Here is a 40,706-nt window from a genome sequence, read left to right on the forward strand (position 1 = left end):
GTGGTGATGTGATGGGGGGTCATGGTGCTGCCCGTTCGCAGCAAGCCCGCGATTTCGGTGGCATAGGGTAGCGCAGCTTTGAGCGAGCCGCTGGCGCCGCTCAGGTTTTCAAGTGGGGTGGGTGGGCTCATGTTGCGGTGACTTCGCCTGGCCAATCAGCCATATTTTTGGCTGTTGTATCACACAGGACAAGAGCGCCGTGCACTGCACATGGGCCAGCTTCGGGCTCGTGGACCAGCCGCCTCAGACATCGGCTGTCATCAGCACGGCGCTTTGCATCAACCACCCCTGTGCCAAGGCTTCCTGAAACCAGCTGCCCAGAACGTCGACCGACAGCAAGGTTGACTCAGACATGGCGTTGCTGGCGCTGAGCAAGCTCTGACCGGCAGCCAAGTGGTTCATGAAGGTCCATTGCGCCATGGAAACGGTTTGAAAGTGCGGCTGCTGGTCGCGCCGCCACACCAATATGCCTAAAGGTTCATCCAGCGCTTGGGCCGGCGGCACATCGGTATCGGCGTCCAGTGCTTGCCACAGCGCCACCACATTGGTTTGGATGGTGCGCAAAAGCACGGTCGGGTGCAGCGTGTCTTCGGTTTGCAGCCAGGTCTCAGGTGGCAGTTCGGCCGCCAGTGCGCTGTCCAGCGCGGGAGTGTCGGCCATGTCGAAGCGGCTGCGCAAATCCCAGTCCAGCCGGGCCAGTTCAAACAGCTCGGGGTTGTGTGGAAAACGTTGCTGCAAAAACGCAGGGAAAGTTTCGCCATAGCGGCTCAATGAGCGGCTCTGCGGCGGGCTTTGTTCGGCATACTGCGTGGCCCACACGGTAAAGCTGTCGCTGCCCGCAAAGCGCTCGGTGCGGGCAAATGTATCTGCCAAGGTTTCGACCATGCGCGCACGGTAGGCGTGGTGGTAAATGCCCAGTCGTTGTGCGGCACTGACCTGGGGTGCTTGGGCCACCAAGGCCAAGCTGGCGGGGTCTGCCGTGTCCGATCCCAGAATGTATTGGGTCAACTGTTGTTGGGTGTGGTGCAACGATGCAGGCTGACCCACATCGGGCACCGCCACCAACGGCGCATGCGCCACTGGGGGCTGGCTGGCTGGGATGGCGTGGGTGCGCGTTTGCCGAGCCAAGTTCAACTCAGCCAACAAGTCCGGCAAGGGGGGAATGTGGTCATCGCGTTCGATCATGGTGGCCACCGGGCCATACAAAGCACTCGCTTGGGCATACAACTGCCACACCGCATCACAAACGGGGTGGTCGTGGGTATCCACCAAATGATCGCCGTTGTGGGTGTGGCCCGCCAAATGGATTTGTTGCACCCGCTGTGCGGGCAACCCTTGCAGGTAAGTCCACGCATCAAAGCCTTGGTTCACACTGCTCACATAGATGTTGTTCACATCCACCAGCAACAGACAATCCGCTTCGTCAGCCACGTGTGTCAAGAATTCCCATTCGGTCTGAGCTGAGGCCGCAAAGTCGATGTAACTGGAGACGTTTTCAATCACGAGCCGACGCCCCAGGACCTCTTGTGCTTGGAGAATCCGTTCGATGACATGTCGCGCCGCTTCGTCGGTGTAGGGCAATGGGTAGAGATCGTGCAAGCGGTGGTGGTAGTGCCCCGTCCAGCACAAGTGATCGGAAACCCACAAGGGCTCAATTCGCTGAGCCAGTGTTTTGACTTGTTTTAAATAGTCCAAATCCAGCGGGTCGGTGCCACCAATCGACATGGCCACACCGTGCATGGCCAAGGGATAGTCCTGCCGGATGCGATCCAACATGGCCAAGGGTTTGCCACCATCGCCCAAAAAGTTGTCGGTGATGATTTCAAGCCAATCGAGCGGCTGTTTTTCCCGCAAATAGTCGTGGTAGTGCGTGGTGCGCAGGCCCAGCCCAAAGCCGGTCTGGTCGTCGCGCCGAGGCGCGTTGGTGTTGCGGTGGTTGGGCATGGGCGCTGCGCGGGGGTGAATTACAGGTCGCCGATGACGCCGCCAGCTTTCAAGCACGACTCAGCGCTTTGGGCCTTGAAGCCATGGCCCTTGCAGGCGTTTTGGCCTTTGCAGGCGTGCTCGGCTGTCTTGCAGTCGCTGTTGCCTTTACACGCATGCACGTTGTAGCAATGCACGGTGTCTTTGGCACCAATCGCTTTGCCGCTGGAGCCGGCGGGCTTGTCAGCAGCAAACGCGGTGGAAGACAAGGCCAACAAGGCGGCGGTCAATGCCAAGCTGGAAGCGGTTTTCATGTTGAGAGCGTTCATATGGAGTCCTATTGAAGAAAAAATGAAGTGAGACACATGACCAGTGTTTGAACAAACAAAACCCAGTCAATGGTCAATTCGTCATGAATCAGAAAAGGTTACAAGCCAGGGTAAAAAAACACGAACGCCGTTCATCGCAGCCGGTCAACTGGGGCTTCTCACGCAGGGGTTATCGCGGGGCACTCAAGGCGCGGCAGAGCATTGGTGATCTCTATAAGCCATGGGGTATGGCCACCCATGGGCTTTGAAAAAGGCTCAAAACCCCGACCCAGGCTCATTCAAAAACGCCAGCTCCTCGGGCGTGGACTCGCTGTGCATGTAGGGCATGTAGGCAAAGCTGCGCTGCGCCGAAGCGGGCGCGGATGGCTTCGTCCAAGGCCGCGTCTTTGGCGAAGTGGTGCATGGAGGAGTAAGGGCAGAGCACACCGCCAGATTCGGTGCGCTCCACCAGCCTGGCCAACTCTCGCACCAGCTTGCCCGTCCAAGTGGCGGTGGTCGCCTTTGCCCCGCTCGTTGTCAAAGCCAACGATGCGAACGCCATCCTTGGCATAGACCGCACGGTATTTGAAGCCGTGCTCGGTGGGATACCCCGTGATTTAGCAAAATACGTAAAGTTAGTTATCTTGCTGAGACCGTTTCTGATCAAGCAGCGGCTTTGACGGCATGAGACAGCTCATGCAGACGAGAGGCTGAAAGTTCCAGCCCGTTGGGCCAGCAGAGTGCACCGGCATCTACAAAGCATTTCGAAAAATAAGCCGGGTCACGCAACGCCTCCAACAATGGGCCTTGGCGGTCGGCCAAGTACCGGGCGCCATCAAAAACGCCCTGAGTATGGTCGCTGAAGGTCAGTTCCAATTGATGGGCTGCAATGGTCTTTACATCGAGCAACTTAATCACGGTCGGCTCCTTGTATGCGGTCTAGAGGTTCGAAGTGTTGGGCTTTTTCCCAATTATTCAACAGTTCCGTTTGGTGAAGCAGGCACCAGTCTTTCACAATGCTGGCGACTTTTCGTGGAAGCTCGCCTTGAGAGACCAAACCGGTTTCAATCGCGACCAAAGCTTCAAACCCTTGGTATTCCACATGAATATGCGGTGGAGGGTGATCGTCGTGCCACATGCGCACGATGATTCCGAAGAAGATTGCAATCGTTGGCATGTTTCACACTCCTAAGCGCAAGGGTCACGCCGCATCAATCGACTCGGGGTGTTGGGCAATGGCGGGTTGCATGGGACAAGTTTAGCGAGGTTCTGTGGCAATAGGCGATCAATGCCCCTCTGCCGTGGCCAGATCGATCACGCGCTGGGCGGGTGTGCCTTGCTCCAGCGCGGTGCGGGGTGATTGGCCATCGAGTGCCGGGTGCGGGCTTTCCAGGAAAGCCAGCAATTGCCAGCCGTCGGTCGAGGCCAAGGCAGCAGCCATGGGCGCGAGGACCGGAAAGATGAACGGCTCGAATTGCCAGCGGGGCAGCTTGTAGCCCCGGCGCAGGTGCGACACGCCAATGCAGCGGCCGCTTTTGATCCAGGCGTTCATTGTCACGCGGGTGGTGCCCGACAGGGTGGCCGCTTCGTCGGTGGTGATCATGTCAGCCGCCTGAATGCGTTGCAGCCGGTACTGCGCGCCAAAGCGAAGCAGCGCATTGGTTTGCGCTTCTGATGCGTAAGGGTCTTGGCCGCTGGCTTTGTCACGGGGCAAATCTGGGATGGCAGAGAGAGGGAAGGTGAGGGTGTTCATGGTGTTTTTCCTGGTGCACCCGCTTGACCAACGAAACGGGGCCAGCACCCAAGATGCTGGCCCCGTGATTTTAAGTTGCTTTGTTAATCTCGTAAAGTTCGTTATTTACGTAAGCCATGGGGTATGGTCACCCATGGGCTTTCAATATTGCTCAAAACCCCGACCCCGGCTCACTCAAAAACGCCAGCTCCTCGGGCGTGGACGGGCGGCCGAGGATGGCGTTGCGGTGGGGGTAGCGGCCAAAGCGCTCGATGATGGCTTGGTGGCGCTGCTCGAAGCGCAGGGTGTCTTCTAGTCCCGGCTGCGCAAACAGGAGGGCGGCTTGGGTGTGCACAAAGGCGGACTCGCTGTGCATGTAGGGCATGTAGGCAAAGCTGCGCTGCGCCAAGGGCAGGCGGCGGTCTTGCCCACTGGTCACCAGCTTTTGCGCCAGCGCCAAGGCCAGCGCGTCTTGCGCAAAGGCTTGGGGGGGTGTTGCGGTAAACGTTGCGCGAGAACTGGTCGAGCACCAAGACCTCGGCCAAGCGCCCCTCGGGCGTGGTGCGCCATGCAAACAACTCACACCGCGCGGCCGACGCCAGCGTGGCCCCGAAGCGGGTGCGGATGGCTTCGTCCAAGGCAGCGTCTTTGGCGAAGTGCTGCTTGGGGGTGAGTTCGGTGAACCAGAAGTGGAGGATGGAGTGGGGTTGCATGACCGCTGGGTTCATGCTGCTTTGAGAACCATGTCGATGTGCATGGACGAGTAAGGACAGACCACCCCGCCAGACTCGGTGCGCTCCAGCAGCCCCAGGTCGGCCAGCACCACCACGTCTTCGTGCACGCGCTTGACGTCGCGGTCCACCAAGCGGGCCAATTCGCGCACCGACAGCTCGCCCTTGCCTTGCGCGGTGCGCACCAGTGCCCAGCGCTTTTCGGTCAGCTGTCCAAAGAAATGACCTGGGCTTTCAAAATTGAGCACCTCGCCTTGGTAAGTGCTTTTCTGTGCCGCTTGGGCAGCTGCACGCAAACCGGCTTGCCAGTCGGGTTGCAAAGTGATGGTCAAAAAACGTTCGGTCATGTTGTTCTCCTGGCCGCTACAGCGGCAATGAAGTCTTCCACCAGTTGATCCACGCCTGCGAATCTGTAAGGCATCTCTTGCCCGTCCAAATGGCAGTGGTCGCCTTTGCCCCGCTCGTTGTCAAAGCCAACGATGCGAGCGCCATCCTTGGCATAGACCGCACGGTATTTAAAACCGTGCTCGGTGGGGGGAACTGGCGTGGGCACCCGCCAGACCACCAGCTCAATCACGCCACCATCGGGCGTGATGTTCTTGAATCGGGTGATCAGCGTGGCAGGCATGTTGGCTATTTTGCCAACACAGCTAGCGTGTTGTCAAGAATGACAACACTTGCCGGTCGGGCTCAAAATCCCGACCCCGGCTCCCTCAAAAACACCAGCTCCTCGGTCTTGGACTCGCGGCCGAGGATGGCGTTGCGGTGGGGGTAACGGCCAAAGCGCTCGATGATGGCTTGGTGGCGCTGCTCAAAACGCAGGGTGTCTTCCATGCCCGGCTGCGCAAACAGGGCAACGGCTTGCGCGTGCACCAGGGCGGACTCGCTGTGCATGTAGGGCATGTAGGCAAAGCTGCGCTGCGCCAAGGGCAGGCAGCGGTCTTGCCCACTGGCCACCAGCTCTTGCGCCAGCGCCAAGGCCAGCGCGTCTTGCGCAAAGGCTTGGGGGGTGTCGCGGTACACATTGCGCGAGAACTGGTCGAGCACCAAGACCTCGGCCAAACGCCCCTCGGGGGTGTCGCGCCAGGCAAACAACTCTCACCGCGCTGCTGCCGCCAGTGTGGATCCAAAGCGGGTGCGGATGGTTTCGTCCAAGGCCGCGTCTTTGGCGAAGTGGTGCTTGGGGGTGAGTTCGGTGAACCAGAAGTGGAGGATGGAGTCGGGTTTCATGGAATTAGGAAATTGAAAAAAATGACGTCGCTTCAATCTGCGTCTGGGAAATCCAACATCGCAATGCACGCAAGCTGCGGGAGTTGAAGGCAATAGGCGGTCAATGCCTCTGCGCCATTGCCAGATTGATCACGCGCTGGGCGGGTGTGCCTTGCTCCAGCGCGGTGCGGGGTGACTGGCCGTCGAGTGCCGGGTGCGGGCTTTCCAGGAAAGCCAGCAGTTGCCAGCCGTCGGTCGAGGCCAAGGCAGCAGCCATGGGTGCGATGACCGAAAAGATGAACGGCTCGAACTGCCAGCGGGGCAGCTTGTAGCCCCGGCGCAGGTGCGACACACCAATGCAGCGGCCGCTTTTGATCCATGCGTTCATGGTCACGCGGGTGGTGCCCGACAGGGCAGCGGCTTCGTCGGTGGTGATCATGTCAGCGGCTTGAATGCGTTGCAGCCGGTATTGCGCGCCAAAGCGCAGCAGCGCATTGGTTTGCGCTTCTGAGGCATAAGGGTCTAGGCCGCTGGCTTTGTCGCGGGGCATTTCCGGGGCAGCAGGAGGGGGGAAGGCAAGCGTGTTCATGGTGTTCTTCCTTGTGCACCCGCTTGATCAACGAAACGGGGCCAGCACCCAAGATGCTGGCCCCGTCACTTTAGCTTGATTTGTTAATTTCGTAAGGTTCGTTATGCGCGTAAGCCATGGGGTATGGCCACCCATGGGCTTTGAAAATGGCTTTAAACCCCGAGCCCTGCTCACTCAGGAACGATGGAATCGAGCTGAACTTTGAGTGTGGGCAGATCGTTTTGCAAAGTTTGCCAAACAATGGTCAAGTCCACAGTGAAATAACCATGTGCCAAGGCGTTGCGCATTTCATAGGCAAAACCCCAAGGTATTTCGGTGTGTTGTGTCGCAAATGCTGGGTGATGTTTGGTCACGTTGTTGCACGCTTCACCAATGATTTCCAGGTTGCGAATGACCGCATCACATGTCTTTTGATCGGCCATGAAGCTGTCGATCGTCATGTTGGCCGTGTAGTCCTGAATGCGAGAAATGGCTTGGGAAATATGACCCAAATAATCGGTCACCCGCTGTGGGTGCGTGCGGCTCATACCGCCTTGGCCTCGCGCAGCACAAGCTCGCGGAAACTGGCGGGCAGGCTGTTGGGGGTGAGCACATCAACTTCCATGTGTAACAGTTGCTTGAGCTCAAAACGAATGGCACCAATGTCCAGCAGTGTGGTTTGGGCCGTGGGCTCGACCAGCAAATCCAGATCGCTGTCGGCGGTATCGTCGCCATGCAAGGCAGAGCCGAACACGCGCACATCACTCATGTGGTGACGCAGCACAATCTCTCGGATCTGAGCGCGGTGGAGTGAAAGTGCTTCGGAAGGTCGCATGGGGTGTAGTTTAAAGCGATTGATCCGCGCTGCCCACCCAAAGGCGGATGACTTAAAACCCCGACCCCGGCTCACTCAAAAACGCCAGCTCCTCGGGCGTGGACTCGCGGCCCAAGATGGCGTTGCGGTGGGGGTAGCGGCCGAAGCGCTCGATGATGGCTTGGTGGCGCTGCTCGAAGCGCAGGGTGTCTTCTAGTCCCGGCTGCGCAAACAGGCGGGCGGCTTGGGTGTGCACCAGGGCGGACTCGCTGTGCATGTAGGGCATGTAGGCAAAGCTGCGCTGCGCCAAGGGCAGGCTGCGGTCTTGCCCACTGGCCACCAGCTCTTGCGCCAGCGCCAAGGCGAGCGCGTCTTGCGCAAAGGCTTGGGGCGTGTCGCGGTAGACGTTGCGCGAGAACTGGTCGAGCACCAAGACCTCGGCCAAGCGCCCCTCGGGTGTGGCGCGCCAGGCAAACAACTCACACCGCGCCGCCGCCACCAGCGTGGCCCCGAAGCGGGTGCGGATGGCTTCGTCCAAGGCGGCGTCTTTGGCGAAGTGGTGCTTTGGGGTGAGTTCGGTGAACCAGAAGTGGAGGATGGAGTGGGGTTGCATGTGAAAAATGTCTCCAGCTGCATGCGGCGCTGTCGAGAACGCCAGCGCTGTCGAGGGCATGGCTGTTCAGTCAGGGGATTGAAGGGCGATCAAAACGCGTTGGGCGGCGGCGATCAGATCGGTGACCAAGCGTGCATCGACATCCATCATGCCTTCGTACTCGCCCAGGTTGCGCTTGTTGTGACACAAGTCCAGCACGCGCCAAACCTCAGGCCCCAGCCCCAGTGTGTGTGGCAATGCCTGAAAGACTATGTAGCGGTTGCTCGGGCGAAAGCCTTTCTTTCGCATTGCAGCCAAACACAAGGCGTGTGCAGCGTTGTAGGCCAGATCAAAGCGGCTTTCCAACGCCAGTGTGGCGCTGGCTGCATCGTTCAAGCGGGTGCTGCCCGTTCGCAGCAAACCCGCGATTTCGGCGGCGTCGGGTGGCTCAGCTTTGAGCGAGCCGCTGGGGCCGCTCAGATTTTCAAGTGGGGTGGGTGGGCTCATGTTGCGGTGACTCCTCCTGGCCGATCAGCCATATCTTTGGCTGTTGCATCACACGGTTGATGAAGGCATTGTCACCCAGTTGGCGGGCTTTGAAGTCGGTTGCTGAGTAAATGGCAGGGTTGATGGGGCGCCCCAGCGTTTGGCTGGCGGGCTCCAGCGCCGCGAACACATCGCCATAGCCCAGCGTGTCGCTGACCAGCAGCACGTCGATATCGCTGGCGCTGGTGTCTTGCTGCTTGGCCATGGAGCCAAACACAAACGCCAACGAAATTTGCGGCGCAATCGGCAAGAGCGCCGTGCGCAGCACATCGGCCAGCCCCATGGTTTTGAGCACCAGAGCGCGCAGCTCGGTAAACACGGGCGAAGCCGCGTTGGCCTGAAAGTGTTTTTGGTTGCCCTGTTTGCGTACCGTGAGCAAACCCGCTGCAGCCAGATCGGCCAACTCGCGCTGCACAGCCCCTGCGCCCGACTGAGCCAAGCCAATAACTTCGTTGGTGTAGAAGCTGCGGTCCGGCGCAACAAACAGCACGGCCAGCACGCGCTGACGCACCTTTGAAAACAGCGCGTCGGCGATGGAAGAGGTGATTGAAGCGCTATTCATACCCATAATGGGTTTGATCATACCTTATTTGGGTATTTTTTGGGGCGTCAGAGCACTTGAGTTGGTAGGAGCTAAAACCCCGACCGTCTGCGTATAGCTTGTGGGTTTATTGTTTCAAGCCACCCGCTTTACAGACAGCTTGACGGTGTAACCCAACTTCGCCGCCACATTGACGAGTGCGTCGAGCGTGAATTTGTGGGTGCGGCCCTTCACCAGATCGTTCATGCGCGGCTGGCTGATGCCAGCGCGTTGTGCGGCCTCGGCTTGGGTGATGTCGAGTTTAAGGATGACCTTGCGGATGTGCGAGACCAAGTCGGCGCGCAGCAACAGGTTTTGCGCTTCGGGTTCGGCAAAGCCGAGGTCGTGGAAGACGTTGTCGCTGCCAACGACCATGTTCAGTTTGTTGCTCATGACTGATTGCCTGCCTTTCTTGTGTTCAGCAATGCGTTGTAACGGGTGTGCGCCAACTCCAAATCGGGTGCGGCGGTCTTCTGTGTCTTCTTGACGAAAGCATGCAGCACATACACCGCCTCTGAAAATTTGGCCACGTAAATCACCCTGTACTGGTTGCCTGCTCGCACCCGGATCTCGAAAACGCCAGCGCCCACGGTCGTCATGGGTTTGAAGTCGCTGGGCATCAAACCGTTTTGAATCTGCCGCAACTCCGTACCCACCATGGCCCGAGCTTCATCGGGAAATTCTCTGACCGCATTGAGACTGGTGCCTAGCCAATGGATGCGTTTCATTTTATATCTTTTTTGATAATTTATGGTGATGTATGTATCTCAACGGTAGACGATTGACCAAGTGCCAGCAAGGCTTAAAACCCCGACCCCGGCTCACTAAAAAAAGCCAGCTCCTCGGCCGTGGACTGTCGGCCCAAGATGGCGTTGCGGTGGGGGTAGCGGCCAAAGGGTTTGATGATGGTTTGGTGGCGCTGCTCAAAGCGCAGGGTGTCTTCCATGCCCGGCTGCGCAAACAGGAGGGCGGCTTGGGTGTGCACCAGGGCGGATTCGCTGTGCATGTAGGGCATGTAAGCAAAGCTTCGCTGCGCCAAGGGTAGGCTGCGGTCCTGGCCACCAGCTCTTGCGCCAGCGCCAAGGCCAGCGCGTCTTGCGCAAAGGCTTGCGGGGTGTGTCCGTGCAGACGTTGCGTGAGAACTGGTTGCGCACCCGATGTCGGTGTTCAAAAACCGGACAGCGCTTTGAATAGAAATTGGAAACTGGTAGAGCGGTTGCGTTCGGGCACCATGGCGCGTGATATACGCCTTGCACCATCGCGCTTGCCGTAAAAAGGAAGTACACGTTTCAGCTCTTCATAAGGGCTGCCCAAATGATCCGGTGCTCTGAACTTGGCAGAACGCGCGTGTGCTGCCAATGCGGGTTTTTCAAAGGCTATAGCGATCGCCTCCCAATCTCCCACAAAAAATGTTTCCAACTCACGGCAAGCAATTCGGATGACGGCTTCTGGTCGGCCAGCTTCATCACACAAGGCACGGAGCCGCTGCTTGATTTGGACGCAGTCGCCACTGTCTTGGTCTCGCATGACTAAAAACTGAGAGTTGGGTAGACGCCAATAACGAATACGTCGGGCGAGTTGCTTTTCCAGATCCTGCTTGCCTTCAAAAACCTGAAAATGCAGCGTGACATCTGCAGGCGTGTGCCTTGCAAGAAACCCACGCAAGAAATCTTCTGCGGATGGTTCTTCCAGAAAAAACACCCAATTTCGGCTCAAGGGTTGGCTCCCGGGAAAAGGCCCTGTTTCCACAAATAACCCATTTGGTCACCAGCCTCCATATAGGCTTTGATCTGCTCATCGTCAGCAGCGCGATGAACTTGGGTGTAGCCGTTTTCTTTGACCAGCCAGAACACTTCACCGAGTTCCGCTGCGTTAAGGAAGTCGGGCGAGTGGGTTGTCACAAAGACTTGACCGCCACGCATGGCGTAAGTCCTGAACTCTTCGGCCAAATCCCATTGCAAGGACGGGTAAAGCTGATTTTCTGGTTCTTCAACACACAGCAAGGGGTGGGGTGCTGGGTCGTACAACAAGACCAAATACGCCAGCATTTTGATGGTGCCGTCCGAGACAAATTTCGCCAGAAACGGGTCTTCAAAACTGCCATCTGAAAACTTGAGCAGGACGCGACCCTCTTCGGTAGTTTTGGCCTCCACCTTGGTCACGCCAGGCACCGTCTGTTTCAGGCGCTCCAGAATCCTGTCAAACACAGGGCGGTGGTTTTTGTAGAGAAACTCCACAACCAAAGACAAGTTTTCACCTTCACGCGACAGATGTTCGGCGTAGCCCGATTCAGCTTCAGGTCTGGCACGGTTAATGTGGAAGTCAGACAGGTGCCAGTTTTCGATCAGGTTTCCCAAAGCAACAACAGCCGGAAAACGCTCAAACTGGGCCAACCCCTTGATGGCCAGAATGTCAGGACTTTTGAGTGTTTGACTCTCACGCTGTAATTGCCGCTCATCTTCTACGGTATCCAGTTCGTTTGTGACTGCTTCACCCCGACCCATTGAAAAATCCAGAAACTTCCAAGGTTGCCCCCGGCTGCCACGACGGTATTGAAGAACCTCCCGCGTTACGGCGGGACGGCCGTCAAGTTCGTCCACATGCAGCTCGTAAGTGATGAGACGTGAGCGTCCATCGGCCAGCGTGGCGCGCAGTTTGATTTCGATTTCTATGGGGCCGCTGCTGCCCCGGCTGCGCACTTCTGCCAGACCACGGCTGCCGCCCAAGCGCCCCAGCGCTGCCGTGACGTTGGTGGTCATGGCATCACGCAAAAAAGCGAACACCGAAAACAAGGTGCTTTTGCCAGTGCCATTGGCACCCACCAGCACGCAAAAGCGCGGAATATTCTTCAGGTGCACATTTTGAAAAGCGCGGAAGTTTTTCAGGCGCAAGGATTCGATTTGTTGCATGGCATTTTGGTGTTTGGCGCTACCCTGGTATTTTTCTGCTCTTAACTAAGAGGCGTGGCCGTTACTTTGCCCAGCCATCTTTCAACCCCGTCACCCGATTAAACACCGGCTTGATCCCAGGAACGTGATCCAGGCGGTCGTACAGGCGCACTTCGGCCTGCACGCCGTCGGCCCCGCTTACCCTGGTGATGGCGGCTTTGGCTTTGACGCTGTCGCTGCCGGGGGGGGCGCTCTTGATGCTCAGAGTCATAAGGGCTTGTATTTAAGTCATTGGGCTGGCCGTGCTGTGCGGTCAGGTGTGTTCAGGCCGTGCGCTCCTTTTTTGTTCTTTTCAGCGGGTACAACTTTGCCAAAGGCTTGCGCCAGTCGTTGTGCCCGGTCTGCCGATTGCAGCAATGCCTTTTGCAGTGCGCGTGGGCTGGGGGTCAGCTGCGGGCCAACGCGAGGGTTTGCGAGTGGGGTTGTCATTCACTTGCCCCAGCTGTCCTTCAACCCCGTCACCCGGTTAAATACCGGTTTGGCTCCCGCCACATGGTCCAGGCGGTCCGCCACAAAGTAGCCAAAGCGCTCAAACTGAAACTTCTGGTCCGGCTGCGCCCCGGCCAATGATGGCTCCACATACGCCGTCACCACTTTCAAGCTGTCCGGGTTGAGCGATAGCAAGAAGTCTTTGCCGCCCGCGTCGGGGTGCGCTTCGGCAAACAGGCGGTCGTACAGGCGCACTTCGGCTTGCACGCCATCGGCCACGCTCACCCAGGTGATGGCGGCTTTGGCTTTGACGCTGTCGGCGCCGGCGGTGCCGCTCTTGGTGCCGGGGATCACTTTGGCGTGCACCTCTGTTACGCGTCCCGCCGCGTCGCGTGCGCATCCTGTGCATTCGATCACGTAGCCGCCCTTCAGGCGCACCACGTTGCCAGGGAACAGGCGCTTGTAGCCTTTGGGCGGCACTTCTTCAAAGTCTTCGCGCTCGATCCACACCTCTTTGCCGATCAGGAAAGTGCGGTCAGCTGGCGGGGTTTGGCCCTCGGCCACGGCGCTGTGGGGTAGGGCGGGTTGGGTGCAGGCTTCGGTGTGGCCGTCGCTGCCAAAGGCTTCGGCCCAGTTGCTCAGCACCAGCTTGACGGGGTCGAGCACGGCCATGCCGCGGTGGGCTTTGTTTTCCAGGTCTTCGCGCAGGCACCCTTCGAGCGTGCTGTAGTCGATCCAGCTGTCGCTCTTGGTCACGCCAATGCGGTCGGCAAACAAGCGCAGGCTCTCGGGCGTGTAGCCACGGCGGCGCAGGCCCGCGATGGTTGGCATGCGTGGGTCGTCCCAGCCGCTGACTTTGCCTTCATTGACCAGTTGCGCCAGCTTGCGTTTGCTGGTGATCACATAGGTCAGGTTCAGGCGGGCAAATTCGTATTGTTTGGGGCTGGGCGCGGCCAGCAGCTTGCATTCGCACAGGCGCTCCATCAGCCAGTCGTAAAACGGGCGCTGGTCTTCAAACTCCAGCGTGCAGATGCTGTGGGTGATTTGCTCCAGCGCGTCTTCGATGGGGTGGGCGAAGGTGTACATCGGGTAGATGCACCAGGTGTCACCCGTGTGGTGGTGGGTGGCGCGGCGGATGCGGTAGATGGCCGGGTCGCGCAGGTTGATGTTGGGCGAGGCCATGTCGATCTTGGCGCGCAGCACGGCGGCGCCATCGGCCAGCTTGCCGTCACGCATTTCGCGGAATCGCGCCAGGTTTTCTGCGACGGTGCGGGTGCGGAAGGGGCTGTCCACGCCGGGTTTGCCAAAGTCGCCCCGGTTGGCGCGCATGTCTTCGGCGCTTTGTTCGTCCACATAGGCGTAGCCGGCTTCGATCAGCGCTTCGGCTGCGCGGTACATGAAATCGAAGTAGTCGCTGGCCTGGTAGGGCGCAGCACTTCCGGCGGCTTGGCCGAGTTGGGCCCAGTCAAAACCGAGCCATTTCACGGCGTCGATGATGCTGTTGACGTATTCGGTGTCTTCTTTTTCGGGGTTGGTGTCGTCAAAGCGCAGGTGGCACACGCCGCCGTATTCCTTGGCCAGCCCAAAGTTGATGCAGATGCTTTTGGCGTGGCCCACATGCAGGTAGCCGTTGGGCTCGGGCGGAAAGCGGGTGCGGATCTTGGCCGGATCGGGTTGACCTGCGGCGTGGTGCGCGGCGTCTCCCGGGCTGCCTGCCCAGCGGCGGCTGGCGTAGGTGCCGTGTTCCAGGTCTTTTTCGATGATTTGGCGCAGGAAGTTGCTGACTTTGTGGTCGGCGTTGTTGTCTGGGGCGGTGGGGGTGGTCATAGCCATTGATTTTAGGGGCTGGCGCGTGCCCCGGCGGGTGGCGCACGTTACGAATCGACACGACTGTAAAGCCCTGACGGTGCACCAAAGCCCGGGCTGTCGCGCTAAAGGGGCAGGGAGCCTGCTTTCAAGAAAAGCCAACGTCACCAGAGGAACTTTGTCATGCTTTTTCCGTTCAAGTCGTCGTTTTCAAGGCCATTGGCCTGGCTCGGGCTGTTGGGGCTGGCTTTGATGCAGGGGGGCTGCGCGCACCCGGTGTTTGTGGAGCCGTCGGTGTCGGTGCATTCGCGCATCGGCCATGCCCCGGTTTATGGTCATGTGGGCGTGCCTGGTCCGGTCTATTACGCACCGCCCCGTGTGATTTATGCCCCGCCGCCGCGTGTGGTGGTTGTGCCTCAGGTTCATGTCCCCCGGGTTCATGTGCCTCGTGTTCATGAGCCTCGGGATCATGTGCCCCGGGCGCGTCCTCCTGCGCAAATTTGGAGCCACGAGCACGACCGTGGGCAGCGTGGCCAAGAGCGCAGGCAGTTGCGCGAGGAGGAGCGGGAGCGCGGTGGTTGGCGTGGGAAGCGTGATCAGCGCGATCAGTGGCAGCGGCACTGAGCTGCTGCGTTCAGCGGGGTTTGGCCGCGTCTTCTTGTTTGTAGAGCGGTGAGCGTGGGCCGTACAACAGGCCATGGGGCCGCCCGGCGCGCAGCAGGCGCTGGCTGGTCACGCCGGCCATGGGGTGGCTGTGGTCGGTGACGGTGCCCACGATTTGCCTGACAAGGGCGCTGACCAGCAGCACGGCCAGGCCGCCTTGGCTTTGGTTTTGTTGCTCGGCGCTGCTGGCCGATGCGTTGCCGGTCCAGAGCACGGCGTTGGTTTTGAGGTCCACCAGGCGGGCTTCGGCCGAGACGGTGGTTTGGCTGTCGACCACTTTGTACACGGTGCCGTAGCGTGTCATGGTGATGTAGAGCGCGGCGTCGGCCCCAAAAATCTCGTGCAGTTTGGCCGTGGGCAGGGCGTGGGCGTCGTTGGCTTGTGTGATGCCGTTTTCTTTCAGGGTCTCGTCCACCAGTGAGACGGGCAAGACGTAGTAGCCCGATTCGGCCAGCGGTAAGGTGACCTGCGACAGCATGCTGTAGGGCGCGCGAATTTCCGGCGTTTTGTTCACCGGGGGCAGCACCAGGATGGATTTGGGGTCGCTGGCTTTGAACTGGGTGTAATCAAACGGAACCGGGGGCTTGGTGGCGCAGCCGCTCAAGATGAGCACGGCCATGGCCGGGGCCAGGAATGGGAGGAAAGGCTTCATGGACGGGGGCGAGCTCACTTGGATTTGAATTTGCGCAGCAAGAAATCCACGAAGGTCTGGGATTCAGGGAATTGCTGTTTTTCGGCTTCGAGGTTTTGCTGAAAGCGCGCCAGGTCGCCCTGTTTGCCATAAAGCAAGCCCAGGTGGGCCATGAAGCCGGGGGGCGTGGCCTGGCCTGCAGCGCGGATTTTCTGCAGGTCGTCTTCCATGCGTTTGGCCTGGGTGTCCGGGCTTTCGCGGTCTTGGCGGAAGAAAGTGTCCAGGTTTTGCTCAAAACCGTGCCAGCCGTAGAGCGGGGGCGTGGCTTTGTTGGCGCAGCCGCCCAAACTCAAGGCCAAGGCCAGCAGCGCCACTTTGGCGGCGGTGCGGCTGGGCTGACGGCTTGGGGTGTGGCTGTTGGCGCGGGCGGCCGGGCTCATGGCGTAGGACGCCATGCGCCGCTGTCGATGCCGCTGACCAGGTTGTTCACCGCGTCGCGGATGGCCAGGTCGAGCACTTTGCCGTTGAGCGTGGCGTCGTAACCGGCGGTGCTGCCAAAGCCAATGACTTCGCGCTCGGACAGGCTGTATTCGCCCGCGCCTTGCGAGGAGTACACCACCTCAGAGGTGAGGGTGTTGACGATGTTGAGGTTGACTTTGGCGTAGGCCACTTGGGTTTTGCCACGGCCCAGGATGCCAAACAGCTGGCGGTCACCGACGTCTTTGCGGCCAAATTCGGTCACGTCACCCGTGACCACATAGTCAGCGCCTTGGATGTTTTGGTTTTGTTTTTTGAGTGCGGCTTCTTGCTTGATCTCGGACATGACGCTGCGGTCGAGGACGCTGAAGCGCTGCGATTGCTGCAGGTGGGTGACCAAGATCGTTTGTGCCTGGCTGCCCATGCGGTCTTCGTTGTTGGAGAAGACGCCGCGCATGAACGAGGAGCGGTTGTCAAACTTGCCCACCGAAACAGGCACGCGGGGGCCGACTTGGGGCCGTGCGGCCGATTCGACTTTTTGGACGGGCAGGGTGCGCGAGCCTTCTTGCACGCAGGCGCTCAAGGTCACGGTGGCCAAAGAGATGAGAAGCAGCTTTTTCATGGGAACTGAGGGCTTGAAAAAGTGGCCATTTTAGGTTTTAAAGTCCATGAATTGCGGCTTCTTGTATTCAAATGTTACCCAGCTGAAGGCTGTACGACGACAGGAAATTGGACGTATTGAAGCCCGTGTTTCAAGGCGTGTTTCAGGGCCTGTGTTGTTTCAGGGCCGCTGGCGCAGCACCATCTCGTCGCGCCGGATTTCCACGTCAAAGTGTTTCAAAAACGCCTGGCCCAGCAGCGCTTGTTCGGGTGGCATGCCGCTCAGGCCCACGGTGATGCTGGTGTCGTTGAGCACCAGGTGCCCCGCCCGCACGGGCACGCTGCGCACCAGTTGGCCCGGGCGCTGGCCGTTGGCGGTGCTCAAGGTAATGCTCTGGCCCGCAGGCAGCCCGGCCTGGGTGGCCAGCGCTTGGCTCACGCTGACATGGCTGGCCCCGGTGTCCACCAAAAAGCGCACGGGCTGTCGGTTGACTTCGCCCTCGACATGAAAATGCCCGTCGCGCTGGCGCGGAATGACCAAATCGCCCGAGCTGAGTGCATAGGGCTTGAGGCTGGCCTGGCGGTTTTGCTCCATGCGATCAAATACCAGATACAACACCCCGGCCACAGCCAGCCACACGGCGGCGATGGCGAACGCGCCGAGGCGGGCGGTTTTGTGAAGATTGGGCTGTGACACGTCAAGCAATGTACCTGCCCCAACGATTGGGTTCGAGATACCGTTTAGGCGAAAGGGGGAATTCGTTGGGTTGAGGCCGATGGGCGGTGTTGACTGAGCTTGCTTTTTGCGCACTCATGCGGTGTGTGAGAGCGCCAGTTCGCGAAATTCAGGGCTGATGCGCTCGTCAGCGGCGGCGCGCAGCCAAAAGCGGCGTGCCAAGGCTTGGGCGGTGGGCCACACGCCCAACGTGTGCTCGTTCGGGCGCGGTGTTTGGATGTGCCATTCGCGTGGCACCACTTCGCCTGCCACGGGCGCGTAGAGCATGGGGAGCATGTCGTACGCGGGCGCGAGTTGCCAGCGGTTGTCATGCAGCAGCAGCGAGACGTTGCCGTGGTGGCGGTCGTTGTTGGCGATGAGCGCGCCATACGCATCGAGCAGGCAAAGCGTTTGCACGTCTGATGGGTTCAAGCGTTCGGAGCCGGCACGGTGCGTTAGCGCCGCCAGAGCAGACCATTGGTTGCCCAAGCCCACATAACGTGCGTCATAGGCTTCCAATGACACCATGCCCACGCGGCCGCCCTGGGCTGTACGGTCAAAGCGTTGACTTTGCAAGAACACCCGCCCGCCTGCCAAAACGATCTCAGTGTGCGCTGCGGCCACGCCTGCCTCGCTCAGGGTTTGCAAGGCCAGCGCTTCGCACACCAGCAAATCTCGCCAACGTTGGGCTGCTGGGTTGTCGCCCGTGGGCGAAAACTTCACGATCACCGGGTGCCCGCCCACCACCGCAGTGAACTTGGGTTGTTCGCCGCCTGCGCTGGAGCCGTTCAGGGCTTGCCCCAAGGCTTGCTCGGCCAGCGCTGGGTATTGGCGCTGGGGCTCCGTCACCACTGTTGCAGTGCTGCGCAGCGGCGAAGCCAAGCCCCAAAAACGCTGCAACGAGGCGCTGCCAAGGAGCAGGTTACCGGGCAGGTCTTCGCCCGCTTGACAAAGGGCGCGCAAGATGTGTTCGTCGTTCCAGTGGCCGATCTGTGGCGGCAATTGCAAAGCAGCGTGGATCTGCACAAAGGCGCGGCCCAAAAAGCCTTGTGGTCGGGCGTCGTACACGAACCAGGGCAGGTTGATGTGGTGTTCGCTGTGACCGTGGTTTTTGTCGTTTTCTTCCATCCAAAAAGTACCGCCGCTCAAGGGGTACAAGGTGCCAAAGGCGCGCACGGTGCCATCGCCCTGCACCTCATGCACCACGACTTGCGTGCCCACGCCCGACACCTCTCGCGGCAGGAGGTAGCGCTGTGAACGCGCTGCCCCCACCTTGACCACCCGCCCATCGGCCACCAGTGGTGCAAGCCAACGCGATACCGTGGCTTGGCTGGCGTTCAAGGCTTGTTGCAGTTGGACGCTGCTGGCGTGCCCGCCCAAGCGGCGCAGCGTTTGTGGCAATTGCGCTTCCGTCATGAATAGATACTTGAATGGATAAAATTCATATTATTCAACGGTTTTAATGGGATAAGCGATTTTTTCGTGAATAAATAAAAGGTTCCTGAGAACCGGCGTCAGTTCACATGGCCTTGAACAAATGCGCGTAAAGGCGGCTCACGGCCAGCCGATCGGGCAAGCCTTTCAGGCGCAAACTCAAACGCCCTGATTCGTCGCGGGTGACCGATTCGATGGCCGTGGCGCGCACCACAGAGCCTCGGTGGATTTGCCAGAACACTTGTGCATCGAGCCGCTGCATGAGTTCTTTGAGCGGGGTGCGCAGCAGCACTTCTGTGCCGTCGGTGGTGAACACGCGAACGTATTTGTCGGCTGCTTCCAGGTGCAGGACATCGGTCACCGGCACCATGCGCAGCTGGTTGCCCACGCTGGCTTGCAGCAGTTGCAAGGGAGCGTCGGGTTTGGCGGCTTCGGTGGACGCGCTCAGCAAGGCGCGCAGTTGTTGGAGCACCGGGTCCAGTTGTTCGCTGGTTTGGGGGCCGGGCTGGCGCTGGCGCAGGCCGTTTTGCAGCCGCGCCACGGTTTGGGCCAGCCGGTCGGCGCGCACGGGCTTGAGCACGTAGTCCACCGCTTGCGCGTCAAACGCGGCAATGGCGTATTGGTCATAGGCGGTCACAAACACCAGCAGCGGAAAAGTGTGAGTTTCGGGCCATTCTTCGGCCAGTTCGGCGGCGGCCTCCAGCCCGGTTTGGCCGGGCATGCGGATGTCAAAAAACAGCACATCGGGGCGGTGTTGCAGCGCCAGTTGCACGGCGCTCAGCCCGTCGCCCGCAATGGCCAGCACACGCAGCGCGGGCCACAGGGCGCGCAATTCGTTCGCCAGGGTTTGCGCCAGCAGGGGCTCGTCTTCGGCGATCAGGGCGGTGGGAGTGTTCATGCGGTGGGAGTTGTGAAACGCAATGTCAGCACCACGCAAGTGCCGCCCGTGGGCAAGGGGCTGATGTGCATGCCCGCGCGTGGGCCATACAGGGTGTGCAGGCGCTGGCGCACATGGCTCAGGCCCCAAGAGGGTCCGGTTTGTGCGCCGTCTGCCTGCAGCGGGCGTGCTGCATCGGTCAGCGCCAGTTCGCTGATGCCGCTGCCGTTGTCGCGCACCGTCAGCAGCAGCTGCGCACCTTCGGCGCGGGCCTGCACCTCGATGCGGCCGCCGCTGACCTGGGGCTCCAGGCCGTGGCGAATGGCGTTTTCCACCAGCGGCTGCAGGATGAAGCGCGGCACGGACGCTGTGGCCAATGCGGGTGGTAAGTCCAGCTCAAACGCCATGCGTGGCCCCATGCGGATCGCCATCAGGCTCAGGTAATCGCCCAGACGAGAGAACTCGTCGCCCAGCGGGTGCAGCGCTTGGTACATCGGCAGTCGCGTGGCTTGCAGCGTGGTGCGCAGGTAGTCGTTCAGGTGGTCGAGCATGGCGTGGGCGCGTGCCGTGTCTTGGCCGATCAAGGCCCGCAAATGCGCCAGCGTGTTGAACAGCATGTGCGGCTCCAGCTGCGACTGCAGCAGCATGAGCTGGGCCTGTGTCACCTCGTTGGCCAGCGATTCGGCTTTGCCGCGTTGGCTGAAATACGCGACGAAGGCGACGCTGATGGCGAGGGCGCTGACCATCAGGCCCAAAAAGCGGTTGCGATTGAGGTACCACAACTCCCAAGTGGACTTGCCTGAATAAGAGTCGCCCACCAGCGTGCCCAGCACATAGCCCAGCGGAATGCCCACCAACAGCATGAGCATGGCGGGCAGCGCAGGCGGCCAGTAGTAGGGCGCGGGTGAGTGCAGCAGGCGCTTGAAGGCAAAGCGCGGCACATCGGTCAGCAGCCAAATGAAGGTGGAGATGGCGTAGGCGTAGACCATCGAGACATCGATGGCGCTGGGATGTCCTTTGGCCACGTTGCCGTTCCAGGTGGCCAAGCCGATCAGCAAAGCCACGCCCCACACGATCAGTAAGCGCTGGAGCATGGGGCGACGGTGCTGGGGCGGGAGCCAGGCAAGAAGGGCGTTGGTGTTCATGGCTGATTCAGATCTTTTGTTTGAAGAATACCGCGATCTGGTCGAAGGCTTTTTGGCGGTCTGCGTCGGTGAATTCGGGCTTGGGCAGGCCGCCGCGCATTTGGGTGGCAGCCACGGTTTGGGCCACGCTGGTAGGCCAGGGCGAGAGCCAGTCAAAGTGGCCCGCTTGCGGGTGGTCCGACAAGGTGGTGCAGCGGGTGCAATGTTTCAGCACATGCTGGCTGTGAAAGCGGGTCAGCAGCACACCGTCATCGCCCGATGTGCTCAGGCCCACGGGGATGCGGATGCGCGCCAGGCTTTCGGGGGTGAAGATGACCCCGACGGGCACGGCCAGGCTGACGGCTGCCACACGGGGGTCGGGGCGCGGGTCATGGCCTTGGCCTTTTGTCTTGACATTGCCGCTGTGCACCACTTTCAAGTTGTCGGGGGCGTTGCTTTCGGTCAAAACTTTCGCCAATAAAAACTGGGTTTTGCGCTGCAGTTGGGGCCAGGTCTTTCCTCCCAAGCCGTTCAGACAAAAGCCGATGTCCGCGTCCAGGTTCTGCGCACAGTGCTGGATCAAATTCAACATGCGCCACTGCGCCCCGGCCAGCACCAGGCCAGTCACACCGCCTGCCGACATGCCGTGCACGCCCACGCGGCGGGTGTCCACCAATGGGGCCAGCTCGGGGTCACGCGCCACGGCGTCGATGGTCTCGCTCACGTCTTGCGGGCGGGTTTTCCAGCTCTCGGGGCCTGCTTTGCTGAAGTCTTGCCAGTTGTCGCCCCGGTGCTCGGGCTGGGCCACCACAAAACCGGCGCGGGCCAGTGTGGCGGCCAGCGTGTGCTCGGGCAAGGCGCTGCCAGCGGTGCCGTGCGACAAGACAATCAACGCCCGTTTGCCCGATGCCGCTGTTGAATCAGCTGGCAAAGGCGCTGCGTTGCTGGCGACCTGAACGGTGAATGCCCCTTGGGTCACGGGCTGGGCCGCTGCCGCAGTGGGGTAGACCAAGGTGATGGGCATGCCGTTCGTCTGAATCTGGCGCATGCCCACAGAGGTGACTTGGGCCTGGCTGGCGCTGGCGGCCAGCAAGCTGAAGGCGCACGCCAGGCGGGTGAATGTTTGGAGAGGGGTGGTCATGATGCAGTTGCTTTCATGGGTTTTGTTGTGGTTGAGTTGGTCTCTTGGTAGGAGCCCACCCCTGTGGGCGATTGCAGGCTCGCCATCGCCCACAGGGGTGGGCTCCTACAAAAACATCCAACTTCGTGCTTGGTGAGCGTTGGCTATGCTTGTGGTGCACGACTCAAAGTCCCTGGCTCAATCAACCCAGCCATTGGCCCCAAACCAGTTGGCCCAAATAACGCCCGGGCAGCAGGGTGAACATGCCTGTGACGATGCAGGCCCAGAAATACAGCCATTGCATGGTTTTGCGGTGGCCGGTGATGTTGCCCGCCGCCAAATACCGGAAGGCCCGGAACAGGCTGAACAGGGTCAGCGGAATGAGCAAATGGATGGGCGTGTAGCCCCAAAGGTTGGGCAGCCGGAAGTCGCGGATGAACATGCCCGTGAGCGCCGCCCCCAGCATGCAGGTGACCCAGGCGTAGCCCAAGGCGCGGTGCAGTTGGGGGCGAAGGGTTGCGCCCATGCGGGCCCAGAGGACCCAAGGGCCGATGGCGACGGCGCTGAGCGCCAGGCTCAGGTGCACGGCGATGATGGGCGTCAGGGATGAGGGTGGTGGCACGTTTTTTCTCTTGAATGGCTTGTGGTGCTTGCACTGTGGCGTGCCATGAGCCCGCTATCAATGCGTATGCGACGGCTGACCGTTCAGGCGGCGCGAGATGCTATGGGCGGGTGTGAATGGCGCACGCCAATGGACGTGTGCGCCGAATTTGTGGAGGCAGCCATGCCCGAGCAACGATAATCCCCCCAGATTTTTCGAGGAGCGTTTGTGGACCTGATGTTGTTGCTGAAAGCCGCCGTGATGGGCGTGGTCGAGGGTTTGACCGAGTTCTTGCCGATTTCGTCCACCGGGCATTTGATTTTGGCGGGGGCTTTGCTGGGCTTTGACGATGACAAAGCCAAGGTGTTCGACATCGCCATTCAGACGGGCGCGATTTTGGCGGTGATCATTGTGTATTGGCAAAAGATCAGCAGCACGGTGCGCGCTTTGCCGCACAGTGCCGATGCCCAGCGTTTTGCGCTCAATGTGTTCATCGCGTTTGTGCCGGCCGTGATCCTGGGCTTGATGTTTGGCAAGGCCATCAAGGCGAACCTGTTCACGCCCGAGGTGGTGGCGACCAGTTTCATCATTGGTGGTTTCATCATTTTGTGGGCCGAGCGCAGACAGGCCAGCGCTGTGCGCATTGGCGAGGTGGAAGACATGCGTTGGCAGGACGCTTTGAAGGTCGGACTGGTGCAGTGCCTGGCCATGATTCCGGGCACCAGCCGCAGCGGCGCGACCATCATTGGTGGCATGTTGCTGGGCATGTCGCGCAAGGCGGCGACCGATTTCTCTTTTTACCTGGCCATCCCCACGCTGATTGGGGCCGGGGCTTACAGCCTGTACAAAGACCGCGCTTTGCTGAGCATGGCCGATGCGCCGATGTTTGCGGTGGGCTTGGTGTTCTCGTTTTTGAGCGCCTGGGTGTGTGTGCGTTGGCTGCTCAAGTTCATCTCGACCAACAGCTTTGAGGTGTTTGCGTGGTACCGGATCGTGTTCGGTCTGGTGGTGCTGGGCACCAGCTACTTTGGGCTGGTGAGCTGGACGGCCTGATCAGGTCTGTTTTGGCCTGATTGGCTTGATCGGGGGGCCTTGGTGCGGTGCACCTTGGCGACATGCGGGGCCCTGTGTCGCGCCCAGAATGGAAGCCCCTTGTTTGACGCATCTTGCAGATGCGTTGGTTCACAGCCCTTTGCATGTCTGAAGTCCTGTCCGCCTCTTTCCGCCGCCTGGCCTGGTCCAACTTGCTGGCGCAGTCGGCCGAGCAGCTGAGCCTGGCCGCTGTCCCCATCGTGGCGGTGCTGCTGCTCAAGGCGGGGCCCGGCGAGATCGGTTTGCTGGCTTCCATCCAATCGCTGCCGTTTTTGCTGCTGTCGATGCCGCTGGGCCTGCTGGCGGACCGCACTTCGCGCACGCGCTTGATGGCGCTCGCCGAGGCCTTGCGGGCGCTGGCTTTGCTGCTTTTGTTGGCGCTGATCGTCACGGGCCATGTGTCGATTGCGGCTTTGGCCATCATTGGTTTCATGGCGGCAGTGGGCACGGTGGCTTTCAGTGTGGCTGCGCCTTCGTTGGTGCCTGCGCTGGTGCAGGTCGAGGGTCTGGCCCGGGCCAATGGGCGGTTGGAGTTGGCGCGCAGCGCGGCGTTTGCGGCAGGCCCGGCTTTGGCGGGCGCCTTGATCGCGTGGACCGGGGCGTCGGCGGCCTTTGTGCTGTCGGGCATGTTGTCGGTGGCGGCGGTGTTGTGCCTGCGCGGCATTGCAGAGCCAGCACGCGCGGCCATGCCAGCGCGCCACCCTTTGCTGGAGTTGCAAGACGGTGCCAAGTGGGTGTGGCAAAGCGATTTGCTCCGGCCCATGATGTTTTGCTCGATCGCCTGGAACATTTCCTGGTTCATGCTGCAAGCGGCCTATGTGCCTTATGCCATCAACGACCTGGGGCTGGACGCCAGTGGCGTGGGCATAACGCTGGCTTTGTATGGCGTGGGCATGATCGTGGGGGCCTTGCTGGCGCCGCGTGTGGTGCGGGCGCTGCCCTTTGGGCAGGCGATTTTGCTGGGGCCTTATTTCTCGGTGCTGGCGGCGGTCACCATGGCGCTGACGCTGTTTTGGCCCCAGGGTTGGGTGGCAGCTTTGTCTTACTTTTTGTACGGTGCGGGCCCGATCCTGTGGGTTATCACCTCGACCACCTTGCGCCAGACCGTCACGCCACGCGCCATGATCGGGCGGGTCACATCCATCGTCATCGTGGCGAGCACGGGCGCACGGCCTTTAGGCGCGGCGCTGGGCGGCTTGTTGGGGGTGTATTTTCCGGCCTCGGTGAGCCTGTGGTGCGTGGTGCTGGGCTTTGGGATGCAAGCGGTCATCATCACCGCATCCAAGGTGCGCACGCTCAAACGCCTGCCCGACCCTTTGCCCGATTGAATTAAAAAAACGAAGGAGACCAGGGCATGCATCCAGACGAATTTGAAGAATTGCTCAAGCGGTTTTCAGCCGCTGCCGAAGCGGGCGATGGCGAGGCCTTTGCGCAGTGCTTCACGCCAGACGGCGTGTACCACGACTACATCTACGGCGACCACACGGGCCGCGCCGACATTGCCCACATGATGAATGACTTGTTCCACCGCGATGCCGGGCCCGATTACCGCTGGGAGATGTTTGACCCGGTGTGCAATGGGCAAGTGGCCTATGCGCGGTCTTTGTCGAGCTTCACCTCGCGGGTGCCCGAGTTTGCGGGGCGGCAAGTGGTGATCGACGGCATCAGCCGCTTTGAGCTGAAGGATGGGCTGATTTGCGATTACAGCGAATCGGTCAATGGTGGCGTGGCCATGGTGCAGCTGGGGGTGGCCGCGCCGCGCCTGGAGAAGGTGCTCAAGCGCTGGAGCCAGCAGTTGATTGACCAGCCTGCGACCCAGGCATTTTTGGCCCGTGGCAAACGCACCGTTTGATTTGTTCCATCCTTCTTTGAAAGCCTGGCCATGAGTTTCCAAGACATCCTTTACAGCGTGGATCACCGCATCGCGACCATCACCTTGAACCGCCCGGACAAGCTCAACGCCTGGACCGCCGTGATGGAGCGCGAGGTGCGCGAGGCCATGGATGCTGCCGCCGCAGACGACGGTGTACGCGCCATCGTGCTCACGGGCGCAGGGCGGGGCTTTTGCGCGGGGGCCGACATGGATTTGCTCAAGGGCCTGGACCCGAGCGACATCACGGCCACCACCTGGACAAAACCTTTTGATGTGAACCAGCGGCTGGACTACCAGACACGCTATGGGTTTTACCCGGCGATCCCCAAGCCGGTGATTGGCATGCTCAACGGCGCAACCGCAGGCATTGGGCTGGTGCACGCCTTGTATTGCGACATCCGTTTTGCGGCGGACAACGCGGTGTTCACCACCGCGTTTTCAAGGCGCGGCTTGATTGCCGAACACGGTTTGAGCTGGATGCTGCCCCGCATCGTGGGCCACGCCAATGCGATGGATTTGTTGCTGTCGGCCCGCAAGCTGCTGGCCCCCGAGGCGCAGGCCATGGGCTTGGTCAACAAGGTGTTTGCGCCCGATGATTTGGCGGCCGCCACGTATGCCTATGCGCGTGATTTGGTGGACAACGTGTCGCCGCGCTCGATGGCGGTGATCAAGCGCCAGCAGTACGACGCGCCGTTTCAGACGCTGGCAGAAAACACCCGCCAGGCCAATGCTGAAATGGCCCGCAGCTTTGCAAGCGATGACTTTCGCGAAGGGGTGGCGCATTTCATGGAGAAACGCGCCCCGCAATTCACGGGCCGATGAATGTGCCAATGAATGCGCCGCGGTGGGCTGCGGCTTATTTGAGCGTCATCAGCGGGATGTCTTTGGCCGTGGCCAGTTTGTCGAGCTGAGCGCGGGTCTGGCTGGCCAAGAAGGCCTCGATGGCTTGGCGTGTGGCGGGCTTGAACAGGTCTTTGACCGGGTGGGCCAGTGGGACGCCAGCGGCTTCGCACAGGCGCTGCGCAAAGTGCGGCTCCAGGGCCGCCACGGCCACGCGGCCGTTTTTGCAGGCATAGATGCGGTAGCCCGCGTGTGCACCGCCCACCGCACCGTCGGGCGTGGTCATGCGCAGCTGGCGAGGCAGGGCCAGCCAGGCGGCGGCGTCGGACAGGGCCACTTCGTGGCGCGAGCCTTTGCCTGTGGTTTTGAGCGAGAGCACCGCCTTGAGCGTGGCTTCGCTGGCCATGAGCGCGCCGCCCATGTCGGCAAACAAACTCGGTGGCAGGTCCATGCCGTTGACGAGGCCCACCTCGGCTTGGTACGTCAAGTCGTGGCCGGGAATTTCGGCCAACGGGCCGGGTGCACCGACCACTTCGATCAGGCTGAGCGCGGGGTATTGCTTGCGCAGGGTTTTCCAGCTCAGGCCCAGCTTGGTCAGGGCAGAGGGGCGGAACGAGGTCAGCAGCACATCGGTCTTGGGCAACAGTTTGTGCAAGGCGGCTTGTCCGGCCTCGGTTTTGAGGTCGAGGGTGTGGTGTTTCACGCCCTTGTGCATCAGCGCGTAACCGTCGGGGGTGTAGTGCTGCATGGGGTCGCCTGAAGGCGGGTTGATCTTGGTGCAGCTGGCACCCATTTGGGCCAGGCGCATCAGGGCGGCAGGACCGGGCAGGTTGAGTGCGAGGCTGACGACGCGAACGCCGCGAAGGGGTTTGGTGGATGGCATGCGGATGACCTTGGAATTTTTGCTTCAGGATTATGTGCAAAGCGCTGACCGGGCACTGTCACCTGTGCAGTGGGGGCACAAAGACCGAGCCCCCACCACACGATGGGTTTCAAACGCCCAGATTGCGCAAGCTGGCCTCGATCGCTGCTGCGGTAGCGATGGGTTTTTCCATGGGGAAGAGGTGGGAGCCGTCGAGCATCATGATGCGGCCTTTGACGACCTGGTGGGTCAGGTCGGTGCCAGCCTGGCGCATCTCGGCCGAGTGCGTGCCGCCAATGAAGGCGGCGGGGCATTTGAGGGGTTTGCGCTTGAGCAGGCTGTCGAGTTTGTGCGGCAGGCTGTTGTAGATGGCGGTTTCGATGTCGCGGTCAAAGCTGAGCACGCGCTGGCCGCCTTCGTCGTGCGTGCCGAACTCAATGTAGTCCCGCAGCACCTGCGGGTCCCAGCGGGCAAATGATTTTTTGTGCGCAAAGCTCTCGAGTGCGGCCTGAGCGTCGGGCCAGTGGTGGCGGCGTTTTTGGCTGATGCGCCCGGGCGAGAGGGCACCGATCAGGGGGGTGCGTTTGGCCAGGCCCAAGGTGGTGGCCCGCCAGCCGCCCAGCACGGGGGAGTCGATCAGCACCACGCCACGCGCCAGTTCGGGGTGGCGGGCGGCGCACATGAGGCTCAAGATGCCGCCCAGCGAGTGACCGACCAAAAAGGCGGGTTCGCCATCGCCTTGTTTGTCACGGGCAAAGTCCGCCAGTTGTTGCACCAGATGCGGCCAGTTGTTGGTGACGGGGTATTGCGGGTCGTGGCCAAATTTTTCCACCGCGTCGACCGCAAAGCCGCGCTGACGCAGGTTGTCGAACAGCACGCGGTAGGTGCTGGCCGGAAAGCTGTTGCCGTGCGAGAAGATGATGCGGGCGGTCATCAGATCAGTTTCTCTTCAGGCGTCGTGATTTTCTTGAGCAAGGTGTTGCGCTGGGCGGACACCATGAGCGGGATGTCGGTCGCGCCGCCGTTCCACATGGGGTCTTCGATGCTGTCGAACATCTGGCGCAGTTTGTCGCCCCAGCTCGTGCGCAGCATTTTGAAGTAGGGGTTGTGCTCGTCGATGCACATGATGCGGTCGGTCTGCAAGCTGCCCGCCTGATACACCACCATGTCCAGCGGCAGGCCGACCGACAGGTTGGATTTGAGGGTCGAGTCCATCGACACCAAGGCGCATTTGGCCGCCTCGTCCAGCGGGGTGTCGGGGGTGATGACACGGTCGAGCACGGGTTTGCCGTATTTGGATTCGCCGATCTGAAAGTAGGGCGTCTCATCGGTGGCTTCGATGAAGTTGCCGGGTGAATAGACCTGGAACAGGCGCATGCCTTCGCCGCCGATCTGGCCACCAAAAATCATGGACACGTTGAACTCCACACCCGAGGCGCGCAGCGCAGCGGCATCGCGCTCGTACACGCGGCGCACGGCCGCACCCAGCACGCGGGTGGCGTCGAACATGCTTTTGGCGTTCCAGATGGTCAGGGGTTCGTCTTGCCCGGGCTCGACCAGTTTTTCGATTTGCAGCACTTCGCGCACCGATTGTGAAATGCTCAAGTTGCCCGCTGACAACAAGGTCATGAAGCGGTCGCCTGCTTTTTCATAGACGATCATTTTGCGGAAGGTGCTGATCTGGTCGAGCCCCGCATTGGTGCGTGAATCGGACAGGAACACCAGCCCGGCGCGGGTTTTGACGGCAACACAGTAGGTCATGTGGGGGCTCTTTAGTTTTTGGGCAGCAAACGCTGCAGGGCATACAGGGCGTCGAGCGCTTCGCGGGGGCTGAGCGCATCGGGGTTGATTTGCGCCAGGGCGACTTCGATGGGGCTGGGGCCGGTGGCTTCGGATTCGGGCGGTGGGGCGAACAGGTCCACCTGCTGGCGGCTTTCGGTGGCCCCGGCCTCCAAAGCGCTCAGCGCGTGGCGTGCGTGGTTGAGCACAGCCGCTGGCATGCCTGCCAAGCGGGCCACTTGCACGCCATAACTCTTGCTGGCCGGGCCAGGTTGCAGCTCGTGCAAGAAGACGATGGACGCGCCAGACTCGGCCGCGCTCACATGCATGTTGACGGCCGCCGTGTGCGTGGCCGGGAACTCGGTCAGCTCGAAGTAGTGCGTGGCAAACAGCGCAAAGGCTTGCGTTTTGTTGTGCAGGTGCGTGGCGATGCCGCTGGCCAGAGCCAGTCCGTCAAAAGTCGAGGTGCCGCGCCCGATCTCGTCCATCAGCACCAGGCTGTGGGGCGTGGCGCTGTGCAAAATTTGTGCGGCCTCGGTCATCTCCAGCATGAAGGTCGATTGCGCGTTGGCCAGGTCGTCGGCCGCGCCGATGCGGGTGTGGATGGCGTCGATGGGGCCTAGGCGGCAGCGGCTGGCAGGTACATGGCTGCCGATGCTGGCCAAGAGCACGATCAGCGCCACCTGGCGCATGTAGGTCGATTTACCGCCCATGTTGGGGCCGGTGATGATTTGCAGGCGCTGCTTGGTGCCCAGCACCGTGTCGTTGGCGATGAAGCTGGCCCCCGACATTTGGGCCAGGCGCGCTTCGACCACCGGGTGGCGGCCTTGGCGGATTTCGATGCAAGGCTCTTTGGTGAATTCGGGGGCGCACCAATTGAGGGTGAGCGAGCGCTCGGTCAGGGCGCACAACACGTCCAGGCTGGCCATGGCCTGCGCCAGTGCGGTGAGCGCGGGCACAAAGGGCTGCAGCTGGTCGAGCAGTCCTTCATAGAGCCACTTCTCGCGGGCCAAGGCGCGCTCTTGTGCCGACAGGGCCTTGTCTTCAAAAGTCTTGAGCTCGGGCGTGATGAAACGTTCGGCGTTTTTCAGGGTCTGGCGGCGGCGGTAGTCGTCAGGCACCTTGTCGAGTTGCCCCTGCGTGACTTCGATGTAAAAGCCATGCACTTTGTTGAATTGCACGCGCAGGTTGGCAATGCCGGTGCGCTCTTTTTCGCGGGTTTCCAGGTCGAGCAAAAACGCATCGCAGTTGGTCTGGATGCCGCGCAACTCGTCCAGCTCGGCGTCCAGGCCGTCTGCGATCACACCGCCGTCGCGAACCAAGGCGGACGGCTCTTCGAGCAAGGCCATTTGCAGAAGTTCGGCGCAGTTTGTGGGCGGGGTCAGCCAGCGGGCCATACCTGCCAACAAGCTGCCCGGCTCAGGCTGAAGGTCTTGCAGTTGCACCGAGAGTGCAGCCGCACGCGCCAGCGCATGGCGCAGCGCCACCAGTTCGCGCGGGCGCACCTGGCGCAGCGCGGTGCGGGCGGTGATGCGCTCCACGTCGCTCGCGCCTTTGAGCTGTTCGCGCAGGCTGCTCCAGGGACCTGAGCCACTCTCGCCGCGCAATACGGCTTGGGCTTGCAGGCGGTCCCTCGCGGCTTGGCGCTCGCGCGGTGGGCTGAGCAGCCAGCTTTTGAGCAAGCGGCTGCCCATGCCGGTCATGCAGGTGTCGAGCAGGGCAAACAAAGTGGGGGAATCCGATGCGCTCTCGCCGCGCAGGGTTTGGGTCAGCTCCAAGTTGCGGCGGGTGCTGGCGGGCAGGTCAATCAGCGCGTCCGAGCGCTGCACCTGCACCCGCTGCACATGCGGCAGGCTGCGGCCTTGGGTGTGTTCGGCATAAGTGAGCAGCGCCGCAGCGGCGGCGTGTGCGTCGGCCAGCGCATCGGCGTTCCAGGCGGCGAGCGACGCGGCTTGCAATTGCTCGAGCAGCTTGCGCTGGCCCAGGCCTGCGTCGAACTGGAAATCGGGCCGCATGGCAAAGGACCAGCTGCCCCGGCCTGCGGTTTTGAGGCCGCGCAGTTTTTGCTCAAAGGTGGGCGTCATGCCCGCGCTGGCCAGCAGTTCGCTGGGCGCGATGCGGTCCACCCAATCGGCCAGCTCGTCCTGTGCGCATTCGGCCAGGTGCACCACGCCTTGGGTGACGCTCAGCCACGCCAGGCCGCAGCGGTTTTTACCCGCTTGGTGCACGGCCAGCAAGATGGCTTCGCTTTTGTCGGAGAGCAGCTCGGTGTCGGTGAGGGTGCCGGGGGTGACCACGCGCACCACTTTGCGCTCGACCGGGCCTTTGGACGTGGCCACATCGCCCACTTGCTCACAAATGGCGACGGACTCGCCCAGCTTGATGAGCCGGGCCAAATAGGTTTCGACCGAATGGAAAGGCACGCCCGCCATGAGCACGGGTTGCCCGGCCGACTGACCCCGGCGCGTCAAGGTGATGTCGAGCAGGCCTGCGGCTTTTTCGGCGTCGCCAAAGAACAGCTCGTAAAAGTCGCCCATGCGGTAGAACACCAGCGTGTCTGGAAACTCCGCCTTGATGCCCAGGTACTGGGCCATCATGGGCGTGTGGCCAGCGTAGTCAGCAGGACTGGGGGCAGGAGAGGTGTCGTTTGGCATCAAGGGCTGGGCCGACTCGGCAAGTGGTCACCGGGGCAGGGGTGCAATGGTGGGGCAGCGCTGATTTTATTCGGCGCGGAGGGAACGGGTGAGCTTGACGTGATGAACGAAAGTTTGGGGGATATGGAATGCCTGAAAAACCACGTGACTTGATGGCTCTGGGCCTGGTTTTGATTGGATGTGCGGCAAGGCCTGCGAAGGTCTTTGGCTCGCAGAATTGCATTTACTTACAATGTAAGCTTGTCAACTCCCAGGGCTCAGGCGAGCCCGTTGTATGGAAATAGCGATACTTTTTGCCCTCATCTGCCTGAACGGGGTGTTTGCCATGTCCGAGATTGCCTTGGTCACGGCCCGCAAAGCCCGGCTTCAGAAGCTCATTGATGAGGGCGACAGCGGCGCGGCAGCGGCTGTCAAGCTGGGGGAAGACCCCACGCGTTTTTTGTCCACCATTCAGATCGGCATCACCTCCATTGGTGTTTTGAACGGTATCGTGGGTGAGGCCGCTTTGGCTGTCCCCATGGCCATGTGGCTGGTTTCTTTGGGTGTGCCCGATGCCTATGCCAGCTTTGCCGCCACCGGCATTGTGGTGTTGACCATCACCTATTTCTCGATTGTGGTGGGCGAGTTGGTGCCCAAGCGCATCGGCCAGTCTTACCCCGAAACCTTTGCCCGCCTGGTGGCCCGGCCCATCAACTTTTTGGCGCTGGCGACCAAGCCTTTTGTGATTTTGTTGTCCGCCTCCACCCGCGCTTTGCTGCGCCTGATGGGCGTGAAGGAGACCAAGGGCACGCCCGTGACCGAGGAAGAAATCCACGCCATGCTGGTCGAAGGCACCTCGGCGGGCGTGATCGAGTCGCACGAGCACACCATGGTCCGCAACGTGTTTCGCTTGGACGACCGGCAAATTGGCTCGCTCATGGTGCCGCGTGCCGACATCGTGTGCCTGGATGTGGACGATTCATTTGAAGACAACCTGCGCCACATCGAAGAGTCGGACCATGCCCGCTTCCCGGTGGTGCAAGGCGGCATTGAAAACATCCTGGGCGTGATCAACGCCCGCCAGTGGCTCACGCGTGCCCTGAAAGACAAGTCGCAGTCGCTGCGTGAGCAAGCGCTGCAAAGCCCGTTGTATGTGCCCGAGACCATCACCGGCATGGAGTTGCTGGACAACTTCCGGCTGTCCGATGTGCACATGGCCTTTGTGATCGACGAGTACGGTGAGGTGCAGGGCATCATCACACTGCAGGACTTGATCGAGGCGATCACGGGCGAGTTCCAGCCGCGAGACCCCGAAACCTCCTGGGCGGTGCAGCGCGAAGACGGCAGCTGGTTGCTCGACGGCCACATTCCGGTGCCCGAACTCAAGGACCGCCTGGGCCTGGAAGAGGTGCCCGAAGAAGAGCGCGGCCGCTACCACACCCTGAGCGGCATGATCATGCTGCTGACCGGCACCTTGCCCAAGGTGGCCGATGCGGTGCAGTGGGAAGGCTGGAAGCTGGAGATCGTGGACATGGACGGGCGTGCCATCGACAAGGTGCTGGCCATGCGCTTGCCCCCCCCCGAGGGCGATTCAGGCGACGAGTCAACGGCCGGCAACTGATCGGCCTGCAGGCACAAAAAAAGCACCTCGTTTGAGGTGCTTTTTTTTGCGCTGAAGACGAGGGTTGGACGCGTCCGTCGCGTGCTTAAAACGGTGCGTCTTTGCGCTCGTCGCTGGCCGCTTCAGTGCTTTCGCTGGGGGCATCGTCAGCGCCTTCGGCGTCCGGGTTGTGCGTGTCGCCTGTGCGCTCGCGGCTCAGGGCGTCCACGGCGGTGCGCACGTTGGCTTTGTCGCCCGCGCTGGCAAATTTGCTGTACTTGCCCAAGATGGTGACCAGCTGGCCGTAAATGCGGGGGGCGCCTGCCAGGCATTCTTTTTGTTCCAGAAAGTCGGACTCGCCTGTGAAGTTACCGATCAGGCCACCGGCTTCGGTGACCAGCAGCGAGCCTGCAGCCACGTCCCAAGGCGAGAGGCCGGTTTCAAAGAAACCGTCGGTGAAACCTGCGGCCACGTAGGCCAGGTCGAGTGCTGCAGAACCGGGGCGGCGCAGGCCAGCGGTGCGCTGCATCACATCGCCCATCATGCGCAGGTACTGGTTAAAGTTGTCGCCTTTGCGGAAGGGAAAACCTGTGGAGATGATGCATTCCTGCAAGCGGATGCGCTTGCTCACGCGCAGGCGGCGGTCGTTCATGAACGCGCCACGGCCTTTGGTGGCGGTGAACAAATCGTTGCGGGTGGGGTCGTAAATGACGGCTTGCTCGATCTTGCCGCGCACTTGCAGGGCAATGCTCACGCAGTAAACGGGGAAGCCGTGGATGAAGTTGGTCGTGCCGTCCAGGGGGTCGATGATCCAGATATGGTCAGCGAGCGGGTTGCCGAATTCGCGGCCCGACTCTTCGGCCAGGATGCCGTGGTCGGGGTAGGCGGTCAGCAGGGTGTCGATGATGACTTTTTCAGCGGCGTGGTCGACTTCGGTGACGAAGTCATTGACCTGCTTTTGCGAGATGCGAACCGCTTCAACGTCGAGCGCAGCGCGGTTGATGATGGCGCCAGCGGCGCGCGCAGCCTTGATGGCCACGTTGAGCATGGGGTGGAGATTGGACGACATGAATTGTGTGAAGAACGGTGCAACGCACGCACGATCGCGGCGACAAGGGACGCATTTTCTCATGAAAAGCCCAGCAAGCCGTCGCTGGCGCGTCATAAGCTTGGACGTTCACGCAGCCACTCAGGCGAACGGCGGGTGTCCAGCACGGCCAATACAGTGGCTTTTTTGCCTTCGAGCAAATAGTAAATGGCAAAGGGAAAGCGGCTTCCCAAGCTTCGAAACGCGCCGCTGGGTTGAATTTTGATATGAACACCGGCACTGATTTGCAAGGCATCAATGTCAGCGTACAAGCTGTTTAAAAAGTAAGCACCTATGCCAGCTTGCTGGTGTTCGTAAAACCAGTAAGCCGCCAACAAATCGTCTTGTGCCGCTTGCGTGATCTCGATGGACTCGCAGCCATTCATGGCTTGCCTGGCTCAGTGGCTTGGGGTTGGGCGGGTCAGGGTGCGCAAGCGCTCTTTGGCTTGATCCCAAGGCAGGCAGCTTTCCTGGCCTGACTTCAGGCGTTCCAATCGTGCGGCAAGCACCTGTTGGTGCCAGGGGGGCGTCAGGTCTTCGGTGGGGTTTTGAGACAAGGACTGCCACAAAATTTCCATGGCCAGCAAGCTTTCCGCCTTGGGCAAGTCTTTCAGGTGGTCAAATTTCATGGGTTTTCCTGCAAGTCTGTTGGACCGGCTCAGTTTAGCAAAACCAAGCTTGAAGGGCTGCATCGGGCGCAGCGTATGGGAGCGTGGACAATCGGGGCATGCAAACGCGATTCATCTTGATAGAAACCAGCCATGCCGGCAACGTGGGTGCTGCTGCCCGTGCCCTGAAAGTCATGGGTTTTGACGATCTGGTGCTGGTGGCACCGCGCTGGCCCAATGTGCTGCGCAAAGAAGAAACCATCCAGCGCGCCAGCGGGGCCAACGATGTGCTGGCCAAGGCCCGTGTGGTGGGCACGCTCGAAGAGGCTTTGGACGGCGTGACCCATCTGTGTGCCACGGCCATGACCCCGCGCGACTTTGGCCCGCCCACGCGCTCGCCGCGTGAGCATTTTGCCGAGCTGACACGGCCCGGTGCGCCCGAGCAGTGTGTGGCCTTCTTGTTCGGCTCTGAGCGGTTTGGCATGAAAAACGAGGATGTTTACCGCTGCCATGTGGCGCTTTCCATTCCCACCAACCCTCAGTTTGGCTCGCTCAATTTGGGCTCGGCCATTCAGGTGGTGGCTTACGACTGGCGGGTGGCTTTGGGTGGCTTTCCGGTGCAGGGCGCTGTACCGCCGGCTGACAAAGCCGATGCACAGCAGGTGGCGGGCATGCTGGGTCACTGGGAGCAGGCGCTGACCGACATCGGCTTTCTGGACCCGGCCGCGCCGAAAAAGCTGATGCCACGCCTGAACCAGTTGTTCAACCGGGCTGATTTGAGCCCGGAAGAAATCCACATCCTGCGCGGGGTGGCGAAGGCCATGATCCAAAACGCCAGCGCCAAGCGATAGACTCAAAGCCTATGTTTTCTCGCCTTCGCTCCGACATCCAATGCATCCTTGACCGGGACCCCGCAGCACGCACCGCTTGGGAGGTGCTGACCTGTTACCCGGGCCTGCACGCTTTGGTGCTGCACCGCCGGGCGCACTGGTGCTGGAGCCATGGCTTCAAGTGGCTGGGGCGCTTCATTTCGCATGTGTCGCGCTGGCTCACGGGCATCGAGATCCATCCCGGTGCGCAGATTGGCGAGCGGGTGTTTTTTGACCATGGCATGGGCATCGTGATTGGCGAGACAGCCCAAATTGGCGAGGGTTGCACCATCTACCACGGCGTTACTTTGGGCGGCACATCGCTGTACAAAGGGGCCAAGCGCCACCCGACTTTGGGCCGCGATGTGGTGATCGGCGCGGGGGCCAAGGTGCTGGGCGGTTTTGAGGTGGGCGATGGGGCCAAGGTGGGCTCGAACGCGGTGGTGACCAAGCCGGTGCCCGCCGGGGCCACGGCAGTGGGCAACCCGGCGCGCATCATCCAGGCCGAACAAGACGCCAAGCGCGAAGAAGTGGCTTCCAAAATGGGTTTCTCGGCCTATGGCGTGACGCAAAACGACGACCCGCTGAGCCAGGCCTTGCGCGGCCTGATCGACAACGCGGCTGGCCAAGAGCACCAAATTGCCATGATCTGGCAAGCCCTGGAGCAGTTGTGTGCCCAGCAACACATGGCCATGCCCGGTGATGCCGCCAAGCGTGAGACCTTCGAGGCCGACAAATTCAACGAGTTGGTGGGTAAGTAATTCCTGACCTGCTTTGTAGGCGCGGTCTCTGACCGCGATTCCTGGGCTGCGTATTCCCGCGCTCAGACGTCTGCCGACTTGGATCAGCTGGCGGCTTGCAAAGCGGCAGCTGCGGCCATCAGCGCTTTGCGGCGTTCGTGCAGGCTGCGCCAGCGTTGCTGGGCTTCGGGGTCTTGCCCGGTGCTGGCCTGGGTCAGGGCTTCGGTTTCGAGCTGCTTGAGGCGGTCGATCATCAGCATGGTGAGCAAGCGGCGCAGTTCCTGCCGGGCTTCTTGCGGGTCGGGTGGGGTGGCGTCTTCGCTGCCGGCCACGGCGTTGAGTTTGTCTTGCGCCATCCAGCGGGTGGCGTCGTCTGCAAAGGGCTGGCCTTGCATGTGCTCGCGCAAGGTGGACCAGCCCAAAGCCCCTTGTTCATGGAACACAGATTCGAGCCACGCAAACAGCGGGCCATGCGGCGGGGGCAGGGCGCACAGCATGGCGTGGTCTTCGCCTGCCAAGGTTTCCCACAGCGCCATGTTGCCCAGCAGCAGGCGGGCGGCGTGGTCGGCCCGGCTGGCAGGCACTGTGCGCGGGCCGGTGTAGACCGGGGGCTGCTCGCGTTTGTATTTGCCGTTGCCAAACTTGCTGCCCGGTGTCCAGTTGGGGTTTTTGCTTTTCCAGTTGTTGCCGCCTGTAAAGCCGCCACCCGCGTTGTTGTACGCGTTGGCATAAGCCGCAGCGCCGCTCGCCTGGCCGCCGTCGCCGCTCCAAGCGGGTGGCTCGCCGTAGTGCGGCTCAAAGTGCGGGAAATCATCGCCACCTGTTTGAGGGCTGTGGCCAGGCGCAGCAAAGGCGGGCGATGGTGCGGCTGGGCTGGGGCCCCGCGCAAAGCGTTGGTCACTGGCCGCTTGTTGGCCCCACAGTTTTTCCAGGCCTGCCGTTTCCAGCTGGATGAGTTGCGCCAACTCTGACAGCAATTGCTGCTTGAGTGCGCCTTCGGGCAGCAGCTGCCAAAGCGGGCGGGCCTGGCTGGACAGGCGGGCGCGGCCTTCGGCGGTTTGCAGGTCGCAGTCGGCGCTGGCCGCTTCGATCAAAAAGCGCGACAGGGGCATGGCCTGCTTTATTTGCTCGGCAAAAGCCTCTTGGCCAAACTCGCGCACATAGCTGTCGGGGTCGTGCTCGGCAGGCAAAAACAAGAACTTGATGCTGCGCACATCGGTGGCGTAGGGCAGTGCGCCGTCGAGCGCCTTGCGGGCAGCGCGGCGGCCTGCGCCGTCGCCGTCAAAGCTGAAGACCACCGAGTCGGTGAAGCGGAACAGCTTTTGCACATGGTCGGGTGTGCAAGCCGTGCCCAGCGTGGCCACGGCGTTGGCAAAGCCGAGTTGCGCCAGTGCCACCACGTCCATGTAGCCTTCGGTCACGAGCACGTAGCCCGCACTGTGCAGGGCTTCGCGCGCTTCATACAGGCCATACAGCTCGCGGCCTTTGTGGAAGACCGGGGTTTCGGGCGAGTTCAAATATTTTGGGGTGCCTGCGCCGATCACCCGCCCGCCAAAGCCGATGCACTCGCCTTTGATGTTGCGGATCGGGAACATGATGCGGTCCCGAAAACGGTCGTAGCGTTTGTCGTCTTCCTCGTTGACGATCACCAAACCTGACTCGGCCAACAGCGGGTCGTCGTATTTGGGGAAGATGCTGGCCAGACTGCGCCAGCCCTCGGGCGCGTAGCCCAGACCAAAGCGCTTGGCGATTTGCCCGGACAGGCCCCGGCCCTTGAGGTAGTCGATGGCGTGCGGGGTAATCTTGAGCTGGTCTCGGTAGGCCTCGCCTGCTTTTTCCAGCACATCGCTCAGGCTGTCTTGTTTGGCCTTGGCAGCGGCGGCGCGGGCGCGGTCTTCGGGCGACTGCTGTTCTTCGGGCACCACCATGCCGGTTTGTTGGGCCAGGTCCTTCACCGCTTCGATGAAGGTCATGCCCGCGTGCTCCATCAGGAAGCCGATGGCATTGCCGTTTTTGCCGCAGCCAAAGCAGTGGAAAAACTGCTTGGTGGGGCTGACGCTGAAGCTGGGCGATTTTTCGCCATGGAAAGGGCACAGGCCCATGAAGTTGGCCCCGCCTTTCTTGAGCTGCACGTACTTGCCCACGATGTCGACCACGTCGACGCGGGACAGCAACTCCTGGATGAAAGACTGGGGGATGGCCATAAGAGGGCTATTTTCGCCGATAAGGGCGGTTCATCCCGTGCAGGTTTCGGGGCAAACCAGCATGGATTTCAGCGCTGGGTCAGGCAAACTGTTCAACATCCAACCGTTAGCCGAAACAGGACCCGTTCATGACCGATACCAAAGTCAGCATCTTTGACCAAGACCTGCCCCAAACCCCCGCCAACCACGCGCCGATTTCGCCCTTGAGCTTCATCGAGCGCACGGCCGAGGTCTACCCCCAGCGCCTGGCCATCGTGCATGGCGATTTGCGCCAGGACTGGGCCACCACTTACCGCCGCACCCGCCAGCTGGCCAGTGCGCTGGCGCAGGCGGGCATTGGCAAGAACGACACGGTGGCCGTGATGCTGCCCAACACGCCGCCCATGGTGGAGGCGCACTTCGGCATCCCCATGGCCGGGGCGGTGCTCAACGCCCTGAACACCCGGCTGGACCCCGAGACGGTGGCCTTCATGCTCGACCATGGCGAGGCGAAGGCGGTGATCGTGGACCCGGAGTTTGCTGGCGTGATGAAAAAAGCCCTGGCGCTGCGCCAGTCCACACGGCCCGTGCTGGTGATCGATGTGGAAGACGCGCTGTACACGGGCCCGACTGAAAAACTGGGCTCGGTGACTTACGAAGACTTTGTGGCCAGCGGCGATGCCGACTTTGCCTGGAGCCTGCCCGGCAATGAGTGGGACGCGATTGCACTGAACTACACCAGCGGCACCACGGGCAACCCCAAGGGGGTGGTCTACCACCACCGGGGCGCGGCGACGAACGCGATCTCGAACATTCTGGAATGGGACATGCCCAAGCACGCGGCGTATTTATGGACGCTGCCCATGTTCCATTGCAACGGCTGGTGTTTCCCGTGGACGGTGGCGGCGCGTGCGGGCGTGAACGTGTGCCTGCGCAAGGTGGACGCGCAGGCCATGTTTGATGCCATGCGCGACCATGGTGTCACCCATTACTGCGGTGCGCCCATCGTGCACGGCCTGCTGGTCAACGCCCCGGCCGCGATGAAGGCGGGGGTGCCCGCAGGCATCAAGGCGATGGTGGCGGGTGCGGCACCCCCGGCCTCGATGATCGAGGGCATGGAGCAGATGGGCTTTGACTTGACCCATGTGTACGGCCTGACCGAGGTCTATGGCCCGGCCACCGTCTGCCCCAAGCACCCCGAGTGGGACGCGCTGGACATTGGTGACCGCGCACGGCTGAATGCCCGCCAAGGCGTGCGTTACCACCTGCAGCGCGATGTGCGGGTGCTCAACCCCGAAACCATGCAGCCCGTGCCACAAGATGGCGAGACCATGGGCGAGATCATGTTCAAGGGCAACATCACCATGAAGGGTTACCTCAAGAACCCCAAGGCCACACAAGAGGCCTTTGCGGGCGGTTGGTTCCACAGCGGCGACTTGGCGGTGCAGTACCCCGACGGCTATTTCAAGATCAAGGACCGCAGCAAAGACATCATCATTTCGGGTGGTGAGAACATTTCATCGATCGAGGTGGAAGACGTGTTGTACCGCCACCCCGCTGTGCTGGCCGCCGCCGTGGTGGCCAAGCCCGATGCGCGCTGGGGCGAGACGCCTTGCGCCTTTGTGGAGCTGAAGGCCGACGCCCAGGTCACGGCCGAGCAGATCGTGGCGCATTGCAAGCAGCATTTGGCGGGCTTCAAGGTGCCGCGAGCCGTGGTGTTTGGCGAGTTGCCCAAAACCAGCACGGGCAAGATCCAGAAGTTTGAATTGCGCAAGCAGGCGGGGTCGGCAGCGGCGATTGACGTGTGAGTCAAGCTTGAGCCAGGCTCCGAGTGGTCCTGTTGTTTCTGTGCGGCTCCAATGACAAAGGCCACCTTGCGGTGGCCTTGGATTGGGGTCTGACGTGGGTCAGGCCCGCTGAAAGTGCGGGGCTTTTGTCAGCTCAGGCCTTGCTTTTCTTTTTGGACTTTTTGCTTTTCTTGGCGGTCTTCTTGGCTGCTTTTTTCTTGGCAGGTGCTTCGGCTTTGGGGGTGGCAGCTGGGGCAGGTGTGGGGGTTACAGCCGGGTTGGCGGTCACGGCAGGGGCTGCAACAGGCGCGGGGGCCGGGGCAGG

At 61.2% G+C, this 40,706-nt stretch carries 47 protein-coding genes and 2 pseudogenes; 9 read left to right on the forward strand and 40 right to left on the reverse strand.

Annotated features, from left to right (window positions below; all coding sequences use genetic code 11):
* Positions 1-243: 243 nt before the first annotated feature.
* From QZ190_RS04875 to QZ190_RS04985, 23 genes and pseudogenes are all read right to left on the reverse strand, one after another.
* Positions 244-1,944 carry a DUF692 family multinuclear iron-containing protein gene (locus tag QZ190_RS04875; protein ID WP_291914157.1) on the reverse strand — a complete coding sequence of 567 codons (1,701 nt, stop codon included), beginning with the start codon at positions 1,942-1,944 and terminating at the stop codon, positions 244-246.
* Between the two features lie 20 nt (positions 1,945-1,964).
* The gene (locus QZ190_RS04880) at positions 1,965-2,252 is read right to left on the reverse strand and encodes a hypothetical protein (RefSeq protein ID WP_291914158.1); all 288 of its coding nucleotides are present in this window, start codon (positions 2,250-2,252) and stop codon (positions 1,965-1,967) included.
* A gap of 274 nt (positions 2,253-2,526) precedes the next feature.
* A complete protein-coding gene (locus QZ190_RS04885) occupies positions 2,527-2,778 on the reverse strand; it encodes a hypothetical protein (protein WP_291914160.1) in 252 nt (83 codons plus the stop codon).
* 116 nt (positions 2,779-2,894) lie between these two features.
* Complete coding sequence (locus QZ190_RS04890) at positions 2,895-3,149, reverse strand: DUF2442 domain-containing protein (protein ID WP_291914161.1); 255 nt, start codon at positions 3,147-3,149, stop codon at positions 2,895-2,897.
* The gene (locus tag QZ190_RS04895) at positions 3,142-3,408 is read right to left on the reverse strand and encodes a DUF4160 domain-containing protein (protein ID WP_108330595.1); all 267 of its coding nucleotides are present in this window, start codon (positions 3,406-3,408) and stop codon (positions 3,142-3,144) included. Before QZ190_RS04895 ends, QZ190_RS04890 begins: the two co-directional genes overlap by 8 nt.
* A gap of 108 nt (positions 3,409-3,516) precedes the next feature.
* Entirely contained in the window at positions 3,517-3,984 is a 468-nt protein-coding gene (locus QZ190_RS04900; protein WP_291914172.1) for a hypothetical protein, read from the reverse strand.
* 151 nt (positions 3,985-4,135) lie between these two features.
* A pseudogene (locus QZ190_RS04905) lies at positions 4,136-4,676 on the reverse strand (DUF924 family protein).
* A gap of 11 nt (positions 4,677-4,687) precedes the next feature.
* Complete coding sequence (locus QZ190_RS04910; RefSeq protein WP_291914174.1) at positions 4,688-5,041, reverse strand: hypothetical protein; 354 nt, start codon at positions 5,039-5,041, stop codon at positions 4,688-4,690.
* Positions 5,038-5,322, reverse strand: coding sequence for a DUF6516 family protein (locus QZ190_RS04915; protein ID WP_291914175.1), 285 nt, complete (start codon positions 5,320-5,322; stop codon positions 5,038-5,040). Before QZ190_RS04915 ends, QZ190_RS04910 begins: the two co-directional genes overlap by 4 nt.
* A 62-nt stretch (positions 5,323-5,384) precedes the next feature.
* A pseudogene (locus QZ190_RS04920) lies at positions 5,385-5,924 on the reverse strand (DUF924 family protein).
* 100 nt (positions 5,925-6,024) lie between these two features.
* The gene (locus QZ190_RS04925; RefSeq protein WP_291914177.1) at positions 6,025-6,492 is read right to left on the reverse strand and encodes a hypothetical protein; all 468 of its coding nucleotides are present in this window, start codon (positions 6,490-6,492) and stop codon (positions 6,025-6,027) included.
* Between the two features lie 170 nt (positions 6,493-6,662).
* Entirely contained in the window at positions 6,663-7,019 is a 357-nt protein-coding gene (locus QZ190_RS04930) for a DUF86 domain-containing protein (RefSeq protein ID WP_291914178.1), read from the reverse strand.
* Complete coding sequence (locus tag QZ190_RS04935; protein WP_291914180.1) at positions 7,016-7,306, reverse strand: nucleotidyltransferase family protein; 291 nt, start codon at positions 7,304-7,306, stop codon at positions 7,016-7,018. The genes QZ190_RS04930 and QZ190_RS04935 overlap by 4 nt, the downstream gene beginning before the upstream one ends.
* 52 nt (positions 7,307-7,358) lie before the next feature.
* Positions 7,359-7,898, reverse strand: a complete 540-nt coding sequence (locus tag QZ190_RS04940) for a DUF924 family protein (RefSeq protein WP_291914182.1) — start codon at positions 7,896-7,898, stop codon at positions 7,359-7,361.
* A gap of 66 nt (positions 7,899-7,964) precedes the next feature.
* Positions 7,965-8,384 carry a hypothetical protein gene (locus QZ190_RS04945; protein ID WP_291914184.1) on the reverse strand — a complete coding sequence of 140 codons (420 nt, stop codon included), beginning with the start codon at positions 8,382-8,384 and terminating at the stop codon, positions 7,965-7,967.
* Positions 8,362-8,985 carry a nucleotidyltransferase domain-containing protein gene (locus QZ190_RS04950; RefSeq protein WP_291914186.1) on the reverse strand — a complete coding sequence of 208 codons (624 nt, stop codon included), beginning with the start codon at positions 8,983-8,985 and terminating at the stop codon, positions 8,362-8,364. Before QZ190_RS04950 ends, QZ190_RS04945 begins: the two co-directional genes overlap by 23 nt.
* 114 nt (positions 8,986-9,099) lie before the next feature.
* On the reverse strand, positions 9,100-9,396 hold the full coding sequence (locus tag QZ190_RS04955) for a helix-turn-helix domain-containing protein (protein WP_291914188.1): 297 nt from the start codon (positions 9,394-9,396) through the stop codon (positions 9,100-9,102).
* A complete protein-coding gene (locus QZ190_RS04960) occupies positions 9,393-9,731 on the reverse strand; it encodes a type II toxin-antitoxin system RelE/ParE family toxin (protein ID WP_291914191.1) in 339 nt (112 codons plus the stop codon). The genes QZ190_RS04955 and QZ190_RS04960 overlap by 4 nt, the downstream gene beginning before the upstream one ends.
* 74 nt (positions 9,732-9,805) lie before the next feature.
* Positions 9,806-10,009, reverse strand: a complete 204-nt coding sequence (locus QZ190_RS04965) for a DUF924 family protein (protein ID WP_291914193.1) — start codon at positions 10,007-10,009, stop codon at positions 9,806-9,808.
* 161 nt (positions 10,010-10,170) lie between these two features.
* Entirely contained in the window at positions 10,171-10,719 is a 549-nt protein-coding gene (locus QZ190_RS04970) for a DUF4276 family protein (RefSeq protein WP_291914195.1), read from the reverse strand.
* Positions 10,716-11,912, reverse strand: a complete 1,197-nt coding sequence (locus QZ190_RS04975) for an AAA family ATPase (protein WP_291914197.1) — start codon at positions 11,910-11,912, stop codon at positions 10,716-10,718. The genes QZ190_RS04970 and QZ190_RS04975 overlap by 4 nt, the downstream gene beginning before the upstream one ends.
* A gap of 61 nt (positions 11,913-11,973) precedes the next feature.
* Positions 11,974-12,162, reverse strand: a complete 189-nt coding sequence (locus tag QZ190_RS04980; RefSeq protein WP_291914263.1) for a hypothetical protein — start codon at positions 12,160-12,162, stop codon at positions 11,974-11,976.
* A gap of 218 nt (positions 12,163-12,380) precedes the next feature.
* Entirely contained in the window at positions 12,381-14,207 is a 1,827-nt protein-coding gene (locus QZ190_RS04985) for a glutamine--tRNA ligase/YqeY domain fusion protein (RefSeq protein ID WP_291914199.1), read from the reverse strand.
* A gap of 162 nt (positions 14,208-14,369) precedes the next feature.
* On the opposite strand from QZ190_RS04985, the gene QZ190_RS04990 reads away from it, so the two are divergent.
* Positions 14,370-14,810, forward strand: a complete 441-nt coding sequence (locus tag QZ190_RS04990) for a hypothetical protein (RefSeq protein ID WP_291914202.1) — start codon at positions 14,370-14,372, stop codon at positions 14,808-14,810.
* Between the two features lie 10 nt (positions 14,811-14,820).
* Here QZ190_RS04990 and QZ190_RS04995 read toward each other — a convergent pair whose 3' ends face one another.
* The 9 genes from QZ190_RS04995 to QZ190_RS05035 form a co-directional block, all read right to left on the reverse strand.
* Positions 14,821-15,501, reverse strand: a complete 681-nt coding sequence (locus QZ190_RS04995) for a DUF799 domain-containing protein (protein WP_291914203.1) — start codon at positions 15,499-15,501, stop codon at positions 14,821-14,823.
* Between the two features lie 14 nt (positions 15,502-15,515).
* Complete coding sequence (locus QZ190_RS05000) at positions 15,516-15,935, reverse strand: DUF4810 domain-containing protein (protein WP_291914207.1); 420 nt, start codon at positions 15,933-15,935, stop codon at positions 15,516-15,518.
* Positions 15,917-16,579 (reverse strand): CsgG/HfaB family protein, encoded by a 663-nt coding sequence (locus QZ190_RS05005; protein WP_291914209.1) that lies wholly within the window; start codon positions 16,577-16,579, stop codon positions 15,917-15,919. The genes QZ190_RS05000 and QZ190_RS05005 overlap by 19 nt, the downstream gene beginning before the upstream one ends.
* Positions 16,580-16,738: 159 nt before the next feature.
* Positions 16,739-17,254, reverse strand: a complete 516-nt coding sequence (locus QZ190_RS05010) for a TIGR02281 family clan AA aspartic protease (protein ID WP_291914212.1) — start codon at positions 17,252-17,254, stop codon at positions 16,739-16,741.
* 114 nt (positions 17,255-17,368) lie between these two features.
* Positions 17,369-18,688 (reverse strand): type II toxin-antitoxin system HipA family toxin YjjJ, encoded by a 1,320-nt coding sequence (yjjJ, locus tag QZ190_RS05015; RefSeq protein ID WP_291914214.1) that lies wholly within the window; start codon positions 18,686-18,688, stop codon positions 17,369-17,371.
* A gap of 103 nt (positions 18,689-18,791) precedes the next feature.
* The gene (locus QZ190_RS05020) at positions 18,792-19,604 is read right to left on the reverse strand and encodes a LytTR family DNA-binding domain-containing protein (protein WP_291914216.1); all 813 of its coding nucleotides are present in this window, start codon (positions 19,602-19,604) and stop codon (positions 18,792-18,794) included.
* Complete coding sequence (locus QZ190_RS05025; RefSeq protein WP_291914219.1) at positions 19,601-20,728, reverse strand: sensor histidine kinase; 1,128 nt, start codon at positions 20,726-20,728, stop codon at positions 19,601-19,603. Before QZ190_RS05025 ends, QZ190_RS05020 begins: the two co-directional genes overlap by 4 nt.
* 7 nt (positions 20,729-20,735) lie before the next feature.
* Positions 20,736-21,848: a prolyl oligopeptidase family serine peptidase gene (locus QZ190_RS05030; RefSeq protein WP_291914222.1), complete on the reverse strand. Its 1,113-nt coding sequence runs from the start codon at positions 21,846-21,848 to the stop codon at positions 20,736-20,738.
* A 181-nt stretch (positions 21,849-22,029) separates the two neighbouring features.
* On the reverse strand, positions 22,030-22,449 hold the full coding sequence (locus QZ190_RS05035) for a DUF2306 domain-containing protein (protein WP_291914224.1): 420 nt from the start codon (positions 22,447-22,449) through the stop codon (positions 22,030-22,032).
* Positions 22,450-22,656: 207 nt separating this feature from the next.
* Here QZ190_RS05035 and QZ190_RS05040 point away from each other — a divergent pair, with 207 nt between their 5' ends.
* From QZ190_RS05040 to QZ190_RS05055, 4 genes are all read left to right on the forward strand, one after another.
* Positions 22,657-23,481 carry an undecaprenyl-diphosphate phosphatase gene (locus QZ190_RS05040; protein ID WP_291914226.1) on the forward strand — a complete coding sequence of 275 codons (825 nt, stop codon included), beginning with the start codon at positions 22,657-22,659 and terminating at the stop codon, positions 23,479-23,481.
* A 143-nt stretch (positions 23,482-23,624) separates the two neighbouring features.
* Complete coding sequence (locus QZ190_RS05045; RefSeq protein ID WP_291914228.1) at positions 23,625-24,848, forward strand: MFS transporter; 1,224 nt, start codon at positions 23,625-23,627, stop codon at positions 24,846-24,848.
* Positions 24,849-24,874: 26 nt separating this feature from the next.
* Complete coding sequence (locus QZ190_RS05050; protein ID WP_291914230.1) at positions 24,875-25,372, forward strand: nuclear transport factor 2 family protein; 498 nt, start codon at positions 24,875-24,877, stop codon at positions 25,370-25,372.
* Positions 25,373-25,402: 30 nt separating this feature from the next.
* Entirely contained in the window at positions 25,403-26,215 is an 813-nt protein-coding gene (locus QZ190_RS05055; protein WP_291914231.1) for an enoyl-CoA hydratase, read from the forward strand.
* Positions 26,216-26,249: 34 nt separating this feature from the next.
* On the opposite strand, the gene QZ190_RS05060 is transcribed toward QZ190_RS05055, so the two are convergent.
* The 4 genes from QZ190_RS05060 to mutS form a co-directional block, all read right to left on the reverse strand.
* Positions 26,250-27,116 (reverse strand): CoA transferase, encoded by an 867-nt coding sequence (locus QZ190_RS05060; RefSeq protein WP_291914234.1) that lies wholly within the window; start codon positions 27,114-27,116, stop codon positions 26,250-26,252.
* Between the two features lie 109 nt (positions 27,117-27,225).
* Entirely contained in the window at positions 27,226-28,029 is an 804-nt protein-coding gene (locus QZ190_RS05065) for an alpha/beta hydrolase (RefSeq protein ID WP_291914237.1), read from the reverse strand.
* Complete coding sequence (locus tag QZ190_RS05070) at positions 28,029-28,856, reverse strand: proteasome-type protease (RefSeq protein ID WP_291914240.1); 828 nt, start codon at positions 28,854-28,856, stop codon at positions 28,029-28,031. The genes QZ190_RS05065 and QZ190_RS05070 overlap by 1 nt, the downstream gene beginning before the upstream one ends.
* A gap of 11 nt (positions 28,857-28,867) precedes the next feature.
* Positions 28,868-31,528, reverse strand: a complete 2,661-nt coding sequence (gene mutS / locus QZ190_RS05075) for a DNA mismatch repair protein MutS (protein WP_291914242.1) — start codon at positions 31,526-31,528, stop codon at positions 28,868-28,870.
* Positions 31,529-31,802: 274 nt separating this feature from the next.
* Here mutS and QZ190_RS05080 point away from each other — a divergent pair, with 274 nt between their 5' ends.
* Positions 31,803-33,128 carry a hemolysin family protein gene (locus tag QZ190_RS05080; protein ID WP_291914244.1) on the forward strand — a complete coding sequence of 442 codons (1,326 nt, stop codon included), beginning with the start codon at positions 31,803-31,805 and terminating at the stop codon, positions 33,126-33,128.
* Between the two features lie 85 nt (positions 33,129-33,213).
* On the opposite strand, the gene QZ190_RS05085 is transcribed toward QZ190_RS05080, so the two are convergent.
* From QZ190_RS05085 to QZ190_RS05095, 3 genes are all read right to left on the reverse strand, one after another.
* Complete coding sequence (locus QZ190_RS05085; RefSeq protein ID WP_291914249.1) at positions 33,214-34,176, reverse strand: inositol monophosphatase family protein; 963 nt, start codon at positions 34,174-34,176, stop codon at positions 33,214-33,216.
* 92 nt (positions 34,177-34,268) lie between these two features.
* Positions 34,269-34,580, reverse strand: a complete 312-nt coding sequence (locus QZ190_RS05090) for a hypothetical protein (RefSeq protein ID WP_291914251.1) — start codon at positions 34,578-34,580, stop codon at positions 34,269-34,271.
* A gap of 12 nt (positions 34,581-34,592) precedes the next feature.
* Positions 34,593-34,823: an addiction module protein gene (locus QZ190_RS05095; RefSeq protein WP_291914253.1), complete on the reverse strand. Its 231-nt coding sequence runs from the start codon at positions 34,821-34,823 to the stop codon at positions 34,593-34,595.
* A 98-nt stretch (positions 34,824-34,921) separates the two neighbouring features.
* Here QZ190_RS05095 and QZ190_RS05100 point away from each other — a divergent pair, with 98 nt between their 5' ends.
* Together QZ190_RS05100 and cysE are read left to right on the forward strand one after the other, a co-directional pair.
* The gene (locus tag QZ190_RS05100) at positions 34,922-35,653 is read left to right on the forward strand and encodes an RNA methyltransferase (RefSeq protein ID WP_291914254.1); all 732 of its coding nucleotides are present in this window, start codon (positions 34,922-34,924) and stop codon (positions 35,651-35,653) included.
* Positions 35,654-35,664: 11 nt separating this feature from the next.
* Positions 35,665-36,432 (forward strand): serine O-acetyltransferase, encoded by a 768-nt coding sequence (gene cysE / locus QZ190_RS05105; protein ID WP_291914256.1) that lies wholly within the window; start codon positions 35,665-35,667, stop codon positions 36,430-36,432.
* An 83-nt stretch (positions 36,433-36,515) separates the two neighbouring features.
* Here cysE and dnaG read toward each other — a convergent pair whose 3' ends face one another.
* Complete coding sequence (dnaG, locus tag QZ190_RS05110) at positions 36,516-38,615, reverse strand: DNA primase (RefSeq protein ID WP_291914258.1); 2,100 nt, start codon at positions 38,613-38,615, stop codon at positions 36,516-36,518.
* 128 nt (positions 38,616-38,743) lie between these two features.
* Between dnaG and QZ190_RS05115 the strand changes: the two genes are divergently transcribed.
* The gene (locus QZ190_RS05115) at positions 38,744-40,402 is read left to right on the forward strand and encodes an acyl-CoA synthetase (RefSeq protein WP_291914261.1); all 1,659 of its coding nucleotides are present in this window, start codon (positions 38,744-38,746) and stop codon (positions 40,400-40,402) included.
* The last annotated feature ends 304 nt before the right edge of the window (positions 40,403-40,706 follow it).

It is taken from the genome of Limnohabitans sp., assembly GCF_017848645.1.
Lineage (GTDB): Bacteria > Pseudomonadota > Gammaproteobacteria > Burkholderiales > Burkholderiaceae_C > Limnohabitans_A.

Coding starts and splice junctions, on each gene's coding strand:
- QZ190_RS04875 (WP_291914157.1), bottom strand. CDS start 1,944: ATGCCCAACCACCGCAACACCAACGCGCCTCGGCGCGACGACCAGACC.
- QZ190_RS04880 (WP_291914158.1), bottom strand. CDS start 2,252: ATGAACGCTCTCAACATGAAAACCGCTTCCAGCTTGGCATTGACCGCC.
- QZ190_RS04895 (WP_108330595.1), bottom strand. CDS start 3,408: ATGCCAACGATTGCAATCTTCTTCGGAATCATCGTGCGCATGTGGCAC.
- QZ190_RS04900 (WP_291914172.1), bottom strand. CDS start 3,984: ATGAACACCCTCACCTTCCCTCTCTCTGCCATCCCAGATTTGCCCCGT.
- QZ190_RS04910 (WP_291914174.1), bottom strand. CDS start 5,041: ATGACCGAACGTTTTTTGACCATCACTTTGCAACCCGACTGGCAAGCC.
- QZ190_RS04915 (WP_291914175.1), bottom strand. CDS start 5,322: ATGCCTGCCACGCTGATCACCCGATTCAAGAACATCACGCCCGATGGT.
- QZ190_RS04925 (WP_291914177.1), bottom strand. CDS start 6,492: ATGAACACGCTTGCCTTCCCCCCTCCTGCTGCCCCGGAAATGCCCCGC.
- QZ190_RS04930 (WP_291914178.1), bottom strand. CDS start 7,019: ATGAGCCGCACGCACCCACAGCGGGTGACCGATTATTTGGGTCATATT.
- QZ190_RS04935 (WP_291914180.1), bottom strand. CDS start 7,306: ATGCGACCTTCCGAAGCACTTTCACTCCACCGCGCTCAGATCCGAGAG.
- QZ190_RS04940 (WP_291914182.1), bottom strand. CDS start 7,898: ATGCAACCCCACTCCATCCTCCACTTCTGGTTCACCGAACTCACCCCA.
- QZ190_RS04945 (WP_291914184.1), bottom strand. CDS start 8,384: ATGAGCCCACCCACCCCACTTGAAAATCTGAGCGGCCCCAGCGGCTCG.
- QZ190_RS04950 (WP_291914186.1), bottom strand. CDS start 8,985: ATGAATAGCGCTTCAATCACCTCTTCCATCGCCGACGCGCTGTTTTCA.
- QZ190_RS04955 (WP_291914188.1), bottom strand. CDS start 9,396: ATGAGCAACAAACTGAACATGGTCGTTGGCAGCGACAACGTCTTCCAC.
- QZ190_RS04960 (WP_291914191.1), bottom strand. CDS start 9,731: ATGAAACGCATCCATTGGCTAGGCACCAGTCTCAATGCGGTCAGAGAA.
- QZ190_RS04965 (WP_291914193.1), bottom strand. CDS start 10,009: ATGCACAGCGAATCCGCCCTGGTGCACACCCAAGCCGCCCTCCTGTTT.
- QZ190_RS04975 (WP_291914197.1), bottom strand. CDS start 11,912: ATGCAACAAATCGAATCCTTGCGCCTGAAAAACTTCCGCGCTTTTCAA.
- QZ190_RS04980 (WP_291914263.1), bottom strand. CDS start 12,162: ATGACTCTGAGCATCAAGAGCGCCCCCCCCGGCAGCGACAGCGTCAAA.
- QZ190_RS04985 (WP_291914199.1), bottom strand. CDS start 14,207: ATGACCACCCCCACCGCCCCAGACAACAACGCCGACCACAAAGTCAGC.
- QZ190_RS04990 (WP_291914202.1), top strand. CDS start 14,370: ATGCTTTTTCCGTTCAAGTCGTCGTTTTCAAGGCCATTGGCCTGGCTC.
- QZ190_RS04995 (WP_291914203.1), bottom strand. CDS start 15,501: ATGAAGCCTTTCCTCCCATTCCTGGCCCCGGCCATGGCCGTGCTCATC.
- QZ190_RS05000 (WP_291914207.1), bottom strand. CDS start 15,935: ATGGCGTCCTACGCCATGAGCCCGGCCGCCCGCGCCAACAGCCACACC.
- QZ190_RS05005 (WP_291914209.1), bottom strand. CDS start 16,579: ATGAAAAAGCTGCTTCTCATCTCTTTGGCCACCGTGACCTTGAGCGCC.
- yjjJ (WP_291914214.1), bottom strand. CDS start 18,688: ATGACGGAAGCGCAATTGCCACAAACGCTGCGCCGCTTGGGCGGGCAC.
- QZ190_RS05020 (WP_291914216.1), bottom strand. CDS start 19,604: ATGAACACTCCCACCGCCCTGATCGCCGAAGACGAGCCCCTGCTGGCG.
- QZ190_RS05025 (WP_291914219.1), bottom strand. CDS start 20,728: ATGAACACCAACGCCCTTCTTGCCTGGCTCCCGCCCCAGCACCGTCGC.
- QZ190_RS05030 (WP_291914222.1), bottom strand. CDS start 21,848: ATGACCACCCCTCTCCAAACATTCACCCGCCTGGCGTGCGCCTTCAGC.
- QZ190_RS05045 (WP_291914228.1), top strand. CDS start 23,625: ATGTCTGAAGTCCTGTCCGCCTCTTTCCGCCGCCTGGCCTGGTCCAAC.
- QZ190_RS05050 (WP_291914230.1), top strand. CDS start 24,875: ATGCATCCAGACGAATTTGAAGAATTGCTCAAGCGGTTTTCAGCCGCT.
- QZ190_RS05055 (WP_291914231.1), top strand. CDS start 25,403: ATGAGTTTCCAAGACATCCTTTACAGCGTGGATCACCGCATCGCGACC.
- QZ190_RS05060 (WP_291914234.1), bottom strand. CDS start 27,116: ATGCCATCCACCAAACCCCTTCGCGGCGTTCGCGTCGTCAGCCTCGCA.
- QZ190_RS05065 (WP_291914237.1), bottom strand. CDS start 28,029: ATGACCGCCCGCATCATCTTCTCGCACGGCAACAGCTTTCCGGCCAGC.
- QZ190_RS05070 (WP_291914240.1), bottom strand. CDS start 28,856: ATGACCTACTGTGTTGCCGTCAAAACCCGCGCCGGGCTGGTGTTCCTG.
- mutS (WP_291914242.1), bottom strand. CDS start 31,528: ATGCCAAACGACACCTCTCCTGCCCCCAGTCCTGCTGACTACGCTGGC.
- QZ190_RS05080 (WP_291914244.1), top strand. CDS start 31,803: ATGGAAATAGCGATACTTTTTGCCCTCATCTGCCTGAACGGGGTGTTT.
- QZ190_RS05085 (WP_291914249.1), bottom strand. CDS start 34,176: ATGTCGTCCAATCTCCACCCCATGCTCAACGTGGCCATCAAGGCTGCG.
- QZ190_RS05090 (WP_291914251.1), bottom strand. CDS start 34,580: ATGAATGGCTGCGAGTCCATCGAGATCACGCAAGCGGCACAAGACGAT.
- QZ190_RS05095 (WP_291914253.1), bottom strand. CDS start 34,823: ATGAAATTTGACCACCTGAAAGACTTGCCCAAGGCGGAAAGCTTGCTG.
- QZ190_RS05100 (WP_291914254.1), top strand. CDS start 34,922: ATGCAAACGCGATTCATCTTGATAGAAACCAGCCATGCCGGCAACGTG.
- cysE (WP_291914256.1), top strand. CDS start 35,665: ATGTTTTCTCGCCTTCGCTCCGACATCCAATGCATCCTTGACCGGGAC.
- dnaG (WP_291914258.1), bottom strand. CDS start 38,615: ATGGCCATCCCCCAGTCTTTCATCCAGGAGTTGCTGTCCCGCGTCGAC.
- QZ190_RS05115 (WP_291914261.1), top strand. CDS start 38,744: ATGACCGATACCAAAGTCAGCATCTTTGACCAAGACCTGCCCCAAACC.